At 67.2% G+C, this 57,208-nt stretch carries 48 protein-coding genes (2 of these 48 only partly in view); 19 read left to right on the top strand and 29 right to left on the bottom strand.

Going from position 1 to position 57,208, the window contains the following annotated elements; translation table 11 throughout:
- Positions 1-613: the 5' portion of a response regulator transcription factor gene (locus KW835_RS07240; protein WP_218381683.1), read on the bottom strand. Its footprint begins 74 nt before the window's first position; 613 of the gene's 687 nt are visible here — the first part of the coding sequence; its start codon is at positions 611-613; its stop codon lies beyond the left edge, outside the window.
- 154 nt (positions 614-767) lie between these two features.
- Here KW835_RS07240 and KW835_RS07235 point away from each other — a divergent pair, with 154 nt between their 5' ends.
- Positions 768-1,190 (top strand): tripartite tricarboxylate transporter TctB family protein, encoded by a 423-nt coding sequence (locus tag KW835_RS07235; protein ID WP_218381682.1) that lies wholly within the window; start codon positions 768-770, stop codon positions 1,188-1,190.
- Between the two features lie 10 nt (positions 1,191-1,200).
- A complete protein-coding gene (locus tag KW835_RS07230) occupies positions 1,201-2,715 on the top strand; it encodes a tripartite tricarboxylate transporter permease (protein WP_218381681.1) in 1,515 nt (504 codons plus the stop codon).
- A 73-nt stretch (positions 2,716-2,788) separates the two neighbouring features.
- Here KW835_RS07230 and KW835_RS07225 read toward each other — a convergent pair whose 3' ends face one another.
- The 16 genes from KW835_RS07225 to KW835_RS07150 form a co-directional block, all read right to left on the bottom strand.
- Positions 2,789-5,149, bottom strand: a complete 2,361-nt coding sequence (locus KW835_RS07225; RefSeq protein WP_218381680.1) for an ATP-dependent DNA helicase — start codon at positions 5,147-5,149, stop codon at positions 2,789-2,791.
- Positions 5,146-6,111 carry a hypothetical protein gene (locus KW835_RS07220; RefSeq protein ID WP_255593356.1) on the bottom strand — a complete coding sequence of 322 codons (966 nt, stop codon included), beginning with the start codon at positions 6,109-6,111 and terminating at the stop codon, positions 5,146-5,148. The genes KW835_RS07225 and KW835_RS07220 overlap by 4 nt, the downstream gene beginning before the upstream one ends.
- 320 nt (positions 6,112-6,431) lie before the next feature.
- Positions 6,432-10,601 (bottom strand): DUF4347 domain-containing protein, encoded by a 4,170-nt coding sequence (locus KW835_RS07215; RefSeq protein WP_218381679.1) that lies wholly within the window; start codon positions 10,599-10,601, stop codon positions 6,432-6,434.
- A gap of 351 nt (positions 10,602-10,952) precedes the next feature.
- Entirely contained in the window at positions 10,953-12,101 is a 1,149-nt protein-coding gene (dgoD, locus tag KW835_RS07210; RefSeq protein WP_218381678.1) for a galactonate dehydratase, read from the bottom strand.
- Between the two features lie 72 nt (positions 12,102-12,173).
- Complete coding sequence (locus tag KW835_RS07205; protein WP_218381677.1) at positions 12,174-12,860, bottom strand: 2-dehydro-3-deoxy-6-phosphogalactonate aldolase; 687 nt, start codon at positions 12,858-12,860, stop codon at positions 12,174-12,176.
- Entirely contained in the window at positions 12,857-13,903 is a 1,047-nt protein-coding gene (locus KW835_RS07200; RefSeq protein WP_218381676.1) for a 2-dehydro-3-deoxygalactonokinase, read from the bottom strand. Before KW835_RS07200 ends, KW835_RS07205 begins: the two co-directional genes overlap by 4 nt.
- A 7-nt stretch (positions 13,904-13,910) precedes the next feature.
- Complete coding sequence (locus tag KW835_RS07195) at positions 13,911-14,849, bottom strand: dihydrodipicolinate synthase family protein (protein WP_218381675.1); 939 nt, start codon at positions 14,847-14,849, stop codon at positions 13,911-13,913.
- 108 nt (positions 14,850-14,957) lie between these two features.
- Complete coding sequence (locus KW835_RS07190) at positions 14,958-16,691, bottom strand: IlvD/Edd family dehydratase (protein WP_218381674.1); 1,734 nt, start codon at positions 16,689-16,691, stop codon at positions 14,958-14,960.
- A gap of 34 nt (positions 16,692-16,725) precedes the next feature.
- Entirely contained in the window at positions 16,726-17,766 is a 1,041-nt protein-coding gene (gene yjfF / locus KW835_RS07185; protein WP_218381673.1) for a galactofuranose ABC transporter, permease protein YjfF, read from the bottom strand.
- The gene (locus tag KW835_RS07180; RefSeq protein WP_218381672.1) at positions 17,763-18,815 is read right to left on the bottom strand and encodes an ABC transporter permease; all 1,053 of its coding nucleotides are present in this window, start codon (positions 18,813-18,815) and stop codon (positions 17,763-17,765) included. Before KW835_RS07180 ends, yjfF begins: the two co-directional genes overlap by 4 nt.
- A complete protein-coding gene (locus tag KW835_RS07175) occupies positions 18,808-20,343 on the bottom strand; it encodes a sugar ABC transporter ATP-binding protein (RefSeq protein WP_218381671.1) in 1,536 nt (511 codons plus the stop codon). Before KW835_RS07175 ends, KW835_RS07180 begins: the two co-directional genes overlap by 8 nt.
- Positions 20,344-20,347: 4 nt before the next feature.
- Positions 20,348-21,577 (bottom strand): multiple monosaccharide ABC transporter permease, encoded by a 1,230-nt coding sequence (gene mmsB / locus KW835_RS07170; RefSeq protein ID WP_255593355.1) that lies wholly within the window; start codon positions 21,575-21,577, stop codon positions 20,348-20,350.
- 5 nt (positions 21,578-21,582) lie between these two features.
- On the bottom strand, positions 21,583-23,241 hold the full coding sequence (gene mmsA, locus KW835_RS07165) for a multiple monosaccharide ABC transporter ATP-binding protein (protein WP_218381670.1): 1,659 nt from the start codon (positions 23,239-23,241) through the stop codon (positions 21,583-21,585).
- A 200-nt stretch (positions 23,242-23,441) separates the two neighbouring features.
- The gene (gene chvE, locus KW835_RS07160) at positions 23,442-24,512 is read right to left on the bottom strand and encodes a multiple monosaccharide ABC transporter substrate-binding protein (protein ID WP_218381669.1); all 1,071 of its coding nucleotides are present in this window, start codon (positions 24,510-24,512) and stop codon (positions 23,442-23,444) included.
- A 187-nt stretch (positions 24,513-24,699) separates the two neighbouring features.
- Positions 24,700-25,674, bottom strand: coding sequence for an ABC transporter substrate-binding protein (locus KW835_RS07155; protein WP_218381860.1), 975 nt, complete (start codon positions 25,672-25,674; stop codon positions 24,700-24,702).
- A gap of 147 nt (positions 25,675-25,821) precedes the next feature.
- Positions 25,822-27,273 carry an aldehyde dehydrogenase family protein gene (locus KW835_RS07150; protein WP_218381668.1) on the bottom strand — a complete coding sequence of 484 codons (1,452 nt, stop codon included), beginning with the start codon at positions 27,271-27,273 and terminating at the stop codon, positions 25,822-25,824.
- A 120-nt stretch (positions 27,274-27,393) separates the two neighbouring features.
- On the opposite strand from KW835_RS07150, the gene KW835_RS07145 reads away from it, so the two are divergent.
- Positions 27,394-28,356, top strand: a complete 963-nt coding sequence (locus KW835_RS07145; protein WP_218381667.1) for a LysR family transcriptional regulator — start codon at positions 27,394-27,396, stop codon at positions 28,354-28,356.
- Positions 28,357-30,116: 1,760 nt separating this feature from the next.
- Here KW835_RS07145 and KW835_RS07140 read toward each other — a convergent pair.
- Positions 30,117-30,938 carry an SDR family NAD(P)-dependent oxidoreductase gene (locus KW835_RS07140; RefSeq protein WP_218381666.1) on the bottom strand — a complete coding sequence of 274 codons (822 nt, stop codon included), beginning with the start codon at positions 30,936-30,938 and terminating at the stop codon, positions 30,117-30,119.
- Positions 30,939-31,085: 147 nt separating this feature from the next.
- On the opposite strand from KW835_RS07140, the gene KW835_RS07135 reads away from it, so the two are divergent.
- Positions 31,086-32,012, top strand: coding sequence for an SMP-30/gluconolactonase/LRE family protein (locus KW835_RS07135; RefSeq protein ID WP_218381665.1), 927 nt, complete (start codon positions 31,086-31,088; stop codon positions 32,010-32,012).
- A gap of 140 nt (positions 32,013-32,152) precedes the next feature.
- Positions 32,153-33,088 (top strand): aldose 1-epimerase, encoded by a 936-nt coding sequence (locus tag KW835_RS07130; RefSeq protein ID WP_218381664.1) that lies wholly within the window; start codon positions 32,153-32,155, stop codon positions 33,086-33,088.
- 293 nt (positions 33,089-33,381) lie between these two features.
- Here KW835_RS07130 and KW835_RS07125 read toward each other — a convergent pair whose 3' ends face one another.
- Complete coding sequence (locus KW835_RS07125) at positions 33,382-34,983, bottom strand: rhodanese-related sulfurtransferase (RefSeq protein WP_218381663.1); 1,602 nt, start codon at positions 34,981-34,983, stop codon at positions 33,382-33,384.
- A gap of 41 nt (positions 34,984-35,024) precedes the next feature.
- Positions 35,025-35,678, bottom strand: coding sequence for a cysteine dioxygenase (locus KW835_RS07120; RefSeq protein WP_218381859.1), 654 nt, complete (start codon positions 35,676-35,678; stop codon positions 35,025-35,027).
- Positions 35,679-35,835: 157 nt separating this feature from the next.
- On the opposite strand from KW835_RS07120, the gene KW835_RS07115 reads away from it, so the two are divergent.
- From KW835_RS07115 to KW835_RS07100, 4 genes are read left to right on the top strand one after another with little or no spacing between them, the layout of a single operon-like run.
- Positions 35,836-36,864 (top strand): ABC transporter substrate-binding protein, encoded by a 1,029-nt coding sequence (locus tag KW835_RS07115; protein ID WP_218381662.1) that lies wholly within the window; start codon positions 35,836-35,838, stop codon positions 36,862-36,864.
- A 7-nt stretch (positions 36,865-36,871) separates the two neighbouring features.
- Entirely contained in the window at positions 36,872-37,942 is a 1,071-nt protein-coding gene (locus KW835_RS07110) for an ABC transporter permease (protein ID WP_218381661.1), read from the top strand.
- The gene (locus KW835_RS07105; protein WP_218381660.1) at positions 37,936-38,754 is read left to right on the top strand and encodes an ABC transporter ATP-binding protein; all 819 of its coding nucleotides are present in this window, start codon (positions 37,936-37,938) and stop codon (positions 38,752-38,754) included. The genes KW835_RS07110 and KW835_RS07105 overlap by 7 nt, the downstream gene beginning before the upstream one ends.
- A 21-nt stretch (positions 38,755-38,775) precedes the next feature.
- Complete coding sequence (locus tag KW835_RS07100) at positions 38,776-39,984, top strand: cytochrome c (RefSeq protein WP_218381659.1); 1,209 nt, start codon at positions 38,776-38,778, stop codon at positions 39,982-39,984.
- A gap of 45 nt (positions 39,985-40,029) precedes the next feature.
- On the opposite strand, the gene KW835_RS07095 is transcribed toward KW835_RS07100, so the two are convergent.
- The 5 genes from KW835_RS07095 to KW835_RS07075 form a co-directional block, all read right to left on the bottom strand.
- Positions 40,030-40,509, bottom strand: a complete 480-nt coding sequence (locus KW835_RS07095) for a DUF5063 domain-containing protein (RefSeq protein ID WP_218381658.1) — start codon at positions 40,507-40,509, stop codon at positions 40,030-40,032.
- Between the two features lie 52 nt (positions 40,510-40,561).
- Positions 40,562-41,017 (bottom strand): low molecular weight protein-tyrosine-phosphatase, encoded by a 456-nt coding sequence (locus KW835_RS07090; RefSeq protein ID WP_218381858.1) that lies wholly within the window; start codon positions 41,015-41,017, stop codon positions 40,562-40,564.
- Between the two features lie 215 nt (positions 41,018-41,232).
- A complete protein-coding gene (locus KW835_RS07085) occupies positions 41,233-41,601 on the bottom strand; it encodes a bacteriocin (protein ID WP_218381657.1) in 369 nt (122 codons plus the stop codon).
- 257 nt (positions 41,602-41,858) lie between these two features.
- Positions 41,859-42,167 carry a hypothetical protein gene (locus KW835_RS07080; RefSeq protein WP_218381656.1) on the bottom strand — a complete coding sequence of 103 codons (309 nt, stop codon included), beginning with the start codon at positions 42,165-42,167 and terminating at the stop codon, positions 41,859-41,861.
- 238 nt (positions 42,168-42,405) lie between these two features.
- On the bottom strand, positions 42,406-42,834 hold the full coding sequence (locus KW835_RS07075; RefSeq protein ID WP_218381655.1) for a DUF1801 domain-containing protein: 429 nt from the start codon (positions 42,832-42,834) through the stop codon (positions 42,406-42,408).
- A gap of 317 nt (positions 42,835-43,151) precedes the next feature.
- On the opposite strand from KW835_RS07075, the gene KW835_RS07070 reads away from it, so the two are divergent.
- Together KW835_RS07070 and KW835_RS07065 are read left to right on the top strand one after the other, a co-directional pair.
- On the top strand, positions 43,152-44,258 hold the full coding sequence (locus KW835_RS07070) for an LLM class flavin-dependent oxidoreductase (protein WP_218381654.1): 1,107 nt from the start codon (positions 43,152-43,154) through the stop codon (positions 44,256-44,258).
- Positions 44,258-45,316, top strand: a complete 1,059-nt coding sequence (locus KW835_RS07065; RefSeq protein ID WP_218381653.1) for an ABC transporter substrate-binding protein — start codon at positions 44,258-44,260, stop codon at positions 45,314-45,316. The genes KW835_RS07070 and KW835_RS07065 overlap by 1 nt, the downstream gene beginning before the upstream one ends.
- A gap of 137 nt (positions 45,317-45,453) precedes the next feature.
- Here KW835_RS07065 and KW835_RS07060 read toward each other — a convergent pair whose 3' ends face one another.
- The gene (locus tag KW835_RS07060; protein WP_218381652.1) at positions 45,454-47,013 is read right to left on the bottom strand and encodes an aminotransferase class I/II-fold pyridoxal phosphate-dependent enzyme; all 1,560 of its coding nucleotides are present in this window, start codon (positions 47,011-47,013) and stop codon (positions 45,454-45,456) included.
- Between the two features lie 79 nt (positions 47,014-47,092).
- Between KW835_RS07060 and KW835_RS07055 the strand changes: the two genes are divergently transcribed.
- From KW835_RS07055 to KW835_RS07045, 3 genes are all read left to right on the top strand, one after another.
- Complete coding sequence (locus KW835_RS07055) at positions 47,093-47,593, top strand: Lrp/AsnC family transcriptional regulator (protein WP_218381651.1); 501 nt, start codon at positions 47,093-47,095, stop codon at positions 47,591-47,593.
- Positions 47,594-47,728: 135 nt separating this feature from the next.
- On the top strand, positions 47,729-49,087 hold the full coding sequence (gene yjjJ / locus KW835_RS07050) for a type II toxin-antitoxin system HipA family toxin YjjJ (RefSeq protein WP_218381650.1): 1,359 nt from the start codon (positions 47,729-47,731) through the stop codon (positions 49,085-49,087).
- Positions 49,088-49,316: 229 nt separating this feature from the next.
- Positions 49,317-49,544, top strand: coding sequence for a hypothetical protein (locus KW835_RS07045; protein WP_218381649.1), 228 nt, complete (start codon positions 49,317-49,319; stop codon positions 49,542-49,544).
- Between the two features lie 97 nt (positions 49,545-49,641).
- Here the strand turns inward: KW835_RS07045 and KW835_RS07040 are convergent, their stop codons facing one another.
- Positions 49,642-50,577: a LysR family transcriptional regulator gene (locus tag KW835_RS07040; RefSeq protein ID WP_218381648.1), complete on the bottom strand. Its 936-nt coding sequence runs from the start codon at positions 50,575-50,577 to the stop codon at positions 49,642-49,644.
- A gap of 99 nt (positions 50,578-50,676) precedes the next feature.
- Between KW835_RS07040 and KW835_RS07035 the strand changes: the two genes are divergently transcribed.
- Complete coding sequence (locus KW835_RS07035) at positions 50,677-51,918, top strand: MFS transporter (protein WP_218381647.1); 1,242 nt, start codon at positions 50,677-50,679, stop codon at positions 51,916-51,918.
- A 128-nt stretch (positions 51,919-52,046) separates the two neighbouring features.
- On the opposite strand, the gene KW835_RS07030 is transcribed toward KW835_RS07035, so the two are convergent.
- Both KW835_RS07030 and KW835_RS07025 read right to left on the bottom strand, forming a co-directional pair.
- The gene (locus tag KW835_RS07030; RefSeq protein WP_218381857.1) at positions 52,047-52,649 is read right to left on the bottom strand and encodes a molybdopterin-dependent oxidoreductase; all 603 of its coding nucleotides are present in this window, start codon (positions 52,647-52,649) and stop codon (positions 52,047-52,049) included.
- A gap of 125 nt (positions 52,650-52,774) precedes the next feature.
- Positions 52,775-53,803 carry an ABC transporter substrate-binding protein gene (locus KW835_RS07025; RefSeq protein ID WP_255593354.1) on the bottom strand — a complete coding sequence of 343 codons (1,029 nt, stop codon included), beginning with the start codon at positions 53,801-53,803 and terminating at the stop codon, positions 52,775-52,777.
- A 260-nt stretch (positions 53,804-54,063) separates the two neighbouring features.
- Between KW835_RS07025 and KW835_RS07020 the strand changes: the two genes are divergently transcribed.
- From KW835_RS07020 to KW835_RS07005, 4 genes are all read left to right on the top strand, one after another.
- Positions 54,064-54,882, top strand: coding sequence for a class II aldolase/adducin family protein (locus tag KW835_RS07020; RefSeq protein WP_218381646.1), 819 nt, complete (start codon positions 54,064-54,066; stop codon positions 54,880-54,882).
- Positions 54,879-56,033, top strand: a complete 1,155-nt coding sequence (locus KW835_RS07015; RefSeq protein WP_218381645.1) for an acyl-CoA dehydrogenase family protein — start codon at positions 54,879-54,881, stop codon at positions 56,031-56,033. The genes KW835_RS07020 and KW835_RS07015 overlap by 4 nt, the downstream gene beginning before the upstream one ends.
- On the top strand, positions 56,030-57,049 hold the full coding sequence (locus KW835_RS07010; RefSeq protein ID WP_218381644.1) for an NAD(P)-dependent oxidoreductase: 1,020 nt from the start codon (positions 56,030-56,032) through the stop codon (positions 57,047-57,049). Before KW835_RS07015 ends, KW835_RS07010 begins: the two co-directional genes overlap by 4 nt.
- Before the next feature lie 144 nt (positions 57,050-57,193).
- Positions 57,194-57,208, top strand: partial view of an ABC transporter substrate-binding protein gene (locus KW835_RS07005; RefSeq protein ID WP_218381643.1) — the 5' portion only. The gene runs 945 nt beyond the window's last position; the window shows 15 of its 960 coding nt (coding positions 1-15); it begins with the start codon at positions 57,194-57,196; its stop codon lies off the right edge, out of view.

The raw sequence follows: 57,208 nt of genomic DNA, 5'->3' as shown, positions 1-57,208 counted from the left end.
GCAGGCGCGAGAACGAGGCCTCCAGCGCGTTTTCGCCCAGCACCTCGCCCGCATCCGACAAACGCGAGGAGAGGTCGCCCTTGCTCAGCACGCGGCCGGGCGGGGTCATGAGCTCCCACAGCAGATCGAATTCGCGCGCGGCCAGCTCCAGCGGCTGGCCTGCCACGCTGACGCGGCGCGCCTGCCTGTCCAGCGCCAGGCGGCCCACGGTCACCAGGTCGGCCGTGCCGCTGGCGCGCCGCAGCAGCGCGCGCAGGCGGGCCTCGACCTCGGTCAGCTCATACGGCTTGCCCAGGTAGTCATCGGCACCCGCGTCCAGGCCCGCGATGCGCTCCTCGGTGCTGTCGCGCGCGCTGAGCACCAGCACGGGCGTGCGGTCGCCCCGGGCCCGGGCGGTGCGCAGGGCGGTGAGGCCGCTGCCCAGGCCGCTGCGGGCGTGCGCCGCGTGGGGCAGGTTCAGGTCCAGCAGCACGGCATCGAACGCCTGCACCGCCCACCAGTGCTGGGCTTCTTCGACGGTGTGGGCCAGCTCGACGCGGTGGCCTGCGTTTTCAAGACCGCGGGCCATGGTGCGACTGAGCACCGGGTCGTCTTCCACCAAAAGGAGGCGCATGTTGGGTTCGGATTTCTACGTGGAATTACGCATGGCCCAGATCAGCCAGCGATCAGGTTCGGTGGGAATAGTCGCGCTGTCAGCATACCCCAGCCACCGGCGCAGGCCGGCCCGCTGGAGTGTCCCCTCAAAGCCTTTCTGGAGACAACATTCCATGGTCAACCGCAACTTAGCCCGGGGCATCGTCCTCATGGCGCTGGCGCTGGGCTTCGGCCTGCCGTCGGTGGGCTACTCGCTCGGCAAGCTCAGCCACGCCGGGCCGGGGCTGTTCCCGTTCATCGTCAGCTGCATGCTCTTCGCCATCGGCGCGATCACCGTGGTGCGCTCGCGCATGGTGGCGCCCGTGCCGCTGAACTTCCAGGTGCGCAACATCGCCATCATCCTTGCCAGCCTGTGCGGCTTCGCGGCGCTGTCGCACTTCGTGAACATGATCGCGGGCATCATTTTCCTGGTGTTCTGCTCGGGCTTCGCGGGCACGTCGTACTCGGTGGCGCGCAACTGCAAGATCGCGGCGGTGCTGGTGGGCATCGCCTTCATGTTCCAGAAGCTTCTGGGCGTCAACCTGCCGCTGTTCTGAGGCCATCGCCATGGAAGTCCTCAACAACCTCGTGTTCGGCTTCAGCCATGCGCTCACGCTGCAGAACCTGATGTTCTGCGCCCTGGGCTGCACCGTGGGCACCCTGGTGGGCCTGCTGCCCGGCCTCGGCCCGCTGGCCACCATCAGCCTGCTGCTGCCCCTGACATACTCGATCGACACCACCGGCGCTCTCATCATGCTGGCCGGCATCTACTACGGGGCGCAGTATGGCGACAGCGTGAGCGCCATCACCATGAAGATCCCGCACGCCAGCTCCATCGTGGCGTGTATCGACGGATACCAGCTCACCCTGAAGGGCAAGACTGGCCTGGCTCTGTTCACTGCCGGGGTCTCCAGCTTCATCGGCGGCACCGTGGCCATCGTCGTGCTGACCTTTCTCGCGCCCAGCCTGGGCGAGGTGGCCTTCCTGTTCGGCCCGGCGGACTACTGCGCGCTGATGCTGGTGGGCTTCGTGTGCGTGAGCTTCGTGACCACCGGCAGCCTGCTCAACGGCCTGGCCATGTGCATGGTGGGTGTGCTGCTGGGCTCGATCGGTACGGACGTGAACAGCGGCACGGCCCGCTTCACGCTGGACATGCCTTTCCTGGCCGACGGCGTGGGCATTGTTAGCATTGCGCTCGGGTGCTTCGGCATCGCCGAGATCACCAAGAACCTGGATGCGCGTGAAGAGCGCTCGCCCTTCAACGGCACCATCAAGCTCATCCCCACCTGGCCCGAGTTCAAGCGCATCATTCCCAGCGCGCTGCGGGGCAGCGTGGTGGGCTCCATCCTGGGCATCCTGCCCGGCGGCGGGCCGGTGATCGCCCAGTTCGCGGCCTATGCACTGGACAAGAAGGTCAGCAAGTACAAGCACGAGATCGGCAACGGCTCCATCGAGGGTGTGGCAGGCCAGGCCGCCGCCGACGAGGCCGCCGCGCGCACCAGCTTCATCCCGCTGATGAGCATCGGCATCCCCGAGAATGCCGTCATGGCGTTGATGATGGCCGCGTTCATCATCAAGGGCATCCAGCCCGGCCCCAACATGATCGCGGGCCACCCCGAGCTGTTCTGGGGCCTGGTGGCCAGCATGTGGATCGGCAACTGCTTCCTGCTAATCCTGAACGTGCCGCTGGTGCGCTACTGGCTGTCGGTGTTCAAGATCCCGTACAACGTGCTGTTCCCGGCCATCCTGTTCTTCTGCTGCATCGGCACCTACAGCATCAACAACAACCTGGACGACGTGTTCATCACCGTGGCCTTCGGCGCGCTGGGCTATCTGTTCATGCGGCTCGAGATGGACCCGTCGCCGTTGATGCTGGGCTTCATCCTCGGCCCCATGCTGGAGGAGAACTTCCGCCGCTCCATGCTGCTGTCGCGCGGCAGCTTCGACGTGTTCATTAACCGGCCCATCAGCGGCACGCTCATCGGGCTGATCACCGCGTTCATCGCGTGGCAGACGTTCAGCTTCTTCCGCCAGCGCGGCCGTGCCAAGGAACTGGAAGTGGCGGCACCCGCCGCCACCTGACCTGAAGATTGACTCTCTGTATGCTGCCTCGGCAGCCTTGACAAGGCCGGTCGCCCTGCGTGACCGGCCTTTTTTATCCGAGTTTCCACCACGTCGGCAGCAACGTCCGCACCTCGGCCCGCCCGAACCGGTCGTCCATCAGGTGCACCACGCCCTCGTCGCTGGGCGTGCGGATCACGCGGCCCGCCGCCTGCACCACTTTCTGCAGGCCGGGGAACAGGTAGGTGTAGTCATACCCGTCGCCAAACAGCGCCTGCATGCGCTGGCGGATCTGCTCGTTGACCGGGTTGACCTGCGGCAGGCCCAGCGTGGCCAGGAAGGCGCCGATCAGCCGGCGTCCCGGCAGGTCGATGCCTTCCGCAAACGCGCCGCCCAGCACCGCGAAGGCAATGCCTTCGCTGGTGTCTGTGAAACGGCCCAGAAACTGCCGCTGCTCGGCCTCCAGCATGCGGCGCGACTGGCGCCAGTGCGGCAGGCCGGGGTGGTTGCGCTCGAACACATCGGCCACCTGCTGCAGGTACTCGTAGCTGCTGAAGAACGCCAGGTAGTTGCCCGGCCGCTCGGTGAACTGCCGCGCCATCAGATCGGCAATGGGTGCCAGCGACGCGTGGCGGTCCGGGTAGCGCGTGGAGATGTGGCGCGCCACCTGCACCTGCAGTTGCGTGCTGTCGAAAGGCGACTCCACATCCACCCACACATGCTGGTCGGGCAGGCCCAGCAGGTCGCCGTAGTAGCGCGCGGGCTGCAGCGTGGCCGAGAACAGCGTGCTGGTGTGCGCGGCCTGCAGGCGCGGCTGCAGGAAGCGCGCGGGCACCACATTGCGGATGCACAGCGTGGAGCTGCCCGGCGCTGCGGCCTTGCCGTCCATATGTGGCGCGAACCGTGTGGTTTGGGTGGGTCGCGTGGCTTGGGTAACGTCCACCAGCGAATGCGTGTCCAGCAACTCGGCCATGCGCACCAGGTGCAGCGCATCGAAGTAGAAGGCCTGCAGCGCCGCATCGGGCTCGGCGGGGTGGTCGGCAAAGTGGTCCGACAGGGTACTGCCGCACTGCTGAAGCGCGGCCAGCAGCTTTTCGGGAAAGGCCTGGTACACAGCGTAGGCGGCGCCGGCTGCGCTCTGTTCCTTGTCCAGCGCCACCCAGCAGCGGCGCACCTTGTCCAGCGCCTTCTTCACGGCGGGGTGGCGCGCGGCAGCAGCTGACTGGCGGGCCAGCGCCAGGCTGTCAGGGCGCAGCTCGGCGGTGTACATCTTGCGGCCGCGCTCGACCAGGTTGTGGGCTTCGTCCACCAGCAGCGCCGCACGCCACTGGTTGGCCTGCGCCAGGCCGTGCAGCAGGCCGCCCAGGTCGAAGTAGTAGTTGTAGTCGCCTACCACCACATCGGCCCAGCGGGCCAGCTCCTGGCTGAGGTAGTACGGACACACCTGGTGGGCCAGCGCCACCTCGCGCACGCGGGCCTGCAGCAGCAACGGGGCGGGGGCCGCAATGACTTCGTCGGTGGTTGTCGCCACGGCTGCAGCGCGGGCGGCTGGCAGCCGGTCGTAGAAGCCCTGCGCCAGCGGGCACGACTCGCCATGGCAGGCCTTGTCGGGGTGCTCGCAGGCCTTGTCGCGCGCCACCAGCTCCAGCACGCGCAGCGGCGGCGCGGGGGCGTCGGCGGATGGGCTGCGGGCCAGGCGGTGCAGGGCATCCAGCGCCATCTGCCGCCCGGATGTCTTGGCCGCCAGAAAGAACACCTTGTCGATCTGCTGCCCCGGCATGGCCTTGAGCAGCGGGAACAGCGTGCCCATGGTCTTGCCGATGCCCGTGGGTGCCTGCGCCAGCAGGCAGCGGCCTGATGCAGCGGCCTTGTACACCGCCTCGGCCAGCGGGCGCTGCCCTGCGCGGAAGGTGCCAAACGGAAACGCCAGCGCCGAGAGCGCTGCGTCGCGCGCCGCACGGTGCGCCACCTGAGCCTCGGCCCAGGCCAGGAACCGCTCGCACTGCACCCCGAAATGCTGCTGCAGGTCGGCCGCGCTGTGGCGCTCGGTGAACACGGTTTCCTTCTGCGTGCCGATGTCGAAGTACACCAGCGCCAGGTCGACGTGGCCCCAGCCCTCCTGCTGGCACAGCAGCCAGCCGTAGATGCGTGCCTGAGCCCAGTGCAGCGCGCGGTGCGACGCAGGCTGCCGGTCCAGCCGGCCCTTGAAGGTCTTGACCTCATCGAGCCGCTGCTGCGCAGCGTCCACGCCATCGGCCCGGCCGCGCACGCGCAACGTCTTGTACTGGCCCGCCAGCGCCACCTCTGCGCGGTAGCCCGCGCCCCGCCGCGTGGCCACGGTGGCATGGCCGGCGATGCCCTCGAGCGCGGTGGGCGCCGGGGTGAAGCGCAGGTCCAGGTCGCCCTGCTTGGCGGTGAACTCGCACAGCTCGCGCACCGCCACGGTGTAGGTCATGGCGGGGCTTCGGCGCAGGGTGGAGCGCTGCCGTCTGGCGGCAGATCACGCGCTGCAGGCCCCGTGGCGGGCGGCCCGGCCGCGTCGTCCCCCGGCTCGCCCAGGTGGGCCTGCGCCAGCTCGGCCTCGCTGCGCATCGGCGTGGCCTTGCACAGCGCCATCCACACCGCAAAGGGCAGGGCGCAGCGGGCATGCCGCGCCGGCCGCAGCAGCTCGAACCGGCTGTTTTCACCGTCGTCCAGCTTGCCGTGCAGCACCCAGATGCCGAAGTGCTCCGGAATCTCTTGCGGCTCCGCAATGCCCGCAGGGAACACGTAGTAGCACTCCTCGCACAGCCACTGGTACGCCTGGCGCTTGGCGTCGTGCCGCAGGTCCGACAGCAGGTCGGCCCGACTGGCCTTCACCTCGTGCACCATGGGCTGCAGGTAGGCCGGCACCGAGGTGTTGCGCACCGAGAAAAGATCGGGCCGTGCCATGCGCCACACATTGGCGGCGGCGCGGGCTGCGGGCGTGTCGGGGTCTTCGCTCCACAGCGGGGTGCTGCGGCCATTCCCCCTGCCGTTGCCGAAGGGGGGGGTAGGCAGGGCGGCATCGGGTGCGGGTGTGGGGGCCGGCCCATCCACCACCGCGCGCAGCGACAGCTCCCGCCATACGATGCGCCCCGCCGCCAGCAGGTGCTCTGCAAACTTCGCCGCCAGCCGGTCGTGCGTGCTCAGCGCCCGCACGCTGCGCTGGCGTGCGAGCGCCAGGGTGCGGATGCCTTCATCGGTGAGCCGCAGGGTCTCGCAGCCGTCAGGCGCCACCCGCAGCGTGATCAGTCCGGCCGCCAGCAGGTCGATCTCCAGCCCGTCCTTGCATGGCCAACCCGCCGAGCGCCAGATCTGCATCAGGCGTGTGCGGTGAAAGCGGGTGATGGCGATGGCGGGTGGAGAGTCAGAAAGATGGGAAGGCAGCACCGTCATGGCGGATGGGTGGGCTGGCGTGGTACTGATTTTAATCACAGTGCCAGACGGGTGCCGATTCTGGACCGAATCAAGGGAAATGACGGCGATGCTCCGCTTGAATTCGCTCCTGGCGCTTCATGGATAAGCGTTATTTGCTATCAAAAGGAGAGTTTTGAAGTGTCTGGGCTCTCTCTGGATTTTCGTGGCAGCACGTGAACTCCCCAGGAATTCATGAGGGTGCGTGCTACCCGGTGCGGGACGAGCGGCCGGGCGCCGTAATGCAGGGCGGCTACCGGCCGTTCTTGTTTGTCGCTCAGTGCGCCCCGGCCGCGGGCCGGTCAGAACCAGAACCCATGGGGCAAGTCAGGCGCCTGCCCGGTAATCGACAGCGGCATGTGTCCCGGTGCTCCCGGGTCGGTGATGACCCCGTCCACCTTGCCGTCCGCGTCGAACTGCCCCCCGTCCTCGATGCGGAAGTCCAGCCGCAGACGCCCGCCCTCCATCACCGTTTTGCCTCCATATGGCTCGCTGGCGATGTTCACCCAGGTGCCGGTGTTGTCTTGCTTCCAGTAGCCGTTTGCGCCCAGCGCCGGGTCCACGTAGAGGCTGAAGTTCTCGCCCGTCTTGCCCGTTGCCAGCTCCACCGTGAAACTCACCAGTCCTATCGGCAACTGCAGCTCTCCGGGGAGGTCGTGTGGTGCGTCCAGTTGCTTGAGGCTGGTGATGCGGCTGTTGTCGTTGCCACTGACCACCTTGCCATTGAGGCTGCTGGCGACCAAGGTTGTGAAGGTGGGCTGCGCGCCGCCAGGGTTGCTTTCTCCCGTGGGGCTGAGCGCAAAGCCGATCGAGGCCACGCTCATTTGCTCGCTGTCCTTGATGCCGTCTCCGTTGCCATCACCTGGCAGGATGGCCCCGCCAGGGCCCGGAATGCCTGGCACCTGGTCTTCCACGATGGTCGGTATGCCGTCGCTGTCGGGCACTCCAGGCGTGGGCGGGGTCACCGGTGGGGTCACGGGTGGAGTGACGGGTGGTTCTGGGTCCTCCGGTACCGCACTGATGACCACATCGAAGCTATCGCTCACGCTGCCGCCATGACCGTCGTTGGCAGTGACTTCGATGCTCACGGTGCCGGTGCCGGTGGGGGTTCCGCTGAAAGTCCCTGTGGCGGGGGAGAAGCTCAGCCACGCGGGCAATGCCCCGCCTCCGGCGAGCTGGGCCGAGTAGCTCAGGGTGTCCCCCACATCCACGTCCGCAAACGTGTTGGCCGCCAGGGTGTAGTTGAAGGCAAAGCCTTGGGTGGCGCTGCGGTTGGGGATGGCATTGGCCACCGTGGGTGCATCGTTGGTGTTGCTGACTGTGATCTGGAAGGTGTCGGTCGCGGAGCCTCCGTTCCCATCGTTGACGGTCACCTCCATCGACAGCACGCCGACGTCTGCATTGACAGGGGTGCCGCTGAAGGTACGGGTGATGGGGTCGAAGCTCAGCCACGCAGGAAGAGCTCCACCACCTGACAGCTGAGCGCTATAGGTGAGGGTATCGCCGGTGTCCACATCCGCAAAGGCATTGGCCGGAATCTGAAAGTTGAGGGCGGAGTCCTCGGGAGCAATCTGGTCTGCGATGGGATTTGCAACGGTAGGATCGTCGTTGACTGCCGTCAAGGTGATCGTTCTGTTGCCGACGGCGCTGCTCTGGGTTCCGTCGCTCACGGCGAAGCCAATCGTGCGTGTTCCTGTATCAGGGCTTTCGGAGGTGTTGCTGTAGCTGACTGCGCGCAGGGCAGCTTGCCATTGAGCCACTGTGGCCACGGAACCAGCTGAGCTCAGCGTCAACTCGCCGGTGGCGGCGTTGTAGCTGCCCGAGATGTTGCCGTACATGGCGCTGCTGGTGTTCGCGAAGAGCAGCAGGTCTTCGCTGCTGCGCAAGTTGCCCGAGATCTGCACGGTGGCGGTGGCCAGCGTGCTGCTGTCCAGGTCACTGACGGATACGCCAGGATCGACCTGCACCGTGCCCTGGCCTTCGGTGAAGGCGCTGCTGCCCCCACTGGTGCTCAGAATCGGGGTTTGGTCCACCGGCGTGACAGTGACGCTCTTTGTCTGGGTTGTGCTGTCGTTCGAGCCGTCATTGACGGAGAAGCTGATGGTGCGGGTGGCACTGTTGGGTGTGACGGCCGTGTCGGTGTAGCTCACACTGCGCAGCGCCGCCTGCCACTGGCTGAGCGTGGCGCTGGCACCCGCCGAGCTCAGGCTCAACACACCGGTGCCTGCGTTGTAGCTGGCCGTAATGTTCCCGTAGAGCGAGCCGTTGTTGTTGGTGAAGATGAGCTGGTCTTCACCGCTCCGAAAGTTGCCAGTGATGGCTACGCTGGCGGACGCTGCCGTCGTGCTGTCGACATCGCTGAGCGTGAGCAGCGGGTCGATCACGACAGGTGTCGATGCAGTGTTGTCGCCGGCCGTGAACGCGGTGGAGCCGCCAGTGGTCGTCAGGATGGGCGCGTCGTACACCGAGACCACGGTGACGTTGGAAGCCACGGACAGCACGGCGGTATCCATGCCGCCGTTGGATGTGCCGCCGCTATCCCGCAGCGTGGTGAGCGTGACGCTGCGAACGCCGTCGGTCGGGTTGTCGCTGAGGTTGCGGTAGGCCAGACCGTTGACCAAGGTCTGTACGTTGGCGCCGGAGAGGCCGGCGGATGAGTTCAGCGTCACGGTGGCCACGCCGCCCGACACGCTGACCGTGGCGGACAAACCCCAGGCGGAGGTGCTGGTGCTGTTGACGATGGAGCCATTGAACAGCGCCACGCTGGTGCCGTCCACCGTCAGCACCTCGCTGGAGCCATCGGCCACATTGCTGATTGTCAGGCTGAGGCTCGATAGCGTCTGGCCGAACTCGACGGCGGACACCGAAGTGCCACTGAAAAGTTGCTGGGATGCGCCGTTCTCGGTGTAGATCGGGTTGGTGCCTGTGGCAGTCAACGTTGGCGCGTCGTTGACGGTCTGGACCGTGATGTTGACGCGCGACTCGGCGCTGTCCGTCAGGGTGTCGCCGTCATTGAGCGTGAAGGCCACTGTGCGCTGCAACGCCCCGGTGTCTGAGGAAATATTGGTGAATGCAATTCTGCCGATCAAGGCTTGTGTAGCAGCGGCCGTAGCATTTCCATTGAAGGTCACGACCAGCGGGTTGGTGCCTGTACCACCGGTGTATGAGCCGATGACCGTGCCGCCATACGTGACAGTGCTGCCAGAGACGCCGATCTCCCCCGCACCCGTTCCCTGATTCAGGATGAGCAGTTGGTCAAAGTTATCGTATCGGTTGGTGACGATGTTGACGGTGAGATTGCCACCGTTGAAGTCAGTGCTGTCGCTGTCGGTCACGGTGACGTTCAAGCCTGCATCCAGCAGGACCGGGCCGGACTTTTCCACATAGTTGACCGCGTCGCCGTTGAGATTGCCGATCACGGGGGGCGTGCTGGGGGCTATGGGGGCGGCGATCAACAGATCGTCCACAGACAGCGAGATATCGGTCTGTCCGCTGCCGCGCATGATGCGGATTTCATCCAGGTAATCCCACGAACTGCCGGACACGCTGACGATGGTGCCACCGCTCAGGTTCTGGCCTGCGGTGAAGGTCTGCCGGGCGCCTGAGACTTCCACGCCATTCAGATAGCCCACCAGCGCGTAGTTGTCACCGTTGCTCTGGAAGGACTCCACCGTGACGGACACGAAACGGAACTTGTCGGTGGTGGCCGACTTCAACGACGCGGCGGCTTCACCGGTCAAGCTATCGTAGACGCCCTGGAAGACAAGGGCCTTGTCGCTGGCGTTATTGGCCAACCCCGTGGTGCTCGCATCGTTGGTGTAGGCCATCTGGCCGGCCTGATCGATCGAGCCCGTGCGGTCCAGCACCGAGAAGGTCCAGCCTTCGAAGGTGCTCGACTGACCGGGAGGCACATAGGTGAACTGCCCATCGTTCAGGATGATGGTGTCGAATATCTGCGTGGTCGGACCGGCCAGCAGGCCGTTGTAACCATTGGAGGCCTGGCCGGACAGCACGGCCGTCTCGATCTGGCCCACGCTACGTTCCAGCACCCAGTTGCCTCCCAGCAAAGATGTCCCGGTGTTGTCTGAAGAGCCGGCTACGTCAGCACCCGTGATAGCCGCAATGGATTCAAGTAGCGCCTGGCCTTCCTCTCCATCTGCCACCTTGCACCCATAGAACATCAGGTCCCCATCCGCAGCAAGCGATTGGCCAATGCGCGTCAGATCGCTCTGATGGTCCTGCATGTTTTGCGCGGAAAGCCAGACGCTCCCTGCCTGCAGGGCGCCCGGGCTGCCGTGGGAAATGAGCGCGATCGAGTCAATGCCGTGTCGCCCAGCGAGGTACTCAGCCATCTGAGCAATGCCGTTCTTGCTCCCATCCAGCACGATCACTTCAAGATCCGCGGGCAGGTTTTGAATGAGCCCATCGATGCCCTCCAATTGGCCGTCGATGAATACCAGGTCGGTTCGCAAACCCTGCGCCAGGGTATCTATTGGTGGCTGAGAAGACTCGGTGTGTGGCGTGAAACGCTGGAGGGGCTCAGGGTTGGGGAGCGTAGGCAAGTTCTTGGGCATCGGCTAACTCTTTGAAGCGCTGCAGGCCGCACGGGCCATGGGCAAATTGAATCAAAGCGCAGCATTTTGTCGAATGGGGTGTCTAACGACAAGACTTAGTTTGTATTTGAGCCAGGACCGTGAGTTCTCGTGTTCCGGTATGCCGGTTGCAAACACAGCGTGGAAGTGGGGAAGGGCCTTGCGATTCCGTGGTCGTGCCGACGTTGGTCGTCACGGTTCATGTCTCGCGCGACGCTCCCATCACCTGTCTCACCACTCCGCAAAACTCCCATCCTTGTGCCTCCACACCGGATTCCTCCACCGGTGCCCCTGCTGTGCGCGCTCCCTCACGTACTCTTCATTCACTTCGACCCCCAGCCCCGGCCCGTTCGGTATCGCCACCATCCCGTCCTCGTACGCAAACACTTCCGGGTTGGACACGTAGTCCATCAGGTCGTTGTCCTGGTTGTAGTGGATGCCCAGGCTTTGCTCCTGGATGAAGGCGTTGTAGCAGACCGCGTCCAGCTGCAGGTTGGCGGCCAGCGCGATGGGGCCCAGGGGGCAGTGCAGGGCCAGGGCCACGTCGTAGGCCTCGGCCATGGTGGCGATCTTGCGGGTTTCGGTGATGCCGCCGGAATGGGAAGGGTCGGGCTGGATGATGTCGGCATACCCCCCCTGCAGCACGCGCTTGAAGTCCCAGCGGGAGTACAGGCGCTCGCCCAGCGCGATGGGGGTGGATGAGATGCGGGCGATCTCCTTCAGCGCCTCTTCGTGCTCGCTGAGCACGGGCTCTTCGATGAACATCAGGCGGTAGGGCTCCAGCTCCTTGATCAGCACCTTGGCCATGGGGCGGTGCACGCGGCCATGAAAGTCCACGCCGATGCCCACGTTGGGGCCCACGGCATCGCGCACGGCGGCCACGTTCTGCAGGCAGCGCTCTACCTTGTCGAAGGTGTCCACGTACTGCACCTCTTCGGTGCCGTTCATCTTCACGGCGGTGAAGCCCCGGGCCACGGCGTCACGGGCCTGCTGGGCGGTCTCGCTGGGGCGGTCGCCGCCGATCCAGCTGTACACGCGGATACGGTCGCGCACGTTGCCGCCCAGCAGCTCTGACACGGGCACGCCCAGGGCCTTGCCCTTGATGTCCCACAGCGCCTGGTCGATGCCGGCCAGGGCGCTCATGTGCACGCCGCCGCCCCGGTAGAAACCGCCGCGGTACAGCACCGTCCAGTGGTCTTCGATATGGCGCGGGTCCTTGCCGATGAGGTAGTCGCCCAGCTCCTCGACGGCGGCGGCCACGGTCTGCGCGCGGCCTTCCAGGATGGGCTCGCCCCAGCCGACGATGCCTTCGTCGGTTTCGATTTTCAGAAAGCACCAGCGCGGGGGCACCAGGAACGTGGTCAGTCGGGTGATCTTCATGGGAGGGCGTATGGAAAGGAAGCAGTGGGTATGCAGAGGCGGGTGATGAGCGGCAACGCAGCGATAGGACGTCTAGGCAGCCGGGCCCGTGGCGGCATTTGGGTGCGCACCGTGTGCCGGGCTGTAGGAGTCATGCCACGCGGTGACGAACGCAACGGCCTTGGCGGCCACGTCGCCTGCGCTGTCGCCCGGGCGGTACAGGGCCGAGCCCAGGCCGAATCCGCTGGCCCCGGCCGCTGCGTAGGTGGCGATGCTCTCGGGCACGATGCCGCCCACCGGCACCAGCGCCATGGGCGGGGTGATGACCGCGCGCCAGGCTTTGAGCACATGCGGCGGCAAGGCCTCGGCCGGAAAGAGCTTGAGCATGTTGGCACCCGCCGCCAGAGCGGCATAGGCCTCGGTCAGCGTGGCCACGCCGGGTGCGCAGGCCATGCCGGCCGCGCGGGCGGTGCGTATCACTGCGGGGTCGCTGTGGGGCATGACGATGATCTGCCCGCCCGCGGCGGCCACTTCGGCGCAGGCCTCGGGCGTGAGCACCGTGCCGGCGCCCACCAGGCAGTCGGCGGGCAGCGCATCGCGCAGCGCGCGGATGCTGGCCAGGGGCTGGGGAGAGTTCAGCGGCACCTCGATGATGCGAAACCCCGCGTCGTACAGCACGTGGCCGATGGCCACCACCTCGTGCGGCTGCACGCCGCGCAGGATCGCGATCAGGCCGCAGGCCTGCATGGTGCTGAACAGGTTCTTGTCGATGGGGTTCATGCGGGTTGGCTCCTGGGGAATGGGGTGGACTCTGCGCCCGGTGCTGCCAGCCCGGCAGCGATGGCGATCTGCCACAGGCCCATGACGGTGGCCTGCGCAGCGATGGTGGGCGGCGCAAACCCGCAGGCCTGCAGGGCGATGGCGTAGCGGCGGCACAGGTCGGCCTCGCCGCACAGCACCAGCGGGATGGGGGCGGCGCCGGTGGGCGGGTGCAGGCGCGCCAGGCTGGCGATCTCGTGCCCGATGAGGATGCCCGACAGGTAGTCCGCCTGCGCAGCGGCGGGCAACGCGCCCGTCAGGCCCAGCGTGCGGGTGCTGAAGATGTGCGACAGCAGGCCCAGCGCCGCATCGCTGCCGCGCGCCACCTGCAGGCCCTGCGCAAATGCGGCGTCGTCAGGCGCGGCCGGTGCCTGCATCGTCTTGCCCAGGATGGTGTGCCCGCGCAATGCGGCAAACACTTCGCCCGTCATGAAGGTGTGAAACCGCTCGATGCCGCGCCGGGTGCCGTCCTTGTGCGCCACCACCCACTTGCTGTGCGTGCCCGGCAGGCCGACCAGCAAGGGGCCCTGGCTGGCGACGGATGTGTCGGCCAGTACGCCCAGCACCTGCGTCTCTTCGCCGCGCATCACGTTGGGCAGGCCCGCGCGCTGCAGCAGCCCGGGCACGATGTGCAGGGGGGTGCCGCTGCCACGCTGCACCACGGTCAGCCCGCGCGCCAGGTCGTCCAGCGAGGTGGGGGTATCGAGGTACCCGGCTTCGCGCCAGCCCTGCGCACTGCCCACCATGCCGCAGGCCAGCACAGGCACCGAGGGCAGGGCGGCCAGCCAGTCGCCGCAGGCGTCCTGCAAGGCACGCTCGAAGGCCGCGCCGGGCTCGGCATCGGCCTGGCCCGTGGGGGCCGGGGGCAGGTTCATGATGCCCCAGGGGCGGCTGCGCTGATCCAGCACCTGCCCCTGGGCGCCTAGGCGAAAAGCGCGCAGCGAGCTGGTGCCCCAGTCCAGGGCCACCAAGCGGGTGTCAGAGAGGTTGGCGGTGTCTGCCATGGCGTGTTCAACGGCTCCAGCGCAGCACCAGCGGGTCCAGCCGGCGTGCGATGTCGATCAGGCCCCGGCGCACCTCAGGGTGCATGGCCGGATAGGGGTGGCGGCCCGCCTCGCAGGCGATCACGCCGCCTTCCTTCATCAGCGCCTTGGCGGTCAGGATGCCGCCCTGGCGGTTTTCGTGGTTGATGAGAGGCAGCCAGCGCTGGTACAGCGAAAAGGCCTGGTCGGCATCGCCCTGGCGGTGGGCCTCGATGATGGGGCGAATGCCGTCAGGAAAGGCGCCGCCCGTCATCGCGCCGGTGGCACCAGCATCCAGGTCGGCCAGCAGGGTGATGGCCTCTTCGCCGTCCCAGGGGCCTTCGATGGCCGCGCCGCCCAGGCGGATCAGCTCGCGCAGCTTGCTCGCAGCGCCGGGCACCTCAATCTTGAAATAGGCCAGGTTCTCGATCTCCTGCGCCATGCGCGCGAGGAACGGGGCCGACAGTACCGTGCCGCTGGCGGGTGCGTCCTGCACCATGATGGGGATGCCGATCGCATCGGACACACGGGCGTAGAACTCGTAAATCTGCGCTTCGGGCACGCGGAAGGTGGCGCCGTGGTAAGGCGGCATGACCATCACCATGGCAGCACCCATGTCCTGCGCGGCGCGGCTGCGCTCGGCGCACACGCGGGTGCCGTAGTGGGTGGTGGTGACGATGACCGGCACGCGGCCGGCCACATGCTCCAGCGAGAGGCGGGTCAGAGTCTCGCGCTCGGCGTCGGACAGCGAGAACTGCTCGGAGAAGTTGGCCAGGATGCAGACACCGTCCACGCCGGCGTCGATCATGAAGTCGAGGCAGCGCTTCTGGCTCTCGATGTCCAGGGTGCCGTCTTCATGGAACGTGGTGGGAACCACGGGGAAGATGCCGCGGTAGCGTGGGTTCTGGAGGGAAGGCTTGGCTGACATGGCAAAGAATAAGTGAGAATTTGATTGAAATTCGGCTCTATAGCTTATCTGGCAAGCGTTGTAAGCTATGAAATGTGTAGCGTTCCTGTGGCTGAGAGCCCGCCGTCGTCAATGAGAGTGGCGAGGAACGGCGGCGCCACGGCAGCCGACCAGGAAGTCGAAGTCGCAGCCGTCGTCCGCCTGCAGTACGTGGTCCACATACAGCCGCTGGTAGCCGCCGCGTCCGCCGTTGTCCGTGCCAGCCAATGCGGCCAGGCGTGCGGCCAGTTCCTCGTCGCTGATGTCCAGGTGCAGGCGGCCGTTCTCGCAGTCCAACTCAATGAAGTCGCCATCGCGCACAGCAGCCAGCGGGCCACCGGCTGCGGCCTCGGGCGCCACATGCAGCACCACGGTGCCGTAGGCGGTGCCGCTCATGCGGGCGTCGGAGATGCGCACCATGTCCTTCACGCCCTGGCGCAGCAGCTTCGGGGGCAGGCCCATGTTGCCCACCTCGGCCATGCCGGGGTAGCCCTTGGGGCCGCAGTTCTTGAGCACCATCACGCAGCTCGCGTCGATGTCCAGGTTTTCATCGACGATGCGCTCCTTGTAGTGCTCCAGGTTCTCGAACACCACGGCGCGGCCCCGGTGCTTGAGCAGTTCGGGCGAGGCGGCGGAGGGCTTGAGCACCGCGCCACGCGGCGACAGGTTGCCGCGCAGGATGCAGATGCCGCCGTCGGCGATCAGCGGGTTGTCGATGGTGCGGATGACTTCGTCGTTGTACTGCGGCGCCTCGCGCACGTTGTCCCACAGCGTCTTGCCGTTGACGGTCAGCGCATCGGGGTGGGGCAGCAGGTTGTTTTCGCCCAGGCGGCGCAGCACCGCCGGCAGGCCCCCGGCGTAGTAGAACTCTTCCATCAGGAAGCGGCCCGAGGGCTGCAGGTCCACCAGCGTGGGCGTGCCGCGGCCGATGCGCGTCCAGTCCTCCAGGTCCAGCTGCACGCCGATGCGGCCTGCGATGGCCTTTAGGTGGATGACCGCGTTGGTCGAGCCACCGATGGCCGCGTTGGTGCGGATGGCGTTCTCGAACGCTTCGCGGGTCAGGATCTTGGAGAGCGTGAGCCCTTCGTGCGCCATCTCCACGATGCGGCGGCCCGACATGTGGGCCAGCACGTAGCGGCGCGAGTCCACCGCGGGTATGGCCGCGTTGTGCGGCAGCGATGTGCCCAGCGATTCGGCCATGCAGGCCATGGTGCTGGCCGTGCCCATGGTGTTGCAGGTGCCGGCCGAGCGGGACATGCCGGCCTCGGCCGCGAAGAACTGGTGCTCGTTGATCTCGCCGGCCTTCAGCGATTCGTGCAGGCGCCACACGGCCGTGCCCGAGCCGATGTCCTTGCCGTCGAGCTTGCCGTTGAGCATGGGCCCGCCCGTGACCACGATGGCCGGCACGTCGCAGCTGGCCGCGCCCATCAGCAGCGCGGGCGTGGTCTTGTCGCAGCCCACCAGCAGCACCACTGCGTCGATGGGGTTGCCGCGAATGGCTTCTTCCACGTCCATGCTGGCCAGGTTGCGCGTGAGCATGGCCGTGGGGCGCAGGTTGGATTCGCCGTTGGAGAACACCGGAAACTCGACCGGAAAGCCGCCCGCCTCGTAGATGCCGCGCTTGACGTGCTCGGCGATCTTGCGAAAGTGCGCGTTGCACGGTGTCAGCTCGGACCAGGTGTTGCAGATGCCGATGATGGGGCGGCCGTCGAACTCATGGTCCGGAATCCCCTGGTTCTTCATCCAGCTGCGGTACATGAAGCCGTTCTTGTCGGCGGTGCCGAACCATTCGGCGGAGCGGAGTTTGCGCGGGGTTTTGGTCATTGTGGATGCGGATCAGGGAGAAGATGGGTAAAGGTCAGGACCGCTTGCCGGAGCGGCGCGTGAGCAGGCGCTGCAGCAGGCAGAAGACGAACAGCAGCACGCCGACGACGATGCGGGTCCACCACGAGCTGAGCGTGCCGTCGAACGAGATCAGGGTCTGGATGATTCCGAGCATCAGCACGCCGAACAGCGTGCCCACCACGTAGCCGACGCCACCGGTGAGCAGCGTGCCGCCAATGACCACGGCGGCGATGGCGTCGAGCTCCATGCCGACGGCATGCAGGCCGTAGCCCGAGAGCATGTAGAACGTGAACACCACGCCCGCCAGCGCCGAGCAAAAGCCCGAGAGCGTGTACACCCCGATCAGCGTGGCGCGCACGGGCAGGCCCATCAGCACGGCGGAGTTCTCGCTGCCGCCCACGGCATACACCGCGCGGCCGAACGGCGTGCAGTGCGCGACGAACAGCGCCGCCAGCAGCACCGCGATGGCGATCAGCGCACCCAGCGACAGCGAGGCACCCTCCCACAGCGGCAGGCGCCACTGCGAGATCTCGGAATACGCCTCGTGCGTGATGCTGATCGAGTCGATGCTGATGAGGTAGCACAGCCCGCGCGCCAGGAACATGCCCGCCAGCGTCACGATGAAGGGCTGCAACCGAAACCGCTCGATGAGAAAGCCCATGAAAGCGCCGAACAGCGTGCCCATCAGCAGCACCACCGGCACGGCCACCAGCGGGCTCCAGCCCTTGTGCTCCACCAGCGCGGCCAGCACCATGGTGGTGAGCGCCACCACCGAGCCCACCGACAGGTCGATGCCGCCCGACAGGATCACGAACGTCATGCCCACCGCCACGATGATGAGAAAAGCGTTGTCGATCAGCAGGTTGAGGAACACCTGGGCCGAGAAGAACCCGGTGTACATCACCGAGCCCAGCGTGGCCATGGCCACGAAGAGCGAGATGGTGGCGGCCAGCGGCAGGTACTTGGGGTTGAGCCGCGAGCGTGTGCCGGCGGCCTGGGGGGCGGATGAGGAGGCCACGGTGCTCAAGCCTGCGGTCTTCGGAACGGCGCTCATGACAGGGCCCCTGCGCCGGGACGGCGCGCGATGGCGCCGACCTGCGCGCGAAACTCGGGCGACTGCAGCAGCATCACAATGAACACCACCACGGCCTTCACCACCAGGTTGATCTCGGGCGGAACGCCCAGCGAATAGATGGCGTAGGTCAGCGTCTGGATGATGAGCGCGCCGATCACGCTGCCCACCAGGCTGAAGCGCCCGCCGGTCAGGGCGGTGCCGCCCAGCGTCACGGCCAGGATGGCATCGAGCTCCAGCAGCTGGCCGGCGTTGTTGCCGTCCGCGCTCTTCACGTTGGAGCTGATCAGCAGGCCCGCGATGCCCGCGCACACGCCGCAAAAGACATACGCCGCAATCGTCAGCCGCCCCGCCTGCACGCCTGCCACCCGCGCCGCCGTGGGGTTGATGCCCACCGCCTGCACGAACAGGCCCAGCGCCGTCCGCGTGACGGCCAGGTACAGCACCGCGAACACGGCCGCCACGACGAACAGCGAGAACGGCAGCCCCGCCAGGTAGCCGCCGCCCATGAAGAAGTAGGGCGTGTAGTAGATGGTGATGATCTGCCCGTCGGTGATCAGCTGGGCGATGCCGCGGCCCGCCACCATGAGGATCAGCGTGGCGATGATGGGCTGCATGCCCACGCGGGCCACCAGCACGCCGTTCCACAGCCCGCACAGCAGGGCCACGCCAATGGCGCCCAGGATGGCCACGGGCAGCGGAAACCGGCTTTCGGTGCCCGACACCGAACCGCCGATCATCCAGGCCGCCACGGCGGCGGCGATGGCCACCACCGCGCCCACCGAGATGTCGATGCCGCGCGTGGCGATGACCATCGTCATGCCCAGCGACACCAGCACCAGCGGCGCCGCGCGGTTGAGGATGTCGATCAGGCTGCCGTACAGGTGCCCGTCGCGCCATTCGATGCGCAGGAAGCTGGCGTTGAAGGCCGTGTTGACGGCCAGCAACAGCAACAGCGTGATGATGGGCCAGGCCAGGCGGTGGCGCATCAGCCTGCTGACGAGAGAGGGGGTGTTGCGTTCTTCAAGCATGTTCGGCAGCAATGAGTTCGTAGACGGCGTCTTCGGTGCTGCCGGCGGGCAGCTCGCCGACCTTGCGGCGGTCGCGCAGCACCACGATGCGGTGCGCCACGCGCACCACTTCGCTCATCTCGGACGAGATGAACAGCACGGCCATGCCGGCCTGCGCAAGGCGCAGGATCTGGTCCATGATTTCCTGCTTGGCCGCCACGTCGATGCCGCGTGTGGGCTCGTCCAGGATCAACAGGCGCGGCTCGATGGCCATCCAGCGCGCTAGGATGGCCTTTTGCTGGTTGCCGCCCGACAGCAGGCCGATGGGGGTGTCCACGCTGGCGGTCTTGATGCCCAGCAAATGCACGTAGCGGTCGGCAATGGCCGTCTGCTCGGCGCGCGAGAGGAATTTGCCCACGCCCATGCGCGCCTGCAGTGCCAGGGCGATGTTCTCGCGCACCGACAGCTCGGCCACGATGCCGTCGGTCTTGCGCTCTTCGGGGCACAGCGCCAGGCCCTGGCGGATGGCGTCCATGGGGTTGGAAAAGCTCACCGCTTTGCCGTCGATGCGCAGCATGCCGCGGTCGGGCTGCTCCAGCCCGAACAGCAGGCGCGCCAGCTCGGTGCGGCCCGCGCCCAGCAGGCCCGCCAAGCCCACCACTTCGCCCGCGCGGATCTGCAGGTCCAACGGCTGCAGCTGGCCGGTCTGCCCCAGGCCTTCGGTCTGCAGCAGTGCGGTGTCCGATGCGTTCGCCACGGGGGGCGGCGATGTCTGCGCGGCCTGCGCAGCCAGGTCGCGGCCCAGCATGGCGGCGATCAGGGCCTGGGGCCCCAGGTCGTTGACGGCCCATTCACCCACCCAGGTGCCGTTGCGCAGCACGGTGATACGGTCCGACACGGCATACACCTGGTTCAGGAAGTGCGTCACGAACACGATCGACAGGCCCTCGCCACGCAGCCGGCGCAGCACCTCGAAGAGCTTTTGCACCTCGTCGTCGTCCAGGCTGGAGGTGGGCTCGTCCAGGATGAGCACGCGCGCTTCGATGCTCAGCGCGCGGGCAATGGCCACCAGCTGCTGCACGGCCACGGGGTAGTCCGACAGCAGGCGCGTCACGTCGATGTTCAGCCCGATGCGCGCCACCAGCTCGCGTGAGCGCTGGTGCATCTGCGCCCAGTCGATGCGAAAGCCCTGCGCGATGCCGCAGCGCGGGTAGCGGCCCGCAAAGATGTTCTCGGCCACCGAGAGGTTGGGGCAGAGGTTGACCTCCTGGTACACGGTGCTGATGCCCAGGCGCTGCGCGGCCAGCGGCGAGTCGGGCCACACCGCATCATCCCCCAGCCGCATCTGCCCGCCGCTGGGCTTGATCACGCCCGTCAGCACCTTGATCAGCGTGGACTTGCCCGCACCGTTCTGCCCCATCAGCGCATGGATCTCGCCGGGGTACAGGTGGAGCTGCACATCGCGCAGCACGGGGATGCCCGCGAATTGCTTGTGGATGCCCGTGAGTTCGAGCACGGGGGCAGGGGTGTGAGCGGTGGCCGCGTCCATGGGATCAGGCTTTGTTCTTGTTGTAGACGTCAACCAGCACGGCAGCCAAAAGCACCACGCCCTTAATGACCTGCTGGTAGTCGATGCCGATGCCCAGGATGGACATGCCGTTGTTCATCACGCCCATCACGAAAGCGCCGATCACCGCACCCATCACCTTGCCCACACCGCCCGAGGCCGAGGCACCGCCGATGAAGCACGCCGCGATCACATCGAGCTCGAAGCCCAGGCCCGCCTTGGGCGTGGCGGTGTTCAGACGCGCGGCGAACACCAGGCCCGCCAGCGCCGCCAGCACGCCCATGTTGACGAAGGCGTAGAACGACAGCCGTTCGGTCTTGATGCCCGAGAGCTTGGCCGCCTTTTCGTTGCCGCCCATGGCGTAGATGCGCCGGCCGATGGTGGTGCGGCTGGTGATGAAGTCGAACAGCACGATCAGCAGCGCCATCACGATGAGCACATTGGGCAGGCCCTTGTACGAGGCCAGCAGGTAGCTGAAGTAGATGAGCAGTGCGGCAAACACCGCGGTGCGTGCCAGGAAGAACGCGGTGGGTTCCACATGCACGCCGTGGCGCAGCCGGTTGGCCCGGGCGCGCAGGCCGGCCACCACCAGCGCGGCCGCCACGGCCACGCCCAGCAACAGGGACGTGAGCTTGAGGCCCTCCACGCTGAACAGGTCGGGCATGAAGCCCGAGCTCAGCATCTGGAACGCTTCAGGAAACGGCCCCACCGACTGCCCTGCCAGCAGCGCCAGCGCCAGGCCCTTGAACACCAGCATGCCGGCCAGCGTGACGATGAACGACGGGATCCGCGAGAACGCGACGAACCAGCCCTGCACAGCGCCAATGAGACCGCCGCAGGCCAGGCAGGCCAGCGTGGCGGGCACGAAGTGCCACTGGTACTGCACCATCAGCACGGCAGCCAGCGCCCCGATGAAGCCGCACACCGACCCCACCGACAAATCGATGTGCCCCGACACGATCACCAGCAGCATGCCCAGCGCCATGATGACGATGTAGCTGTTTTGCAGCACCAGGTTGGTGAGGTTCAGCGGCTGCATCAGCGTGCCGTCCGTCATGTACTGGAAGAAGCCCATGATGGCGACCAGCGTGATGAGCATGCCGTACTCGCGCAGGTTGTGCTTGGCGTGGTCCAGCAGCGAACGGGTGGGGCGCGCGGGCGCGCCCGGTGCAGGCGCGGCCGAGGCCGTGGGGGAGGGATTGGTCATCTGGCTCATGGTTGTTATGCGTTGCGCTGCGGGTGGCTGTCTGATGCGGAGGTACTGGCGCTGGCATTGGCGCGGTCCAGGCCAGGGCCGCCGTGCAAGGGCCGCCCCGCCGCACGGGCGGCGTCCCCCTCGGGGGGGATGGCGCGAAGCGACTCAGGGGGGGCAGCCACTATCACGCGCATGATCTTTTCCTGCGATGCCTCGGCGGTCGGCATCTCGGCCACGAAGCGCCCCTCGTTCATCACGTACAGGCGGTCGGTGATGCCCAGCAGCTCGGGCATCTCCGACGAGATCACGATCACGCACTTGCCCTCGGCCGCCAGCTGGGCGATGAGGGTATAGATCTCGTACTTGGCGCCCACGTCGATGCCGCGTGTGGGCTCGTCGAGGATGAGCACTTCGGGGTTGGTGAAGAGCCACTTGCTCAGCACCACCTTCTGCTGGTTGCCGCCCGAGAGATTCAGCGTCTTCTGGTCCACGCCCGAGCAGCGGATGCGCAGCTTCTCGCGGTAGTTCTGCGCCACGCGGTGCTCCTGCCCGCCGTCGATCACGGTGGCGGTGGACACGCCGCCCAGGTTGGCCAGCGACACGTTGAACTGGATGTCCTCGCTGAGCACCAGGCCGTTGCCTTTGCGGTCTTCGGTCACGTAGGCCAGGCCATGGGCCACGGCCTTTTCCACGGTGCTCACATCGATGGGGCGGCCGTGGAGCAGCACCTGGCCGCTGATGCGCTCACCCCACGAGCGGCCGAAGATGCTCATGGCCAGCTCGGTGCGGCCCGCGCCCATCAGGCCCGCAATGCCCACGATCTCGCCCTTGCGCACCTGCAGGTTGATGCCCTTGATGAAGGCGCGGTCCGGGCGCTGGGGGTGCCAGGCATGCCAGTCGCGCACCTCGAAAACGGTCTCGCCGATGCGGGGCTCGCGCGGCGGGTAGCGGTCGGCCATCTCGCGGCCGACCATGGCCTTGATCACCCGGTCTTCGCTGACCGGGGCGGCGCCGCAGTCCATGGTCTCGACGGTGCTGCCGTCGCGCAGCACGGTGATGGAGTCGGCCACGCGCGAGATTTCATTGAGCTTGTGCGAGATGAGGATGCAGGTGATGCCCTGGGCCTTGAGCTCCAGCAGCAGGTCCAGCAGCGCCTGACTGTCGTTCTCGTTCAGGCTGGCGGTGGGCTCGTCCAGGATCAACAGGCGCACCTGGCGCGAGAGCGCCTTGGCAATTTCCACCAGCTGCTGCTTGCCCACGCCCAGGTGGGTGACCAGCGTCTCGGGGGGTTCGCGCAGGCCCACCTTGTGCAGCAGCGCCTGCGTCTTGCTGTGCGCGGCCATCCAGTCGATGACGCCGTAGCGCGCGGTCTCGTTGCCCAGGAAGATGTTTTCGGCGATGGAGAGCAAAGGCACCAGCGCCAGCTCCTGGTGGATGATGATCACGCCCAGGTGTTCGCTGTCGCGGATGCCGCCGAACTGGCGTTCCTCGCCGTCGTAGACGATCTCGCCGCTGTAGCTGCCGTGCGGGTACACGCCGGAGAGCACCTTCATCAGCGTGGACTTGCCCGCGCCGTTCTCGCCGACGATGGCATGGATCTCACCGGCCTTCACCCGCAGGTTCACCTGGTTCAGGGCCACCACACCGGGGAAGGTTTTGCGGATGTTCCGCATTTCAAGAAGCATGGACTGACTAGGCTCGTACAGGGGGCCGTCTGGGGCCCTGAAAGTCTTGCTGCCGGGTGGTGTCCCGGCAGCGAGGCATGGCGTGGAGCGTTTCACAAAACTCAGCGCAGCGTTTCTGGCTAGGCGCTGGGTCGCAGGCAGTACGCCAGTACGACAAGACCCGGCAACGACGCCAGAAGAGTTTTTTGAGACGCTCTGCACTACTTGATCTGCGATTCCTTGTAGTAGCCGCTACCCACCAGGATGGCGTTCCAGTTGGATGCATCGACCGACACGGGCTTGAGCAGGTACGAGGGCACTACCTTCACGCCGTTGTTGTAGGTCTTGGTGTCGTTGATCTCGGGCTGCTTGCCCGACAGCGTGGCGTCCACCATGTTGGCCGCCACCTTGGCCAGCTCGCGCGTGTCCTTGAAGACGGTGGAGTACTGCTCGCCCTTCAGGATGGACTTGACCGAGGGCACCTCGGCGTCCTGGCCGCTGACCACGGGGCAGGGCTGCTGCGCGGTGCAGTAGCCCACGCCCTTCAAGGACGACAGGATGCCAATGGACAGGCCGTCGTACGGCGACAGCACGGCATGCACCTTGTCCTTGCCGTAGTAGGCCGACAGCAGGTTGTCCATGCGCGCCTGGGCGACCGAGCCGTCCCAGCGCAGCGTGCCCACCTTGTTCATGCCCGTCTGTTTGCTGCGCACCACCAGCTTGCCGCTGTCGATGTACGGCTGCAGTACGCTCATCGCACCGTCGTAGAAGAAGAAAGCGTTGTTGTCGTCGGGCGAGCCGCCGAAGAGTTCGATGTTGAACGGCCCCTTGCCCTGCTTCAGGCCCAGCTTGTCCACGATGGACGTGGCCTGCAGCACGCCGACCTGGAAGTTGTCGAACGTGGCGTAGTAGTCCACGTTCTTCGAGCCCTTGATCAGGCGGTCGTAGGCGATGACCTTCACGCCCTTGTCGGCCGCGTTCTGCAGCACGCGCGAGAGCGTGGTTCCGTCGATGGAGGCGATCACCAGCACCTTGGCACCCTTGGTGATCATGTTCTCGATCTGGGCCAGCTGGTTGGGGATGTCGTCGTCGGCGTACTGCAGGTCGGTCTTGTAGCCGCGCTCCTTGAGCACCTTGACCATGTTGTCGCCGTCGGCGATCCAGCGCGACGAGGACTTGGTGGGCATCGAGATGCCGATGCTTCCCTTGTCCTGGGCCGATGCCAGCGACGTGGCGCCGATGGCAGCAAGCGCCACGGTGGCCAGCGCGGCCTTGAAAATTGCACGCTTCATTTGTTTCCGTCTCCTGTTGTGAATCTTTTGCGTCAAGGGATGCCAGTGGCGGCATGGCCGTCGCAGTTGGCGCGGCCCAACGCCAGTGCCACCGCGCAAGGCCGCCCCGCCGCGCTGGTGGCGTCCCCCTTCACGCATCGCGCAGCGATGCGAGAGAAAGGGGGAAGGCGCGCAGCGCCTCAGGGGGTCAATACTTCCTGTTGGGGAATTCCTTGGCCGCCACTTCCATCGGGAAGATGCCTTCCTCGGTCACGATGCGCTTTTGCACCGCCTTGCCCGCCTTGATGTCTTTCACGGCGCTCATCAGCTGCGGGCCCAGCAGGGGGCTGCACTCCACGCTCACGTTGAGCTTGCCGGCGATCATGGCTTCGAACGCGCCCTTGACCGCGTCGATGGAGATGATGGTGATGTCCTTGGCGGGCTTCATGCCGGCCTCTTCGATGGCCTGGATCGCACCGATGGCCATGTCGTCGTTGTGCGCATACAGCACATTGATCTTCTTGCCCTCGGCCTTGAGGAAGGCTTCCATCACTTCCTTGCCCTTGGCGCGGGTGAAGTCGCCGGTCTGCGAGCGCAGGATCTTGAACTTGGGGTCCGCCTTGATGACTTCCTCGAAGCCCTTCTTGCGGTCGATGGCAGGAGCCGAGCCCACGGTGCCCTGCAACTCCACGATGTTCACGTCGCCCTTCTGGTCTTTCATCTTGTCGACGAGCCAGCGGCCTGCCTTGCGGCCTTCTTCCACGAAGTCAGAGCCCATGAAAGTCACGTACAGCGAGGTGTCCTTCACGTTGACCGAGCGGTCGGTCAGCACCACGGGGATCTTTGCGGCCTTGGCTTCGCGCAGAACGGGCTCCCAGCCGGACTCGACCACGGGCGAGAACGCGATCACATCCACCTTTTGCGCAATGAAGGAGCGGATGGCCTTGATCTGGTTTTCCTGCTTTTGCTGTGCGTCCGAGAACTTGAGCTCGATGCCGGCTTCCTTGGCCGCCGACTTGATCGACTCGGTGTTGGCGGTGCGCCATTCGCTTTCGGCACCGACCTGGCTGAAGCCCAGGACGATGGGTTTCTGGGCCCAGGCGGCCGATGGCAGCAGCGCGGCCATGGGGGTGGCTGCAAGGGCCATGGCCACGGTGCGGCGGCTCAGTTTCTTGTCGTTCATCATCATCTTCTTGTCTCCTGCTTTCTTGAATTAATGAATGGTTGGTTGATGACTGCGTTGCGGGATCGGTTGGTTTCTGTCGTCGTGCCTTCTCTTCTCTTCTCTTCTCTTCTCTTCTCTTCTCTCTTCTTTTATTTTCTTGACCGTTCAGGCCAGCATGTAGCCTGTCTTGACGGTGGTGTAGAACTCGGCGGCGTAGCGGCCCTGTTCGCGCGCGCCGTAGCTCGATTCCTTGCGCCCGCCGAAGGGCACGTGAAAATCCACGCCCGCCGTGGGCAGGTTGACCATGGTCATGCCCGCTGCGGCGTGGCGCTTGAAGTGCATGGCGTGTTTGAGCGATGTGGTGCAGATGCCCGCGCACAGGCCGAAGGGGGTGTCGTTGGCCAGTGCCAGCGCATGGTCGTAGTCGTCGGCGCGCAGCACGCAGGCCACGGGGCCGAAGATTTCTTCGCGGGCGATGCGGTGCTCGGGCCGCGCCAGGAAGAGGGCGGGGCTCATGTAGTGGCCAGGCGTGGCGCGTTCCACGCGCTCGCCGCCCCACACATGCTCGGCGCCTTCGGTGCGGGCCATCTCCACATAGCCGAGGTTCTGATCGAGCTGACTGCCGTCCACCACGGGGCCCATTTCAATGCCGCGCTCCAGCGCGTTGCCCACCTTGAGCGCGGCCAGCCGCTCGCGCAGCCGTGCCACGAAGGCGTCGTGCACGCGGGCCTCCACGATCAGGCGGCTCGATGCCGTGCAGCGCTGGCCGGTCGAGAAGTACGAGCCCTGCAGCGCACAGTCAACCGCTTGTTCCATGTCGGCATCGGCCAGCACGACGAGCGGATTCTTGCCGCCCATCTCCAGCTGCACCTTGGCGCGCCGGGCCGAGGCCGCGCGCAGGATGCTGTCGCCGGTGGAGACCGAGCCGGTGAAGCTCAGTGCGTTGACCATCGGGTGGTCCACCATCGTCTGGCCCACCTCGCGGCCGCTGCCCATCACGAGGTTGAAGGCGCCTGCAGGCAGCCCGCTGCGGCTGATGATCTCTGCCAGCGCCCAGCCGCAGGCCGGTACCAGCTCGGCGGGCTTGAAGACCACCGTGTTGCCGTAGGCCAGGGCCGGGGCGATCTTCCAGGCCGGAATCGCGAACGGGAAGTTCCAGGGCGCGATGACGCCCACCACGCCCACGGGCTCACGGGTGATGTCCACCTGCACGCCCTGGCGCACCGACGCCATCAGCTCGCCAGGGATGCGCAGCGCCTCGCCAGCGAAGAACTTGAAGATCTGCCCGCTGCGCGCGACCTCGGCGATGGCCTCGGGCAGCGTCTTGCCTTCCTCGCGGGCCAGCAGCGTGCCCAGCGCGTCCTTGCGGGCCAGCAGCTCGGAGCCGATCATGTCCAGGACATCGGCACGGCGCTGCGGGTTGCTCTGGCTCCAGGTGCGCAGGGCATCGGCGGCGGCCCGCACAGCCAGTTCGGTCTGGTTGCGGTCGGCGCGGGCGTATTCGGCCACCACTTCGCGGGTGTCCGACGGGTTGGTGCTGACGCCGGTGGTGGTGCCGATTTCCCAGCGGCCATTGATCAGGTGCCGAGGGTTTTGCTGCATGTCGCCGAACTTCATGGGGGCCTTTGTGAGCCTTTGTGATGGGTGCGGCGAAGTCTATGGATGATTTTGATATCAATCCAATCATTTTTTAGACAAAATACATATCAATACCCGCATTCTGGAAAACCCCAGCCTATGAGCACCTACAACCACTGGTTCATCCGGGCCCGCCTCAAGACGCGCCAGCTGCTGCTGCTGGTGGCTCTGGCGGAGGAAGGCAACATCCACCGCGCGGCCCAGGTACTGAGCATGACGCAGCCCGCTGCGTCCAAGCTCCTCAAGGATCTGGAGGACGTGCTGGAGGTACCTTTGTTCGAGCGGCTTCCGCGCGGCATGCGCCCCACCTGGTACGGCGAGACCATGATCCGCCACGCGCGCATGGCACTGGCCAATCTGAACCAGGCGCACGATGAGATCGGCGCGCTCAAGCGGGGCCACTACGGCCAGGTGGGCATCGGCGCGATCACCTCACCAGGCCTGAGCCTGCTGCCGGCGGCCGTGGCGCTGGTCAAGCAGGAGCACCCCAGCCTGCGCATCTCGCTGGACATCGAGACCAGCCCGGTGCTGCTGGAGCGACTGGACCAGGGCAAGCTCGACATCGTGGTGGGGCGCCTGTATGAAGAGCACGACAAGAGCAACCTGCGCTATGAGCCGCTGACCGAGGAGCTGGTCTGCGCCATCACCCGTCCGGGGCATCCGCTGTCGACCCTGAGCGGGCTCACGCTGCGCGATGTGCTCTCGGCCAGCTGGATCGTGCCGCCAGCGGGGAGCGTGCTGCGGCACCGGTTCGACCTGATGTTCCAGCAAGACGGGCTGGCGCCGCCGGTGAATGTGGTGGAGACGGCGGCGCTGCTGTTCATGACGCGGATGCTGCAGCAGAGCGACATGGTGGCTGTGGTGGGGGCGGATGTGGCGCACTACTACGCATCGCATGGGATCGTGGCGGTGTTGCCGATGGCGATGCCTTGCCACATGGACGCGTTCGGGATCATCACGCGCACGGACCGGCTGTTGTCGCCGGCGGCGAAGGTGATGATGAGGGCGTTGAAGCAGACCAGTCTGGTGCAATACGGGCGCAGGTTGGAGGTGGGGGATTGACGTGGCGTTGTGTGCCATTCCATGGGCCTGTTTCTCTGAACCGTTCGGGCTGAGCCTGTCGACAGCGGGCGTATCGCTGCTCCGTCCGTTTGGGCTGGGCCTGTGGAAGCCTTGGCACAGCTATTGCCCGTTCGGATTGAGCCTGTCGAAACCGGGGCGCCTTGCCTCCCGCCCGGTCGGGTTGAGCTTGTCGAAACCTGGGGGCTGCTCGCGGGCTCGCTGATTGGGTGGTGTGCCTGGTTCAAGGGCGGAGGCCGGGAGTTCGCCCCGGCGGGCGAGGTACTTCTTCTTTGCTTCGCCAAAGAAAAGTACCCAAAAGAAAGGCGACCCCCAGTCTGCGACCCCTGCGCTGCGCTGTGGGGCAAACCTGCGTCGGGGCGGTTGCGGGGTGCGCCGCAGAACTCACTGCGCGCCTGGGGCGCTTCGTTCAGACAACTGCGGCGAGCCAGTACACGAAGCATGCGCGCTAAGGCGCCCATGCCACCCCGCAACCGCCCCGCCGCAGGCGCAGCCAGGAGGGGGTGGACAGCCGAACATCCAAACAGCCACACGGGCCATCGCGTTGCTCGGCCCCCAAGACGCGGGCGCATGCGCCGCGCGCTGCGCAGGCGGGGCTGGGCCTGTCGAAGTTGGGGCGCCTTGACCCTCGCCCGTTTGGGTTGAGCTTGTCGAAACCTGGGTGCTGCTCGCGGGCTCGCTGATTGGGTGGTGTGCTTGTGTGGAGTGCGGGAGCCGGGGTGCGCGCCCGGCGGCGCGGTAACTTTCTTTCGCGTCACCGAAAGAAAGTCACCAAAGAAAGGGCGACCCCCAGTCTGCGGCCCCTGCGCTGCGCTACGGGGCAACCTGCGTCGGGGCGGTTGCGGGGTGCGCCGCAGAACTCACTGCGCGCCTGGGGCGCTCCGTTCAGACAACTGCGGCGAGTCAGTACACGAAGCATGCGCGCTCCGACGCGCATGCCACCCCGTAACCGCCCCGCCGCAGGCGCAGCCAGCAGGGGGTGAACAGCCGAACATCCAAACAGCCACACGGGCCATCGCGTTGCTCGGCCCCAAAACGCGGGCGCATGCGCCGCGCGCCGCGCGCTGCGCAGGCGGGGCCGAGCGCAGCAATGGCCCGTGTGGCTGTTTGGCCCTCCCATCCCTTCTGGATGCGCCTGGGGCGCGCAGGGGGCGGGGTGGGCGTGTGCCGAAGGACACACGCCTTCGTGCTCTGACTTGCCGCAGTTGTCTGAACGGAGCGCGCAGCGCGCAGTGAGTTCTGCGGCACACCCCGCGCCCGAGCACCCCAGGTTGCCCCGCAGCGCAGCGAAGGGGACGCAGACAGCAGGGTCGCCTTTTCTTTGGTGCCTTTCTTTTGGCGAAGCAAAAGAAAGACACTCGCCGCCGGGCGACTCCCGGCCTCCGCACTTGAACCAGGCATGCTGCCCCTCAGCGAGCCCGCGAGCGCACCCCGGTTTCGACAAGCTCAACCCGAACGGACGGAGGTGAGGCACCCCGGTTTCGACAAGCTCAACCCGAACGGACGGAGGTGAGGCGCCCCGGTTTCGACAAGCTCAACCCGAACGGACGGAGGTGAGGCGCCCCGGTTTCGACAAGCTCAACCCGAACGGGCGGGGTGAGGCGCCCCGGTTTCGACAAGCTCAACCCGAACGGCCGGGGGGTAAGACGCCCCGGTTTCGACAAGCTCAACCCGAACGCAACCGCAAGTGCGCCGGGGCGCTAGCCTCTGCAGGCTTGGCCTGAGCGAATGCATCCAGACGCCTAGACCCATCCCGCGTCCACCTTGAACTCCTGTGCCGTGCACATCGCCGCATCATCCGACGCCAGAAACAACACCATCCGCGCAATGTCATGCGGCCGCAGCTTGTCCGGCAAACACTGGTTGCGCGCAATCTCTTCCTCACCCTTCGCATCCAGCCACAGCTTGATCTGCCGCTCCGTCATCACCCACCCGGGCGACACCGTGTTGATACGGATGCGGTCCTGCCCCAGCGTCTTGGCCAGCCCCCGCGTGAGGCCGTTCACCGACGACTTCGCGATCGCATAGCAGGGGTAGCCCGTGCCCTTGCCCTGCCACCCCGTGGATCCCAGGTTGATCACCGAGCCACCGCCCAGCCTGCGCATGCCCGGCACCACCGCCTGGATGGCGAAGAAGGCGGGGCGCTCGTTGATGGCCATGCGTTCGTCGTAGTAGGCGGGCGTTACGGACTCGAGCGTGTGGCGGTCGTCGCTGGCCACGTTGTTCACCAGCGTGTGGAAGTCGCCCAGCTCTGCTGCCGCGTCGGCGATGGCTGCACGCAGCGCATCAATGTCGCGCACATCGCACTCCCGCCACCAGGGCCGTGCAAAGCCAGCGTCGTGCAGTTGCTGAGCCAGGTCCTGGCTGGCCTGCCGAGCAACATCGACAAAGGCTACGCGTGCGCCTTGCTGGGCCAGTGCGGCCACGATGGCGGCGCCGATCCCGCTGCCGCCACCAGTGACGAATACGGAGCGCCCGCGCAGACTGGGGAACAGCGACAGGCCCTCGGGCAGGGGCAGTGCTTCCGACGACGAAGCGGAAGGGGAGATCGAAACTTGTGACATATCAATATTTGTATTGATTGATGATAAAAATATAAATTACAAGCATCAGTTTGCGTTGATAAGATGCCCACCGTCAAGAGCCATGCAGCAGACATGGGCACAAGACAATCACCGGAGACACGCGTGAGCCTTCATCTGGATACTTCAATGGCCAGGCCGCAAGCCTCGGCCTTTTCTGCGCCGGCCGTCGGCACTGTGCGCTGTGTGCAGGCACTGGAGTCCGATCTGGGCGAAGGGCTGATGTGGTCCGTGCGCGAGCAGGCGCTGTACTGGGTGGACATCCTCGCGCGGCACCTGCACCGCTGGGACCCGGCGAGCGACGCCTGTCGCCGCTGGACCTTCCCAGAAGAGATCTCGGCGATAGCCGAAAGGGTCCAGGCACCGGGCCTCATCGTCACGCTGCGCCGGGGTTTTGCGCTGTTTGATCCCAAGGTGGATTCCGAGCCCCGATATGTGCACCAGCCCGAGCTGGAGCGCGCGGGCAACCGCTTCAACGACGGCAAGTGCGATGCACAGGGCCGCTTCTGGGCGGGCTCCATGGACTTCGCGTGCGAGGCCCCGACGGGCGCGCTGTACCGCTACGACCCTGATGGCCAATGCACGCGCCACGACGATGGGTTTGCCGTGACCAACGGCCCTGCATGGTCGGGCACAGGGCAGGAAACTGCCATGTTCTTCAACGCCACCATCGACGGGTGCACCTACCGCTACGACAGTGAGCCAGCCACCGGAACCCTGTCGAACAAGCGGCTGTGGATGCGCTGGCTGCCCGAGGACGGCCTGCCTGACGGCATGACCACCGACGCGCAGGGGCGTTTGTGGATCGCGCACTGGGGCGGCTCGTGCGTCACCTGCCACGACCCGGTGACGGCGGCCGAACTGGGCCGCGTCAACCTGCCCGTGAGCCAGGTCACCACCTGCGCCTTTGGCGGAGCTGACTTGCGCACGCTGTTCATCACCTCGGCGCGCGTGGGCCTGACGGCGGCGCAACTGGATGCCGAGCCGCTGGCCGGGGCGCTGTTTGCGGTGTCCGTGGACAGCCCGGGCCTGCCCGCCCACCTGTTCGGCGGCTGACCGCCGGCACCGCGACATGGCACGGCACGCAGTGCGGCAGCCAAGCTGCCGGGTTGCCAAGCTGCCACAGCGCGCCCGCCCGTCCGCCTCAACGCTGCTTCCTTCCTCCCTTCCAACAGTTCACTTCAGAAAGCTTGCCCATGACCGAGGCCGCCACCCATCCCATCGTCTGGCTCCACCACGCTGGCCAGCACCTCGGCCTGGTCCCCTCCCTGGGCGGCAGCGTGGCCGCCTGGCAGATCGATGATCCGCAAGGCGGCGGCACGGAGCGCATCGACCTGTGGCGGCCCTGGGACGGCCAGACGCCCGACCTGTACAAGCTGGCATCGTTCGCGATGGTGCCTTGGTCCAACCGCATCAGCGGCGGCGGGTTTTCGCACGGCGGGCAGTTCCATGCCATGGAGCCCAACCGTGCGGGCGAGCCGTATCCCATTCATGGCGACGGCTGGCTTCAACCCTGGGCCATCCGCCAGCCAGCGGGTGACACGCTGGAGATGGCGCTGCGCTCCAAGCGTTCCGAAGGCAACCCCTACGAATACGAATGCGTGCAGGAATTCCGCCTGGTGGACGGGGGGCTGGACCAGAGCCTGCGGGTGCGGCACCTGGGCGCCCAGCCCCTGCCGTACGGCGCGGGGCTGCACCCTTGGTTTCCGCGCACGCCCGCCACGCGCATCACCGCTCCGGTGCAGGCGGTGTGGCTCAGTGGCAGTGACCCGATACCGACCCAGCACACCACGCAGTTCCCCGAGAGCTGGAACCTGAGCGAGGGCATCCCTGCGAATGGCGGCCTGATCGACAACGCCTACACCGGCTGGGGCGGCACGGCCCGCATCGAGTGGCCCGAGCGCGGCTTGCAGTTGACGGCCCGCATGCCGGACTTTGACCGTGACGGTGGCAGCGCGCAGCACTACTGCCTGATCTACCGCCCGCCAGAGGGCCCGGCTTTCTGCTTCGAGCCCATCACGCAGCCCATCGATGCGTTCAACCAGCCCGGGCAGCCGGGGCTGCGGACACTGGCGCAGGGGGAGTCGATGGAGTTGAAGGTGCAGTGGCGCTACGGAGCGCTGCGCGCTTGATGCGGGCGGGGGGGGCGGTAGAGAAGGCTGGAGCCATCCCCTTTGGGTGGGGTACGCCTGGCCTGTCGTAGCTCCTGGGATGCGGGCCTGCGTACCCCGGCTTCGACAGGCTCAGCCCGAACGGTGGTTGGCTCCGATGCCCCTCACAACACCTCCAACGCTACGCACAACCACACCCGTTCACGCTGAGCCTGTCGAAGCGCTACAGGGCGCTACATACAAAAATGCGCGCTACCGATTGACTGATAAGCGTGGTGTGCTACTACTTTGATAGTGCTTGTGTTGAATAGCCCTCACAGCACCCGAAAGCCGTGCGTGCCATCGCGCCCCAGCTGCTCCACCAGCCCGAACTCCCAGTCCAGATAGGCCTGCATCGCTTCGCGGGGGCTCTCGGTCCCTTCGTACGGGCGGCGGTAGCGGTCGATGCGGGGCGACGCCAGACGCGTCTCGCCATGCTCCAGCGGCAGGCCCTGCGCGATCCAGGCCAGCGTGCCGCCTTCCAGCACCAGCACCTGCGCGCCGGTCAAACGCTCCAGGTCCTTCGCCGCAAACTTGGCCAGCAGGCTGCTGCCGCAGGTGAGCACGTAGCGTTCTGCCTTCGGAATGGACGCCACGGCCTGCGCCAGCTGCGAGCGGATCACGAACCACGCGCCGGGGATGTGGCGCAGCGTGTAGTTGGCGCTGGTGGTGAGGTCCAGCACAGCGGTGCGGCCGGGGGCTTCATCCTTCAGCCAGGCGGACAGCTGCGCGGGCGATACCCAGGCGATCGGGCCCTCGGGTTCGGGCACGGCGTTGGCCACTGCGCCGGTTTCGGTGAAATCGGCAGGCTCGGCGCCATCAAGCACCCAGGCCTCCCAGCCCATCTGCGCCAGCCACGACGCGCTCATGTTGGCGCGCACGCCGTCGTCGTCCACCAGGACCAGGCGCGCGCCGCGCACGGCGGCGGTGTGGTCGGTCTCCTGCACCAGCTGGCCGCCGGGCGCGTTGCGAAAGCCCGGCAAGTGCCCGGCCGCGAACTCCTCGGGCGTGCGCACGTCCAGCAGGTAGGTGGTGCGCCCCGTCTCGGCGGCGAAGCGGGCCAGGTCGCCCGCGTGGGCCCGCTGCACACGGGCGCGGTCTGCCACGTCGCGGGCCTGGCGCGGCGCGTGGTCGCGGTCGGCATGCACGGCGGGGTCGAAGCGGCGCGTGGCGCCACGCTCCAGCGTCTGTCCGGCCAGCAGCCAGCCGATGGTGCCGTTGCGCAGCGCGGCCACGGGGTTGGGGATGCCGGTGTTCACGAGCGACTGCGTGCCGATGATGCTTCGGGTGCGGCCGGCGCAGTTCACGATGATCTGCGTGACCGGGTCGGGCGCCAGCGCCCTGGCACGCAGCACCAGCTCGGCGCCGGGCACGCTCACGCCGGTGGGGATGTTCATCGTGTGGTATTCGTCATAGCGGCGTGCATCCAGCACCACCACGTCGGCCTGGGCATCGATGAGCGCCTGCACTTCTTCGGCCGCGAGCGAGGGGGTGTGGCGCTCGGCCTCCACCAGTTCGCCGAAGGACTTGCTCGGCACGTTCACGTCGATGAACAGTTCGCCGCCCGCATCGCGCCAGCCCTGCAGGCCACCTGCGAGCAGCGTCACCTGGGTATAGCCCAGGCGCTGCAGGCTGCGCGCCGCGGGCTCGGCCAGGCCCTCGCCGTTGTCATACACGACGATGAAGGTGTCGCGCCGGGGGATGCGTGCCCAGGCCTCCAGTTCGATCTTGCTGGCGGGCAGGTTGGCGGCGAACAGCGGGTGCGCCTGGGCGAAGGGGTCTTCCTCGCGCACGTCGAGCAGGGCGATTTCCTGGCGGGCGAGCAGGGCCTCGCGGACCTGGAGGAAGGATGTCTGGGGCAGGGTGGGAGCGGTCATGGGCAAGGTCTGGGCCAGTTCGTTGGGCGTGCGAAACCGTGTCAGGCGGCAGTGGCGGGGTTGCGGGAGAGGTCCCAGATGTTGGGCAGCGTGGCATTGCTGTAGCCGGAAATGAACGGCTTGGCCGTGCCGTCTTGCAGGTACACGCTGCGCTGCACGGCGCCGATGTTGGCGCCGTAGACGTGGATGCTGATGGACGTACGGCCTTCCCACGCGTTGCTGACCCGGTGCACATCGCCGATGGCGGGCGACACGGCATCCACATCACCCGGCTCCAGGCGGTGCGGCGGGCCCTGGGGCGCCCATCGGCCGTCGGCGGTCCGGGCGAACGCCTGCGAGTCCTCGGACCCGCGCAGCATGCCGATCAGGCCCCACACCGTGTGGTCGTGGATGGGGGTGGACTGGCCGGGCCCCCAGACAAAGCTCACCACCGAGAAGCGGCCCAGCGCGTCGGCATGCAACAGGTACTGCTGGTAGCGCTCGGGGTGGGGTTGTGCGTAGGCTGCTGGCAGCCAGTCGTCGTGCGCCACCAGGGCGCCCAGCAAAGCGCCGCCGCGTGACAGCAGCTCGGGCTCCGGCGGTGCCGTCTCCACCAGGGCAGCCAGTTGCTGCACGAAGTGGCGCAGGCGGGCGGTGCCGGGGGGGGCAGGTGTTGTGGCGGGTGGCGGCAGGATGGCGGAGGCGACGGCATTCATGGGCTGTATTGCACCAGCGTCGGGCCGGTGGGTGTGTGGAGTCTTTTGCATATGCATCTCCGTTTTTCTTCGTTCCATTGTCGGGCTCTGCCGACTCCAATGCGTGGGGTGCGGTGTTCATCACCGTTTGTCGTCTTCATTACACGAGGTGCAGAGCATGAACAACAAGGGCTTGATTCTGGGGGGAGCGGGAGCGCGCTGGTCGCGCCGGCAGGTGCTGCGCGTGGCCGGCGGTGCCGGTGTGGTGGCTGCATCCGGCGTGGTGGGCAGCCAGGTGCTGGCCGCCGGCAAGCTGCGCGAGGTGAAGCTGGCCTGGAATGCGAATGCGATCTGCCTGTCTGCCGCGCCTGTCGCGATCGAGCGCGGCATTTTTGAAAAGCACGGCCTCAAGGTCGAGCTGGTCAACTTCGCGGGCTCCACCGACCAACTGCTGGAGACCATCGCCACCTCCAAGGCCGATGCCGGGCTGGGCATGATCCACCGCTGGATCAAGCCGCTGGAGTCGGGCTTCGACGTGAAGCTGGTGGGCAGCTCGCACGGCGGCTGCTCGCGCCTGGTGGGCTACGAGGCCGCGGGCGTGACCAGCCTGCAAAAGCTCAAGGGCAAGACGATTGCCGTGTCGGACCTCAACAGCCCGGGCAAGAACTTCTTTGCCGTGCTGCTGACCAAAGCCGGCCTGAACCCCGAAAAGGACGTGACCTGGCGCCAGTTCCCCGGCGACATGCTCGGCCTGGCTGTGGAAAAAGGCGAGGCCCAGGCCATTGCCGACGGCGACCCCAACCTGCTGCTCATCCAGCGGCGTACCAAGGGCCTGGTGGACCTGGCATCGAACCTGTCGGGCGAGTACGCCGCCAAGACCTGCTGCGTGCTGGGCGTGAGCGGCGCGATGGTGCGCAGCGACAAGGGTACGGCGGCGGCGTTGACGCGGGCCATCATCGAAGCCTCGGACTTCGTGGCCGACAACCCCAACGAAACCGCACGCATCTTCAGCCCCTACTCGAAGGTGCCGCAGGAAGACCTGCGCGCCGTGCTGGGCACGCTCACGCACCGCAGCCACCCGGTGAGCACGGCGCTGCGCCAGGAGATCGAGTTCTATGCCCGCGACTTCAAGCTGGTGAACGTGCTCAAGCCCTCCACTGATCCGGCGCGCTTCGCCGCCCACGTTTACGCCGACGTTCTGGCTTGAGCCCGCCATGAGCACTGTCGCCGATCACATCCTGCCCGCACCGGCCTCCGTGGCCGCTGCGAGTACCCCGGCCGCACCACGCGCCGCTGCAGTGGCCGCCCCGCAGCGCGTCGCCGCATCGCCAGCTTTCTGGTGGACCGGCCTGGCCGCAGCCGCCGCATGGGGCGCGCTGGCCCTGCTCACCCACCTGTGGCCCAACAAGCCCGCAGGCTTCAGCGACTGGGCGTTCACCGAGGAGTTCGCCATCGGCGCGGGCGCGGTGGCGTTCGTCCTGGCGGTGCTGGCTTTCGTGCCGGGCGCGCTCGGCCGTTCCGGTGGCCGCGTGCGCCGGGCCGGACCCTGGCTCGTGGCCATCGCCACCGGGCTGGCGGTGTGGGAGGTCTTCACCGCCAAGCTGGGCACCTTGCCTCCCCCGTTCTTTGCGCCGCCGCAGAGCCTCGTCGAGGTGTATGTGACCGACTGGGCACGCCTGCTGGAAAGCGCGGGCGCCTCCATCCGGCTGCTGGCACTGGGTATCGCCATCGGGGCCGCCGCAGGCTTCGTCACGGGCGTGCTCATCGGCTGGTCGCGCCAGGCCAGCTACTGGATCCACCCGGTGCTGCGCATTCTCGGCCCGGTGCCCACCACGGCGCTGCTGCCGGTGAGCTTCTATTTCTTTCCGTCCAGCTGGTCCACCGCCATCTTCCTGATCGCGCTGGGCACGGCCTTTCCCGTGGCCATCCTCACCTGGTCGGGCGTGGCGGGCGTGCACAAGAACTACTACGACGTGGCCCGCACCATGGGGGCATCGCCCTGGTTCCTGGTGCTGAGGGTGGCCATCCCGGCGGCGCTGCCGCAGGTCTTCGTGGGCCTTTTCATGGGCCTGGGCGCAGCGTTCTCCACCCTCGTGGTGGCCGAGATGCTGGGCGTGAAGGCGGGTCTGGGCTGGTACCTCACCTGGGCACAGGGCTGGGCGGCATACCCCAACATGTATGCAGCGCTCATCGTGATGGCGCTGCTGTTCTCGGGCGTGATCACGCTGCTGTTCGTGCTGCGCGACCGCGTGCTGTCGTGGCAAAAGGGAGTGGTGAAATGGTGAGCGCCGTGGCAACCAACGCCGTGCACGCCGATGCCCAAAGCGGCGTGCCAGCAAGCTCGGGCGCACGCATCGACGTGCGCAATGTGAGCCACTGGTTCGACCTTCCCGCAGGCCCGCTGCATGTGATCGACGAGCTGGACCTGTCCATTGCGCCCGGTGAGTTCGTGGCGCTGCTGGGCCCGAGCGGCTGCGGCAAGAGCACCTTGTTGCGCCTGGTGGCGGGGCTCGAGCCCGCCACCACGGGCGAGCTGCTGCAGGACGGAGTGCCCATCACGGAGCCCGACCCTTCGCGCATCGTCGTGTTCCAGGACCCGACGCTCTTTCCCTGGCGCACCGTGTGGGACAACGTGGCCCTGGGGCTGCAGGCGCGCGGCATCCTCAAGGCGCAGCGCCACCGGGTGAACGAAGCGCTGGCCCTGGTCGGCCTGCAGGACTTTGCCAAGGCCTTCCCGCACCAGCTGTCGGGCGGCATGGCGCAGCGCGTGGCGCTCGCGCGGGCACTGGTCAACGACCCCAGCCTGCTGGTGCTGGACGAGCCGCTGGGCAAGCTCGACTCGCTCACGAGGCTGACGATGCAGACCGAGCTGGTGCAGCTGTGGCAGCGCACGGGCTTCTCGGCGCTGTTGGTCACGCACGATGTGGAAGAGGCGCTCTTCATGGCGCAGCGCGTGGTGGTCTTCTCGGACCGACCGGCCCGTGTGAAGCAGGTGCTGGTCAACGACCTGCCGTACCCACGCCACCGAGGCGACCCGCGCCTTGCAGCCTTGCGCCACGAAGCGCTGGCGCTGCTGGGCCTGGACGCGAGCTGGTGAACCGGGCGCTGGTCTGCTGCCTTGTCTCCTGAGCTGTTGAACGGCCTGCTCGAAGGCCTGCATGCTGCGCAGCAGGGCCTGCGCGCCTTGCTGCACCTGCTGGGCCTGGCGCCCGATGCGCACGGCCAGCCTGCCTGGCCTTTCGCGCACCGCATCGCTGCGGAGATGCTGGTGGTGGACGCGGGCCATGCGCGGCGGGTGCTGCTGTCGCTGCTGTGCGTAGCGGGCGCCGTGCTGGCGTTGCTGTTGTCGCTGCCCTGGCGGCGCGCCCGCGTGGCCCTGGGTGCCCTGGCGGTTGTGCTGCTGGTGATTGCGCCCTGGCCGCAGGCGCACCTGCTGCTGTCGCCCGCCGTGCCCACCAGCCTGCACCAGTCGCCCACCCGCTTCGAAGCCACGGGCATCGTGCGCGGCCAGGCCGTGTACCAGCAGCATTGCGTGCGCTGCCACGGCGCCGACGGACGCGGTGAAGGGCCTGATGCCGCACAGCTGGCCCAGTGGCCCCCCAATCTGAATGGCGCACTCTTGTGGAAGCGCCTCGATGGCGAACTCTTCTGGCGCGTGCGCGAAGGCATGCACAACCGTGCTGGCGCAGTGACGATGCCCGGTGTGGGCGATGCCGTGAGCGACGCACAGATCTGGGAGGTGCTGGACTACCTGCAGGCCCACGCGGCCGGGCAGATGCTGCGCGAATCAGGCACGTGGGACCGCCCCGTGCGGCTGCCCGCCATGGCGGTTCAGTGCCGAAGCGGCCGGGCGCGCCAGACGCATGACCTTGTGGGCCAGCGCGTGCGTGTGGTGGTGGCATCGCAGGGCACCCCGCCAGCGGCCGAGGACCCGCGTCTGGTCACGCTGGTGGCCGGTACCCCGGACGCCGGGAGCGACGTGGAATGCCAGCCACAGGGCAGCCCTGACACCCGCAAGGCCATCGACGAGGCCCTGGCCCTGGTGCTGGGCGTGCCCACCGCCGAGCTGCCGGGCTACCAGCTCATCGTGGACCGTGGCGGCTGGCTGCGCGCGCGGGGGCAGCCGGGCAAGGCGGCGTGGTCGGAAGATGACCTGGTGTGCCGATCCGGCGCGGCGCCAATGGCTGCGAGCGCTCCGCTGCCAATCGCTGCGCCCGCGCCTGCGCTTGCAGCTGGCACTGACACGCCGACGGACGGTTTGCACGCGCTCATTCGCCGAATGGATGCCGAGCCCGTGCGCCTGGTGCGGGGCGGGTTCCCACACTAAGTTGGCGTGGGCGATGTGCTGCGATGCATGCGTGCCAACGGACCGTCAGCCGTGGCGGAACATGTGAAGGACCCGCATCGCATCCACCGCATGCTGACCCCAATGAAAAAACATCTGGCGCCAGTGGAATATGGCTGCCATGGCGTGGCCATTGTCAAAGAGCCAAAGCCCACGCTCCAGATCGTTGCAGATGTCCAGAAAATCATCCTGCAGATCGCCGGACCCCAGCTCTTGGTGGTGGGCAAGACTCAGCGGCTCAAGCACATCCCAGTAGAACTGGAACGGAAGAGCGGACAGATTCTTCGTGAGTTTGCTGGTCTGGTCCGCAGTTCTGGCGGGTGGATCGGGTGCGACATGGAAATCCACAGTCGGCAGCTGCAGCCCGGCTGCATAGACGGCAGCCAGTTGTTCAAGCGCCTCGCGTGTGATCTGGCCGGTGGGCTTTCCGTTGTGCGGGGTATGGCACCAGGCGGCAAACTGCCGCGCCAGCGCTGCGAATGGGCCTGCATCGATGGAGTTGTGCATGTATAGAGCTGACAAGCGTTTCAGCGATTGAGGATCTTTGCGGATGCGCTCTTCAGCGCCTGCCAGCCAACAGGCGCATCAGCCCCCCGCACCCATCCTCCACCACATCCAGCACATGATCGAATCCGTCGGCGCCGCCGTAATACGGGTCGGGCACCTCATGCGCCTGCAGCGTGGTGCAGAAGTCCGTCAGCCGGTGCAGGCGGCTTTCGCTGCCGGGTGGGCACAGTGCGCGGGCGGCCTGCTCGTTGTTGTCGTCCATCACCAGCAGCAGATCGTGGTCGGCAAAGTCGCGCCGGGTAAGCCGGCGGGCCCGTTGGGCCGACAGGTCATAGCCGCGTCGCGCAGCGTGGGCCTGGGCGCGTTCATCGGGCGGCTCGCCCACGTGGTAGCCGTGGGTGCCAGCCGAGTCCACATGGATGCGGCCCGCGAGGCCGGCGTCGGCCACCATCTTTTCCAGCACCCCGTGGGCTGTGGGGCTTCGGCATATGTTGCCCATGCAGATCATCAGAACGGCAATGCCTTGGCCGCCTTGCAGCTTGCCGCTCAGTTGAGCGCAAAGGGTCTGGGAGTCGGTGGTTCGGGCCATGTCGCCGGCGGTGGAGGAAGTGTGGGCAGCAGATTCTCCACGGTATGCGTCTCGTGTTGCAGGTGACACCACGGTCCGGCCATGAAAAAGCCCGCCGGGTGCGGGCTTGGCAGTGGCGTGAACACCATCGACGTTCATGGTCTCTCGATGATCTCAGGCAATGCCGTTTCATGGGCAGGCTCCGTGGGAGGCTGGGGTTCCACCACCTGGCCCACTGCCGCGCCGCCCAGGGCTCCGGCAATGGCGCCTGCGGTGCCGCCGACAAACACGCCGACCGGGCCGCCAACGGCCACGCCAACGGCGGCCCCCGCTGCGGCACCGGCCATCATCCCGCCGCCCATGAGGGCCGACCTGGATTCGCGCTCGGCCTCTTCGGCGCTCAGCGCGTGCTGGGCTGCGGGGTCGGGGTCTTGCGATGGAACGCCGTGGCCCGGAACGGCCTGTTCCACCAGATCGGGGTCGATGAGTGTTGTGTCGCCAGACGGATTTGAGAGGGTGTTCATGAGGCTCTCCTTGTCGTGTGTTGAACATGCGAGCAGATCACTCGCTGAACAAATTCTTGAACCGGAAGAACCCCTGGCCCGCCATCCAACCAATCGCAGGCCTGTCGGACAACTGCTTGTAGAACCGATGGGCTTGATGGGGGTCAAGACACGGCGCCTTCCGGGGGGCTGTCCGGCCGGTCAGCGGGGCAGGCGAGAGGCCAGAATCCCAACGAGCGCACAGCCCGGGTGGCAAGCGCCCTCTGCGCTGGCCACCATCAAGCCGTGCGTACCTCGAAGTACGCCCCGTCCGCCTCGCCCAGATCCCGAAACCCCGCCTGCTTGGCCGCCACGCTGGCGCGGCCCCAGTGCTTGAGCAGCGTGAGGTCGCCGGGCGAGACGACTTCGGGCGGCGAGTCTTCCAGGCTCGACATGGTGTCGAGAGCAGCAGCGACTTGCTCAGGGCCGCCGAACTGCTTTTCCAGCTCCTTGGCGTAGCGCCTTTCGGCGTTGGCACGCTGCTGGGCCGGCAGATCTTCGGGGTAGTCGCGCAGGGTGACGGTGTAGATGGCTTCGAGGGTGTCCATGGCGTTCTCCTGGGTAAATGACTGTATGAATGTACAGTTGTTTTGCCCAAATTGCCCATGGGATCAACCCTGATGCACGCATTTTTTGCAGCCAAAGCGCAGATTGAGGAGCACCAGTACCATTGAAATTGGCCGCTGCCGCTTGACCACAAAGCGCTTACTGCTATCGATACCGTAGCGGCCAGTGTGCGGGGTGCCTGTACCGCATCAGCCGCGCTGTGTGCTTGCGCTTGTGCTTCTACTTCGCCTTCGAGCCGGCAGAGGGCTTCTTGCCCGCAGGCTTGGCAGCGTTGAGCTCCACCGCAGCGCGGATGAGCGCCTTGAAGGCGTCTGCGTCCAGCGTGTCGCCTTCATGGATATCGATGGCCCGGCGTGCATTGCCGTCCAGGCTGGCATTGAACAGCCGCGCCGGGTCGGGCAGCGAAGCGCCCTTGAGGAAGGTGAGCTTGACCGCTGCCTTGTAGCTCTCGCCAGTGCACAGGATGCCGCCCAGCGACCAAACGGGCGTGCCCATCCACTTCCACTCTTCCACCACATCGGGCGCCGCTTCGTGGATCAGCGCACGCATGCGCGCCAGAACCGCGCCTCGCCAGTCGGCGAGGTCGGCGATGCGCTGGTCGATGAGGGTGGATGCGGGTTGGGTGGCTGTGGCGGGTTTGGGTGGCATGTGCGTGTCTCCTTCGGCGGAAGTGGTCTTGCGGCGAGGGCTGATCAGCCTGGGCGGCCTGCCGCGGCGCCGATGTGCTCGATGTGGGTGCGCGGCAGCGGGGCGGGATATCCATGAAGCGCGCCATTCGGCCTGGCTGCCCGGCGCGGCCCGACACTCTAACCCGAGCGCCGCTCGCGTCAAACGTGCCACGCACCACGTATGCGCCCCCCGACTTTGCAAACGCGTTTTTCTTCGTTGAGGCGGCGCGCCCCTGCGCGGATCATGGGCTGCAAACCCGTTCCGGAACGTTTTTCCTCATCCCCCAGGAGCCCGCTATGCCCGTCCAGTTCATCGGCATGATCCAGCCGCACGAAGTCTCTGAAACCATCCCCCGCAAGGGCCCTGCGATAGACGCCGCCTACGTGCGCGCCTTTGCCCAGGCGCACGAGCACGCGGGCTTCGACCGCATTCTGGTGCCGGCCAGCTCGTCCAGCCCCGATACGCTGCTGACCGCCACGTACGCGGCGTCGGTCACGCAGAAGATCGGGCTGCTGCTGGCGCACCGCCCCGGATTCGTCGCGCCCACGCTGGCCGCGCGCCAGCTGGCCACGCTGGACCACTACACCGGCGGGCGCCTGGCCGTGCACTACATCAGCGGCGGCTCGGACGAAGACCAGCAGCGCGATGGCGACTTCCTCGGCCACGACGAGCGCTACGCGCGCACCGACGAGTACCTGGCCATCCTGCGCCGCGTGTGGTCCGAAGACAAACCCTTCGACCACGAAGGCACCTACTACCGCGTCAAGGGCGCCGTGTCGGAAGTGAAGCCCGTGCGCGGCCAGCGCGTGCCGATCTACTTTGGCGGTGCCTCCGCGCCGGCATTGCAGGTGGCTGGCAAGCATGCCGATGTGTATGCCCTGTGGGGCGAATCGCTGGCCCAGGCCGGCGACCTGGTGCGCCGCGTGCGCGCCGAGGCCACGCTCAACGGCCGGCACGTGGACTTCAGCATCTCTTTCCGCCCCATCCTGGGCAAGACCGAGGAAGAAGCCTGGGCCAAGGCCGACCGCATCCTGGAAGACACGCGCCGCCTGCGCGTGCAGCAGGGCTACGCGCGCGGCGTGGGCCCGCAGCAAAGCGAAGGTGCGCAGCGCCTGCTGGCCGATGCCGCCAATGGCGACCGCGTGGACGAACGTCTGTGGACCGCCGTGGCGCGCGAGATCGGCGGCCGCTCCAACTCCACATCCCTCGTCGGCACGCCCCAGCAGGTGGCCGACGCACTGCTCAAGTACTACGACCTGGGCATCACCACCTTCCTCATCCGCGGCTTCGACCCGCTGGTGGATGCCATCGACTATGGGCGCGAACTGCTGCCCCTGGCGCACGCCAAGGTGGCCGAGCGCGATGCACAGCAGGCCGCGCAAACCCTGCGAAAGGCGGCGTGATGGGCCGCAGTCACAGCAAGCGCGACAGTCTCCAGCGCCACCAAGGCGCTGCGCAGTTGCCCCAGCGCACACGCCGCCATTGGTTGCAGCAGGCCGCAGCCTTGTCGCTGGGCACCACCGGACTTCTGGGCTGGGGCGCTTCGGCGCACGCCCAGGCGCAAGGTGGGCCTGGCGCTTCGGCGCCCGCGTCCCTGGTGCTGGGCGACCAGGCCGGCGGCTTGCGTGCACTGTTCGAAGCCGCAAAGACGCTGGAGGGAGTGCCCTTTGCCTGGCGTTGGGCCAACTTTCAGGGCGCGGCACCGCTGTTCGAGGCACACCGCAGCGGTGCGGTGGACACGGCCATGGCCGGCGACCTGCCCGTGCTGGCCGCCGCCGTGGGCAAGACCCCGCTCAAGATCGTCGCCACCCGCGTCGGCCAGCCCGACTCGCTGGGCATCGTGGTGCAGGGCAACTCGCCCCTGCGCAGCGTGGCCGATCTGCGGGGCAAGACGGTCATCGTCTCGTCCGCGCGCGGCAGCATCTCGCAGTACCAGCTGTATGGCGCGCTGGAAGAAGCGGGCGTCAAGCGCGACGATGTGACAGTGAAGTTCGTGCTGCCCACCGACGCAGCCGCCGCCTTCGCATCGAAACAGATCGACGCCTGGGCCATCTTCGACCCCTACTACACCATCGCCTTGCAACAGGGGGGCCGCATCCTGCGCGACGGGCGCGGCATCAACACCGCGCTGGGATTCATCACCGCCACCGAGGCAGCCCTGGCAGACCCGGCCAAGCGCGCCGCCATCGTCCAGTACCTGGACCGCCTGGCCCGCGCGGGCGACTGGGCGCTGGCCAACCGCGAGGCGTATGCCCAGGTCTACACCCAGCTCACGCGCCTGCCCATCGAGGCGTCACGCATCATCACCGGGCGCGCGGCCATTGCGGCGCGACCGGTGACGCAGGCGGACATTTCTGCGCTGCAGACGGTGGCGGACCGCTCGGCGCGGGACGGGATCCTGCCCACGCGCGTGGACGTGGCGGCCATCACGGATGCCCAGCTGTGGAAGGGTGCTGCCTGAGGTGACGCAGGGTGATTCGTAAGAAGAATAGGGCGCTGCGGCTTGATGGTTTTACACGTCTAGCTATAAAAATAGTAGCGACAGTGTTGCGCCCCTGCTGTCACTTCGGCAGTGCGGGGTTCTGCGGTTCGGTTGCGTCAGCGGCTCTCGGAATGGGGCCGGCCGTGCCCCCCCGCAGGCGCAAGGGTGGCCAGTTCTGCGGCTCCGTAGGCTGCCAGCCTGTGCACTGTCTCCTGCATGTCCGCCTGCGTCGCATCCGGGTGAATCGCGCAGATGCGCAGCACCGTGCGGCCCTGCAGCTGCGTCGTCAGCACTGTGGCAAAGCCATCTTCCAGTGCGCGCTGTGAAATGGCGCGGTTCAGGGCGTCCGTGGCCTCGGGCGACAGGCCGGGCTGCACCCTGCGGAAGTTGACGATCGCCAGCTGCGCGGGCGACACGATCTCCCAGCCAGGGCGCTGGCGCAGCGCTTCCTCGGCCCACTGCGCCAGCTGGCAGCCATGCGCAATCGCTTCGCCCACCGCGTCAGCGCCCAGCACCTGCAGCGTCAGCCACAGCTTCATGGCGCGCATGGGCCGTGTCAGCTCGCAGCCCAGGTCCCAGTAGTTCACCTGGTCGGCCTCGGCGTGTGCATCTCGCAGATATTCGGGCCGGGTGTGAAAGCTCTGCGCCAGGTGTGCGCCTTGACGCAGCAGCACCATGCCGCAGCCATAGGTTTGAAACAGCCATTTGTGTGCATCCCAGCTCAGGCTGTCGGCCTCGCCCATGCCATCCAGGCAATGGCGATGTTTGGGCGACAGTGCGGCCGACGCACCATAGGCGCCGTCCACATGCATCCACAGGCCGTGGGCGTCGCACAGAGCGCGAATGGCGCGCAGCGGGTCCACGCTGCCGGTGTTGGTGGTGCCGGCGCTGGCCACCACCACAAAGGGCTTGAGCCCTGCGGCGCGGTCTGCGGAGATGGCACGCTGGAGTGCCTCCACGTCCATGCGGAATGCGGTGTCGGTGGGCACGCGCCGCACCTGTTGCGGCAAGAAGCCGATGATCTTCAAGCCCTTGGCGACGGACGAATGCGTTTGCTCTGACACATAGGCCACACCCGCCTGGCGCTCGTGTGGCGCCAGCTTCTGGTCGCGCGCCACAGTCAGCGCCGTGAGGTTGGCCATGGAACCGCCCGACACGAACAGCCCGCCCGCGGATGCTGGCAAGCCCGCCTGCGACGCCAGCCAGGCGATGAGGCCGCTCTCCACCGCTGACGGGCCCGAGCTTTGCAGCCAGCTGCCGCCGTGTACGTTGTGCATGCCGATGGCCAGGTCGCCCAGGGCGGACAGCGGCGACGCCGGGCCCGGAATGAACGCGAAGAAGCGCGGGTGGTCCATCTTGGCGCGCCAGGGGTTGATGTCGTTCAGTAGCTGATCCACCACCTCGGGCAACGGCCGCCCCGCCGCAGGCACGCCCAGGCTGCGCAGGGCAAAGGCATCCGCCGCATTGATCACCTGCACCGTGCGCTGCATGGGCGCTTGTGATTGCGGGTGACCCACGCGGCTCACGGCCTGTGCCCACTGTGCGGGAGTGGCTTGGCCCAGCAAGCGGGTGTGGCGTGGGGCGCCCTGAGCGTTTTCAGCGCTTTGAGCGCTTTGAGCGCTTTGAGCGCCCGCACAGGGTGCAGCGGATGGCTGCGCGAGGGTTTTGTCTGTCATGGCGGTTTGCGTTGAATAATGTTCGAATATTTCTGCATTGTTATGAACACCATTCGGCTGGCAAAGCCTTTTTACAGCCATGACCAAAAATACGAATGAGCTTCCGCCCAGAGGCGCACCTGCCGCCCGTCTGGACCCTGTGGACCGAAAACTATTAGGGCTGCTGGCGGGCGACAGCACGCTGAGCTATGCCGAACTGGGGCAGGCCTTGCACCTGTCGGCCCCGGCCGTGCATGAGCGCGTCAAGCGCCTCAAACGCGACGGCGTCATCCTGGGCACTGTCGCGAGGCTGGACGGGGCCAAGCTCGGGCGCCCGTTGCTGTGTTTCGTGCAGGTCATCACCAGCACCGTGCGGCGTGCCCGCCAGGTGGCCGCGCTGGCGTCGCTGGCCGATATCGAAGAGATCCACACCGTGACAGGCGAGAGCGGCATCCTGCTGAAGGTCCGCACGCAGGACACCCAGGCCCTGGAAGCGCTGCTGGCCAAGATACACGGGGTGGAAGGCGTGGAAGGCACGCGCACGCAGATAGCGCTGTCGACGCTGCTGGAGCGGGGGCCCAGCCCCGAGCTGGGCGAATAGCGCCTGCGACTGCGATGGCCTGACCCGCGCCCAGGGCGGCCGCAGTGGTGGTGCGCGCAGCTGCATCCAATCCAATCGCACTTTACTATTCTTTTATCTATTCAATTTGTTATTCAATACGGTTATCCTCAGGGCATGCCGTCAGCCTCCCAAACACACGCCGAGACGATCCGAACCTTGTTGCGCGCCGGCCCTGCCAAGGCGAAGGCCATGGCGCTGGCCCTGAAGGTCAGCCAGCCCACAGTCTCCAGGGCACTCAGCGCGCTGGGCGGCGATGTGGTGCATTTCGGCGCTGCAAGATCTATTCAGTACACGCTCCGCGATCGCCTGCGCTCCGACCTGGAGGCCAGCGTGTACCGCGTCACCCCCCACGGTGCGCTGGAAACCCTTGGCACGCTGGTCCCCGTGTGCCCGCAGGGCTTTGTGATGATCGAAGCGGGGGGCGCCCGCCTCCACAGCGATGGCCTGCCCTGGTGGATCTTTGACATGCGCCCGCAAGGCTACCTGGGGCGCGCGTATTGCGAGCGGCACGGCCAGCGCCTGGGCTTGCCAGAGCGGCTGGGCGACTGGAGCGACACCCACGCGCTGCGGGCCATCCTGGACCAGGGCGACGACATGCCCGGCAACCTGCTCATTGGACCCACCGCGCGCGACCAGTTCGTCAACGCGCCCGACCCCGTGCCGATTTCAGCGGCGCACAAGCTGCACACCTACGCCCAGCTGGCCGACATGGCCGCGCGTGGCGAAGTGGCAGGCTCGTCAGCCGCCGGAGAGCAGCCCAAATTCACCGCCTACGCAGAACAAGCCGACGGCACCGCTGCGCATGTCATGGTCAAGTTCACCGCAGAACTCGACACCCCCGTGAGCGAGCGCTGGCGAGACCTGCTGCTGGCCGAACACATCGCCCTGCAAGTGCTGCGGGACCACGGCGTGGCCGCCGCACAGTCAGTGACCTGGATGCATGGCACCCAACGATTTCTGGAGGTGCAGCGGTTTGACCGACTGGGGGCGCGCGGGCGCAGGGCGCTGCATTCCTTCGCCGCGCTCGATGCCGAGTTTGTCGGCAGCGGCGGCAACTGGCCGGTGATTGCCCGGGGGTTGCTGAAGGAGGGCGTCATTACCGCCCAGGCCTTCGATACGGCCTGCGTTCTGTGGGCGTTTGGCACGCTGATTGGCAATACCGACATGCACAGCGGCAACCTGTCGTGCTTGTCAGAGGGGCGCAGGCCTTACGAGCTGGCGCCTGCGTATGACATGACGCCCATGGCGTTCGCGCCCACGGTGGGGGGAGGCTTGCCGGATCGGGCGCTGGAACTGACGGTGGGGGAGCAGGTCAGCGCGGCGGCTTGGAAAGAGGCGCTTGCGATGGCGCAGGTGTTTGTGCGGCGGTTGGAGGACGGGGCGGGATTCAGCGCGGATTTCGATGCGTGCAAGGCCGAGTTGGTGCGCCATGTGGGAGTGGCGGCTGAGCGTGTTGGGCGGCTTGCGGTTTAGGGTGCTGTGGGGAAGCCGTGCCAGATGTACAGGCAGCGCCGATTCGCTCTTCGTCTCTTTCCTTTTGAATTCGCAATGTATGGGTGGAGTTGCGCCACTCACACTACCGCAAAGCTCCCGTACATTTGCTAACTGCTGTCTCATGTGAAACGTCAGGCCTCACGGCAGGTTTCCCGGCACGTCTTCGTTGTTCCTCGCCTATTGGAGTCCTATGCAAAACGACCCGTCCATGCTGATTTCGCTGCTGCCTCTCATGTTCATGTCGCTGGCCATAGCGATAGGCTCCTACTTTCTGGCAAAAGAGAAGGGCCGTAACACGCTGAAATGGACGATTCTGGGGGCGATTCCGATGGTGAACTTCGCTTGCGTTTGGTTCTTGGTCGGCGCCACGAATCTGCGCTTAGAGCGAAAGCTCGATCAAATTCTGGCGGAGTTGAAGAGTCGGCCGCCGCAATGAAATTCACGAGGCAAGGTTTAACTCTACCGTTGAGTGTCGGCTTTCATCTGCGGTGACTGGCTGCTCCTGGCCGATTTCCGCCTCCAGCCGCGACCCCTCACCCCACCGCCCGCATCCCCACCAACCCCGGCATCGCCTCCCGCATCGCCTCCAGAAACAGCCTCAGCCGTGCCGGATAAAACCGCGCATACGGGTACACCAAATACACCGGCAGGGGCGCGGCGTGCCACGTGGGCACCAGGTGCAGCAGGTCTCCCCGGCGCACGTCTGCATCCACGATCCACGCCGATGAAATACACGCCCCCAGCCCGGCCAGTGCGGCGCTGCGCAGGGCGTACAGGCTGTCGGTGGCCAGGCGGGGCGTGATGCCAAACGTGTGGTCCTCGCCGCCGGGCTCGTGGGTCAGCGTCACTTCGCGCCGGTAGAAGGTGCTCAGGGCCAGCCAGGGCAGCGGTTGCAGGTCTTGCGCGTGCTGCGGCGTGGCGCGGCCCGCCATGAGGGCGGGGGATGCCAGCACGATGCGGGGCACTTCGGCCAGGCGCACTGCGACCACGCTGGGGTCGTCCACCGCTCCGACCTGGATGGCGCAGTCGATGCCTTCGGCGATGAAGTTGGGGCGGCGGTCGTGCAGCATCCATTCGACATCCACCTCAGGGTAGCGGCGCAGGTAGGCCATCAGCGGCGCGATGAACTGGTCTTGCCCGAAGGCGTGGGGCGCCAGCACGCGAAGGCTGCCGCGCGGGGTGTCGGCGGTGCCGCGCAGGTCGTCCTCCATCGCACGCCAGTCTTCCAGCAGGGCCTTGGCGTGGGCGAAGCAGCGTTCGCCGTCTTCCGTGAGCTTCATGACATGCGTGGAGCGCTGCAACAGCTTGATGCCCAGGCTGCGCTCCAGCGCCTGCAGGCGCCGGCTCACGGTGGGCTGGCTGGTGCCCAGTTGCTGGGCGGCCGCAGAGAGGCTGCCTGTCTCGACGATGCGCAGGAAGGTCTGCATCAGCTCGATGCGGTCGGCGCCTGGTGGGAGGGTGGTGGTCATACGCCAAGCGTATAACGAATCTGCATTTCAACCTACTACCCAGTGGGCGGTCACACCGGAACAATCGCACCATTCTTTTTGCTGAACGGGTGTTGTGCCATGTCTTCCATTCAAAATGTGCATGCAAGCGGTACGGTGGGTGCGGCCACGCCTTCGTCTGCCGCACCAGCCCAGGGCGCGGTGAGCGCGCCGCTGCTGTTGCTGCTGGCCACCACGGCGGGGCTGAGCGTGGCCTCGCTGTATTACAGCCAGCCCATGCTGGGTGTGCTGGGGCCTGACATGCAGGCCGACATCCGAGTGGTGGGCCTGGTGCCTACGCTCACGCAACTGGGGTATGCGCTGGGCATCTTGCTGCTGGCGCCGCTGGGCGACCGGTTTGACCGGCGCCACATCATCGTCATCAAGTCCATCGCGCTGATGCTGGCGCTGCTGCTCAGCGGCCTGGCCCCGGGCATGGGCGCGCTGCTGGCGGCCAGCCTGGCCGTGGGCCTGGCGGCCACGGTGGCGCAGGACGTGGTGCCCGCCGCCGCCACGCTGGCCCCTGCCGCACAGCGCGGGCGCACGGTGGGCATGGTGATGACGGGGCTGCTGCTGGGCATTTTGTTGTCGCGCGTGGTCAGCGGATTTGTGGCACAGCAGTGGGGCTGGCGCGCGGTGTATGTGGCGGCGGCGGTGGCGATTGCGCTGCTCACGCTGGCAGTGTGGCGCGGGCTGCCGCGTTTTGTGCCGACCACGCAACTGGGCTATGGCGCGCTGATCGGCTCCATGGTGGCGCTGTGGCGCCAGCACGCCGCGCTGCGCCGCGCGGCCTGGGCGCAGGGGCTGGTGGCGGTGGGCTTCAGCGCGTTCTGGTCCACGCTGGCGGTGATGCTGCACACCCAGTTTCACCTGGGCACCGCAGCGGCTGGGGCCTTCGGGCTGGCCGGGGCAGCGGGTGCGCTGGCCGCACCACTGGCGGGGCGGCTGGCCGACAGGCGCGGCCCCGAGGTGGTCACGCGCTACGGAACGGGGCTGGCGGCGGTGTCGTTTGCTCTGATGGCGCTGCTGCCCTGGGTGCCCGCCCAGGCCCAACTGGCCTTGATCGTGGTCAGTGCCATCGGCTTTGATTTTGGCGTGCAGGCCACGCTGGTGGCGCACCAGACCATCGTCTACGGCATCGACCCTGCCGCGCGCAGCCGGCTCAATGCGCTGCTGTTCACGGGCATGTTCATCGGCATGTCGGCGGGCGCGGCGCTGGGCGCCCTGGTGCTGGCGCAGTGGGGGTGGCAGGGGGTGGTGGCGCTGGCCACCGTGGCATCGCTGGGTGCGCTGGGGGTGCGGATGGCCGGGCGCAAGGGGTGAATAGCGGGCCGGCACTTGCCCTGCAGGCCCCCTCTCCCCGGCCCTCTCCCGCAGGGGGAGAGGGAGTAAATCCCGGCGTCATCAATACCTGCGGCGGGTTCTTGCAGAAACTTCGCCAGGGAGTCCGCTCAGGCCTTCTTCACCTCGATGTGGTACAGCCCCCAGGGGCATGGGCCAAAGCGCTCCTTCACTGGCTTGTCCTTGAACGCGGGCAGTACGTCCGCGTCGTACACCGCCCACTGCGGGCCCAGGCCGCCCAGGGCCATGGGCTGGCCGTCGATGTGGGTGGCGACGATCATGCGCCAGGCCTGCACGTCGGCCATGCTGACGGTGACGTTGTAGCCGTCCACCGCGCGCAGCAGCACCTGCACGGGGCTGCCGGCAGCCACGCCCGCGGCGGCGAGTACCGTGGTGAGCAGGGGGCCTTTGAGCGTGTGGGGCTTGCTGTCGTATTCCAGCGTGGGCTTGATGGTGACGGCAGCCATGCGCGCGAGGGCGGCGGCGTCGAGTGCGTGGGCATTGTCGAACTGGATGCCGTGCTTGCCCATCATCTGGTCGATGGTGGTGTCCAGCGCGCCCCGGTTGGGCTTGGCGATGGCGCCGCTGATGGTCAGCAGCACGGGGCCGCCCAAGGCCTTGCCGGCGGGCGACGGTGCGGCGTGGCTGCTGGTGGCGCTGGTCCACAGGCCGGCCAGGCCGACGCCGGCGGTCACGAAATTGCGCTTGTTCATCATCATCTTGTGGCTCCCCTGGGTGAATGAGGCGCGGATGGTAAGCGCAAGCTGCGCGTGTGCCACGAAAAAAATGGCACGCGCTGGCGGTGTGTGGTGCGGCTGGCCCGGCCCTTGTTTGCCGCCTAAGCCGCCTTGTCCAGCGCCAGCGGCTGCAGCACGCTCTTGAAGCTGCGGTCCCACAGCGGCCCTACCTGCGCGGGGCCATCGAGCACGCCCAGCTGCAGGAAGGCGTCGGCCACGGCCTGGTGGCCCTTGACCACGGCGTCCTCCACGGGGCGCAGGTCGTAGTCGGTGCTGCGGTTGTTCCACAGCTCGATCAGGTCGCCCACGGGCACGCGGGTTTCGGCGGACTGGGCGCGGGCGTAGTCCAGGTAGTTGTTGTTGGCCCAAGCGTAGGCGCGGCGCAGGCGTTGCAGGTAGTCGCTGATGGCGGCGTGCCGGGCCGGGTCTTGCACCGCGCGCGGGTTGGCGTAGATGGGGAAGTTGCCCGACAGGTAGCCCTGGCCGGTCTTGAGCACGCGCGCGCCATAGCGCAGCCGCGCCAGCTGGCCGTTGTAGCCGTAGATGGCCCAGGCATCCAGGTCGCCCCGGTCGAAGGCCGAGAGCCCGTCGGCCGGTGTGAGGTTGATGGCGTTGATGTCGGCGAACGACAGGCCGGCCTCGGCAAGCTGGCGGCTCAGGTAGTAGTGCGATGTGGTGGCGCGCACGTAGCCCACGCGCTTGCCCTTCAGATCTGCGATGCGCTGGATGGGCGCGTCCTTGCGGGCCACGGTGACCTGGTTGTTCAGATCCTCGCGCACCACGGCGATGAAGCGCACCTGGGCCTTTTGCCGCGCGGCGAACAAGGCCGGGATTTCGCTCCCCGAGCCCAGGTCCAGCGCGTCGCCGTTCAGGGCCTCGATGTGCAGCACACCGTTGTTGAGCTCACGCCATTCGATGCGGTAGGGCGTGTTGCCCTGGCCGGATGCGGCGATGAGCGCGCGCCACAGGCCCTTGTAGGTGCCGATGCGCAGCGTCAATTGGGAGAGGTCTTGCGCGGGCGCGGCAGCCAGCGCGGCGGTGCCCGCCGTGGCGGCCCAGGCGGCGGCGCCCAGGCTGGCCTGCAGGAGGTGGCGGCGGTTCATCGGCAGGTGTGTCGGGGTGTCGGGCATGGCAGGTGTGTTCGGAGGGATCAATGGGACAGGCCGCGAGGTTCCGGCAAGCCCGGCCGCCGCGCAAAGACCGTTGCGTAGCATCGATATGCGGGAATTGCAGCGCGCGCGGAGCGCCACCAAAGGGGGGTGACCGGGGTGCGGCTGTTCATGCCAAAACCGTATTTGGTCACGCGGATTTCTTCGTTGGCGTGGCGCTGGGGTGCTTCTAAGGTGATCGGGGTCTCGTACTGCAACCCCACCGACCCGAAAGCCAACCGATGTCCGCCGTCCTCAAGCCCCTGCCCACCGCCCACCTTGCTGTGAACCCTGCGCCCCAGCGCAAGGACTGGTTCGACGCCCCGGCCCCGCGCCCCACGGTCGAGGCCGAACGCCGCCACCGGCAGGAGACGCTGGCCGTGGCCTTTCGGCTGTTCGCGCAGCAGGGCTTCGACTACGGCCTGGCCGGCCACATCACCGCGCGCGATCCTGAATGGGAGGACCATTTCTGGGTCAATCCGCTGGGCGTGCATTTCTCGCAGATCAAGGTGTCCGACCTGCTGCTCGTCAACTCGGCCGGCGAGATCGTCATCGGCCAGGGCCCGCTCAACCGCGCGGCCTTTGCCATCCACGCTGCGCTGCACGAAACGCGGCCGGACATTGTGGCGGCCGCTCACACCCATTCCACCTATGGCAAGGCCTGGGCGGCGCTGGGCCGCAAGCTCGATGCACTCACGCAGGACTCGTGCATCTTCTACGAGGACCACGCGCTGTTCGACGACTTCACGGGCGTGGTGCTGGAGACCGACGAAGGATTTCGCATCGGCAAGGCGCTGGGCACGCAGAAGGCCGTGATCCTGCAGAACCACGGCATCCTCACGGCGGGGCCTTCGGTGGAGGCCGCTGCATGGTGGTACATCGCGCTGGAGAACGCCTGCCAGGCGCAGCTGCTGGCCGAGGCTGCGGGCACGCCCAAGCCCATCCCGCACGAGATCGCGCAGCGCACGCATTCGCAGATCGGCGGCCCGGGCGGCGCGCAGTTCGCGTTCAAGAGCCTGTTCGACATCATCGTGCGCGAGCAGCCCGAGGTCCTGCAGTGAATGCGCCGCTGACCTGGGGCCAGGCGGCGCGCGCGCTGGCGGTGGAGTTTGGTGCGAGGGCCGCAGTGCATGACCGCGACGGCAGCTTTCCGCACGCCAACTTCGCCGAGCTGCAGCAGGCCGGCCTGCTGGCCCTGGCCGCGCCGCGCTCGCTGGGCGGGCAGGGCGCCTCGGCCGCACAGCTGGCCGAGGTGATCGGCGCCATCGGGCAGGGCTGCCCGGCCACGGCGCTGGTGCTGACCATGCAGTACATCCAGCAGCGCGGCATGGGCCGCCCCGGCTCGCCGTGGCCGCAGGCGCTGGCGCAGCAACTGGTGCATGAATCGCTGAACGAGGTCTCGCTGATCAACGCCCTGCGCGTGGAGCCCGAGCTGGGCTCGCCCGCGCGTGGCGGCCTGCCGGCCACGGTGGCGCGGCACACGGCCGAGGGCTGGCGCATCAGCGGGCACAAGGTGTATTCCACCGGCGCACCCATCCTGCGCTGGTACGTGGTGTGGGCCCGCACGGACGAGGCCACGCCGCGCACCGGGGCCTTCCTGGTGCGCGCAGGCTCGCCCGGCATCCGCATCGACAACACCTGGGACCACCTGGGCCTGCGCGCCAGCGGCAGCCACGACGTGCATTTGCAGGATGTGCTGATCCCCTATGCCCACGCGCTGGACCTGCGCCTGCCGCAGGACTGGGCGCGCGGCGAGCCCACCATGCAGGCCGAGATGACGGTGATGCTGGCGGCGCTGTACACCGGCGTGGCGAAGGCCGCGCGCGACTGGCTGGTGCAGTTCCTGCGCGAACGCGTGCCCGCCAGCCTGGGCGCGCCCCTGGCCAGCCTGCCGCGCGCGCAGGAGGCGGTGGGCCGCATCGAAGGCCTGCTGCTCACCAATGACCGCCTCATCGCCAGCCTGGCCCAGGACCTTGATGCCGGCACGCTCGTGCCGGCGGTGGACAGCGGCCTGGTGAAGGCCCTGGCCACGCGCAACGCCATCGAGGCCGTGCAGGCCGCGCTGGAGCTGAGCAGCAACCACGGCCTGGCCCGCAAGAACCCGCTGGAGCGCCACTTGCGCGACGTGCTGTGCGGCCGCGTGCACACGCCGCAGGACGACAGCGCCTACGTCGCGGCGGGCCGCCGGGCGCTGGCCGTGGGGGCTGCATGAACGCGGTGCTCGCGCCGCGCCCGCTCGTCATGCTGAACCAGACCGGTGCCGAAGCGGATGTGCTGGTGGGCTCTGCGGGGCTACCGGTAGCCCTGGCGGCCGATTCCGACACGCCGCCCTGGCTGCGCGCCCACGATGTGGATGTGCTCTTCACGGGCCCGCGCAATGGCTGGCGCAATGCCCCTGCAACCGCCCCTGCGGGTTGGCCCGGCCGCCTGCAATGGGTGCATGTGGCGTCGGCCGGCATCGACTTCTTTCCGCCGTGGCTGCTGCAGGTGCCGCAAGTGACCTGCTCGCGCGGCGTGGCGGCCGTGCCCATTGCCGAATACGTGCTGACCGCGCTGCTGTCACACCAGCGTGGGTGGGATGCCCTGCGCGTGGCCGGAGCCGGGCCTTGGCGCGAGACCTTTGCGCGGGTGGACCAGCACCTGCCTGGCACGCTGCAGGGGCGGGCGCTGGGCGTTGCGGGCTATGGCGCCATCGGCCGCGAAGTGGCGCGGCTGGCGCGGGCGTTCGGCGTGCGGGTCACGGTGCTGCGCCGCGGCGTTGCACTGGTGGAGGAGGGCGGCAGCCACGGTGGCGGCCATGGCGAGATCGGGCGTGTGCACACCGTGGATTCCATAGAGAAGCTGCTCGCGGCCTCGGACCACCTGGTGCTGGCCCTGCCGATCACCGCGCAGACCTACCACCTGATCAATGCCGCCCCCCTGGCGCATGCCAGGCCCGGATTGCACCTTGTGAACATCGCTCGTGGTGCGCTGGTGGACCAGCAGGCGCTGCTGCACGCGCTGGATGACGGACGCCTGTCAGGCGCCACGCTGGACGTCACCGACCCCGAGCCGCTGCCCGAGGGGCATCCCCTGTACTGCCACCCGCGCGTGCGCCTTACGCCGCATGTGTCGTGGGCTGCGCAGGGTGCGGCGGAGCTCACGGCGCGCAAGTTCATGGCCAACCTGGCCCGGCATGTGGCAGGGCAGCCGCTGGAAGACGTGGTGGACGCTGCACGCGGCTACTGAGCGCCGGCCCTGGCGGAATCGGGGCGTGCATGCGAAAACCGCATATGAATGGTCGCAAGCCTTCGTTGGTGTGGCGGGCGGCGGGTGTTGCAATCCTTCAAAGACCACCTTCTGTTTTGACCATTCTGTTCCTCACACACCACCATGCTGCGCCGCCAA

The organism is Acidovorax sp. sic0104 (genome assembly GCF_019219095.1).
In the GTDB taxonomy this organism is placed as follows: Bacteria; Pseudomonadota; Gammaproteobacteria; order Burkholderiales; family Burkholderiaceae_C; genus Acidovorax.
The sequence above is the reverse complement of the archived record's forward strand: the minus strand, read 5'-3'. Positions and strand labels throughout refer to the sequence as shown.

Coding starts and splice junctions, on each gene's coding strand:
- KW835_RS07235 (WP_218381682.1), top strand. CDS start 768: ATGGTCAACCGCAACTTAGCCCGGGGCATCGTCCTCATGGCGCTGGCG.
- KW835_RS07230 (WP_218381681.1), top strand. CDS start 1,201: ATGGAAGTCCTCAACAACCTCGTGTTCGGCTTCAGCCATGCGCTCACG.
- KW835_RS07225 (WP_218381680.1), bottom strand. CDS start 5,149: ATGACCTACACCGTGGCGGTGCGCGAGCTGTGCGAGTTCACCGCCAAG.
- KW835_RS07220 (WP_255593356.1), bottom strand. CDS start 6,111: ATGACGGTGCTGCCTTCCCATCTTTCTGACTCTCCACCCGCCATCGCC.
- dgoD (WP_218381678.1), bottom strand. CDS start 12,101: ATGAAGATCACCCGACTGACCACGTTCCTGGTGCCCCCGCGCTGGTGC.
- KW835_RS07205 (WP_218381677.1), bottom strand. CDS start 12,860: ATGAACCCCATCGACAAGAACCTGTTCAGCACCATGCAGGCCTGCGGC.
- KW835_RS07200 (WP_218381676.1), bottom strand. CDS start 13,903: ATGGCAGACACCGCCAACCTCTCTGACACCCGCTTGGTGGCCCTGGAC.
- KW835_RS07195 (WP_218381675.1), bottom strand. CDS start 14,849: ATGTCAGCCAAGCCTTCCCTCCAGAACCCACGCTACCGCGGCATCTTC.
- KW835_RS07190 (WP_218381674.1), bottom strand. CDS start 16,691: ATGACCAAAACCCCGCGCAAACTCCGCTCCGCCGAATGGTTCGGCACC.
- yjfF (WP_218381673.1), bottom strand. CDS start 17,766: ATGAGCGCCGTTCCGAAGACCGCAGGCTTGAGCACCGTGGCCTCCTCA.
- KW835_RS07180 (WP_218381672.1), bottom strand. CDS start 18,815: ATGCTTGAAGAACGCAACACCCCCTCTCTCGTCAGCAGGCTGATGCGC.
- KW835_RS07175 (WP_218381671.1), bottom strand. CDS start 20,343: ATGGACGCGGCCACCGCTCACACCCCTGCCCCCGTGCTCGAACTCACG.
- mmsB (WP_255593355.1), bottom strand. CDS start 21,577: ATGAGCCAGATGACCAATCCCTCCCCCACGGCCTCGGCCGCGCCTGCA.
- mmsA (WP_218381670.1), bottom strand. CDS start 23,241: ATGCTTCTTGAAATGCGGAACATCCGCAAAACCTTCCCCGGTGTGGTG.
- chvE (WP_218381669.1), bottom strand. CDS start 24,512: ATGAAGCGTGCAATTTTCAAGGCCGCGCTGGCCACCGTGGCGCTTGCT.
- KW835_RS07155 (WP_218381860.1), bottom strand. CDS start 25,674: ATGAACGACAAGAAACTGAGCCGCCGCACCGTGGCCATGGCCCTTGCA.
- KW835_RS07150 (WP_218381668.1), bottom strand. CDS start 27,273: ATGAAGTTCGGCGACATGCAGCAAAACCCTCGGCACCTGATCAATGGC.
- KW835_RS07145 (WP_218381667.1), top strand. CDS start 27,394: ATGAGCACCTACAACCACTGGTTCATCCGGGCCCGCCTCAAGACGCGC.
- KW835_RS07140 (WP_218381666.1), bottom strand. CDS start 30,938: ATGTCACAAGTTTCGATCTCCCCTTCCGCTTCGTCGTCGGAAGCACTG.
- KW835_RS07135 (WP_218381665.1), top strand. CDS start 31,086: ATGGCCAGGCCGCAAGCCTCGGCCTTTTCTGCGCCGGCCGTCGGCACT.
- KW835_RS07130 (WP_218381664.1), top strand. CDS start 32,153: ATGACCGAGGCCGCCACCCATCCCATCGTCTGGCTCCACCACGCTGGC.
- KW835_RS07125 (WP_218381663.1), bottom strand. CDS start 34,983: ATGACCGCTCCCACCCTGCCCCAGACATCCTTCCTCCAGGTCCGCGAG.
- KW835_RS07120 (WP_218381859.1), bottom strand. CDS start 35,678: ATGAATGCCGTCGCCTCCGCCATCCTGCCGCCACCCGCCACAACACCT.
- KW835_RS07115 (WP_218381662.1), top strand. CDS start 35,836: ATGAACAACAAGGGCTTGATTCTGGGGGGAGCGGGAGCGCGCTGGTCG.
- KW835_RS07110 (WP_218381661.1), top strand. CDS start 36,872: ATGAGCACTGTCGCCGATCACATCCTGCCCGCACCGGCCTCCGTGGCC.
- KW835_RS07105 (WP_218381660.1), top strand. CDS start 37,936: ATGGTGAGCGCCGTGGCAACCAACGCCGTGCACGCCGATGCCCAAAGC.
- KW835_RS07095 (WP_218381658.1), bottom strand. CDS start 40,509: ATGCACAACTCCATCGATGCAGGCCCATTCGCAGCGCTGGCGCGGCAG.
- KW835_RS07090 (WP_218381858.1), bottom strand. CDS start 41,017: ATGATCTGCATGGGCAACATATGCCGAAGCCCCACAGCCCACGGGGTG.
- KW835_RS07085 (WP_218381657.1), bottom strand. CDS start 41,601: ATGAACACCCTCTCAAATCCGTCTGGCGACACAACACTCATCGACCCC.
- KW835_RS07080 (WP_218381656.1), bottom strand. CDS start 42,167: ATGGACACCCTCGAAGCCATCTACACCGTCACCCTGCGCGACTACCCC.
- KW835_RS07075 (WP_218381655.1), bottom strand. CDS start 42,834: ATGCCACCCAAACCCGCCACAGCCACCCAACCCGCATCCACCCTCATC.
- KW835_RS07070 (WP_218381654.1), top strand. CDS start 43,152: ATGCCCGTCCAGTTCATCGGCATGATCCAGCCGCACGAAGTCTCTGAA.
- KW835_RS07065 (WP_218381653.1), top strand. CDS start 44,258: ATGGGCCGCAGTCACAGCAAGCGCGACAGTCTCCAGCGCCACCAAGGC.
- KW835_RS07060 (WP_218381652.1), bottom strand. CDS start 47,013: ATGACAGACAAAACCCTCGCGCAGCCATCCGCTGCACCCTGTGCGGGC.
- KW835_RS07055 (WP_218381651.1), top strand. CDS start 47,093: ATGACCAAAAATACGAATGAGCTTCCGCCCAGAGGCGCACCTGCCGCC.
- yjjJ (WP_218381650.1), top strand. CDS start 47,729: ATGCCGTCAGCCTCCCAAACACACGCCGAGACGATCCGAACCTTGTTG.
- KW835_RS07045 (WP_218381649.1), top strand. CDS start 49,317: ATGCTGATTTCGCTGCTGCCTCTCATGTTCATGTCGCTGGCCATAGCG.
- KW835_RS07040 (WP_218381648.1), bottom strand. CDS start 50,577: ATGACCACCACCCTCCCACCAGGCGCCGACCGCATCGAGCTGATGCAG.
- KW835_RS07035 (WP_218381647.1), top strand. CDS start 50,677: ATGTCTTCCATTCAAAATGTGCATGCAAGCGGTACGGTGGGTGCGGCC.
- KW835_RS07030 (WP_218381857.1), bottom strand. CDS start 52,649: ATGAACAAGCGCAATTTCGTGACCGCCGGCGTCGGCCTGGCCGGCCTG.
- KW835_RS07025 (WP_255593354.1), bottom strand. CDS start 53,803: ATGCCCGACACCCCGACACACCTGCCGATGAACCGCCGCCACCTCCTG.
- KW835_RS07020 (WP_218381646.1), top strand. CDS start 54,064: ATGTCCGCCGTCCTCAAGCCCCTGCCCACCGCCCACCTTGCTGTGAAC.
- KW835_RS07010 (WP_218381644.1), top strand. CDS start 56,030: ATGAACGCGGTGCTCGCGCCGCGCCCGCTCGTCATGCTGAACCAGACC.